The organism is Methylobacterium sp. GC_Met_2, from assembly GCF_026540795.1.
Taxonomy (GTDB): Bacteria; Pseudomonadota; Alphaproteobacteria; order Rhizobiales; family Beijerinckiaceae; genus Methylobacterium.
In genome coordinates, this window is record NZ_JALNUM010000039.1 from 1 (window position 1) to 48,805 (window position 48,805).

The following is a 48,805-nucleotide window of genomic DNA, read 5'->3' on the forward strand; positions in this document are numbered from 1 at the left end:
CTGAAGCTGTTCAAGGGCGCGATGACGAGCGACGGCCTGCCCGCCCGCGAGATGGAGGCCTGCCTCGCCGCCGGCACGCATCCGGCGCTGACCGGGGCGCTCGGCCGGCTCGACGGCCATCCCGACGGGACCGAGGGGCTTCTGCTCCGGCTCCTCCCGCCGGATTGGCGCGTGTTGGCCGGGCCGCCGAGCCTCGCGAGCTGCAGCCGCGACGTCTACGCTCCGGATCTCAAGCTCGATCCGGAGCGGGCCCTGCGGATCGCGCGATCCGTCGCGGAGGCGGCAGCCCATCTGCACAAGCGCGGCCTGATCCATGGCGATCTCTACGCGCACAACACGCTCTGGGAGGCCGGAACCGGCGCGGCCGTGCTCAGCGATTTCGGCGCCGCCTCGGCGCTGCCGGACGGGCCGGCCGGCGCGGCGCTTGCGCGGATCGAGGCGCGGGCGATGGGGATCCTGCTCGGCGAGCTGCTCGACCGCTGCGATGCGCCGCCCGCGGAGCTTCGGTCTCTGGAACAGAGCTGCACGCAGCCCGACCCGGCCCTGCGGCCCGCCCTGCAGGAGGTGGTGGCCGCGCTGGCGCGGATAGCGAGCTGAGCCCTGCCGCCGCCCTGCGGATCTCAGCCTGAAAGCCTCAGTCGGGGATGTCGGCCTGCCGGCGTGCCACCACGGCGAACAGGTCGCCGAGCGCGGCGAGGCTCGCCGCCTGGAGCTGGGCGGCGGGCACCACGGACCCGTCCGGCCCGGGCAGGTCCCGCGTCGCCGTGGTGGAGGCCACGACGGTCGGGCGGAAGCCGAGGTTGAAGGCGCTGCGGGCGGTGGAATTCACGCACATATGCGTCATGAAGCCGGCCAGGACGACGTCCTTCACGCCCGCCGCCTCCAGTTGCGCCTGGAGATCCGTGCCCACGAAGGAACTCGGGTAAGCCTTGGTGATCACCGGCTCGTCGCCCTGCGGCGCCACCTCCGGGCTGATCTGGCCGATCGGTGCGGTGACGTCGTAGGGCGAGCCCGGCCCGGCATCGTGGCGGATGTGGAAGACCGGGATGCCGGCCGCGCGCGCCCGGGCCAGCAGATCCGCCGCCTCGCGGATCGCCGGCTCGACGCCGTCGAGGCGCATGATCCCCTCGCGGTAGGTCTGCTGCAGATCGATGAGCACGAGCGCCGCGCCCTTCAGGGCAGGGGGCTCCGGGCTGAGGCCCGACAAGCCGCGCAGGGTTGCGAGTTCGGACATTCGGGGTCTCCCAAGAAAGCGCGGCCAGCGCGGTTTCGCCGAATGCTATACCGCGCCGACGGATCGGCACCATCGGTCAAAGGTGTATCGCAGGCTCTGTCGGCTGGCCGCGTGATGCTACCGACCCGGCACCCCCGGATCGATCGCCGGCAATTCGCCCGCCGGGAGCCCCGCACCGGCCTGGGCCTGCGCACCGCCGGTGCCGCGGGCGCGATTGGCCAGCGCCACGGTCAGGCGTTCGGCGGTCTCGGGCTGCATCACGGCCAGCACCTCGGCCATCTTGCGCGGGTTCATCGCCAGCACGATCGGCACCAGCACGTCGTGGCCGAGCCGGTCGAACACCCGGGCGGCGTCCTTGGGCTTCATCGACTCGTACATCGTGACGATGTTCTTGAGCCCCTGCTTCTCGGCATCCTCCTTCGCCTTGGCGACCGTCTCGACCTTATCCTCGGCCTTCTTGAGATCGCCGAGGCCGGTTTCGAGCTTCCGCTCGGCTTCGCCCAGCATCTTCTCGCGCAGATCCAGCTCGTCGCTCTTCTCGCGCAGGGCGTCGCGCCGGGCGCCGAGCTTTTCCAGGAGCACGCGCTCTGTGGGCGAGACCGGGCCCTGTGCGGCGGGCGGCGCCTCCGGGGGCTTCTCGGCTGGCTTCTCGGCGGGAGCGGCCTTCTCTTCCTTGCCGCCCACCGAGCCCGTGGTGACGGGGTCGGGGATGTCGAAACCGGTGCGGGCGCGGGCCACCGCCCGTCCGTAATCCGGCAGCGCGCCGCTCTCCGGAAGGCCGACCTGGATCAAGCTGAGCAGCTTGAGGACAAGGAGCCCCGCCGCCGCCAGCGCGACGGCATCGACGAGACGCAGCCGCCTCGTTGATGCTGGCTTGGGGCGCACCGGCTTGGGAGGCGCGCTGCGCAGCGCCGTACCGGCGCGGCGAATCTTCGCCTCGGGATCTGGTTTCGGCGGCGGAATCTTCGGAGCCTTGACCCCGGTCACGCGGCGCGCGCCCGGACGCGGGCCAGCGCGCGCTCACTCATCGCCAGTGCTGCCGCGGCGGCGGCCCCAAGCCGCTCCCCGTTCGGGCTCGACGGCTCCGATCGACGCAGGGGCTGAACCTCGGGCTCGGTCACGATTTGTACGGCAGGGACAGGCGCCGGCTCCGGCCGGGCCGGCACCGTGCGCATCTGCGCCACGATGGCGCCGATGCGCGTCACCACCGTCTCGCCGGCCTCGACCTGCAGCTTCAGCTCGGCGGATCGGGCAGCCGCGGAGTCCAGGCTGGCATTGAGGGTGCGATCGGCATCGTCAATGGCGGCGCGCAGGCCCGCGATGGCGCGCTCGGCCGACCCGGTCGCCACCATCAGATCGCCGATGGTCTGGCGCAGGGCCGCCTCGTCGCCCTTGAGCTGACCGATCCGGCGGGACAGGCGCAGGGAGGTGACGATCGTCGCCGCCAGCAGGACCGCCACCAGGATATCGGCGGCGAGGGTGACGAAGAGACTCATGACGGCACCCTCAACGACCCTAATTGTCCGACCGGTTGTTCATCGAGGCCTCGTAGGCCTGGATCGTCGTGCGCGAGCGCCGCAGCGGGCGGGTGACCTGCACGGCGATGTGGCCGTCGACCCGGCCAATCCGTCCCTGCGTCAGAGCCCAGTCGCCGCAGCGCACGGTGATCAGGTCCGACGGCTTGGCGTCGAACATCAGCGTCTCGCCGACCTTGAGGTTCATGACCTGCTTCAACGGCAGCATCATCTCGTGCAGCACCGCCTCCATGGTCACGTCGGCCTGCCAGATCTCGGTGGCGAGGTGGCCCTCCCAGACGTGGTCGCGGCCGAGCTTCTCGCCCATGAAGCTCTGGGTGAGCAGTTCCCGGATCGGCTCGATCGTGGCGTAGGGGAACAGGATCTGCAGCATGCCGCCGCGCCCGTCGACATCGAGGCGCAGGCTGATCAGGATCGCGGCGTTGCCCGGCCGCGTGATCGTGGCGAAGCGCGGGTTGGTCTCGATCCGGTCGATCCCGAAGGTCACGGGGGAAAGCGGCTGGAAAGACAACTCCAGGTCGCCCAGAACGATCTCAACGAGACGGCGCACCAGCGTCATCTCGATGGCGGTGAACGGCCGCCCGTCGAGGCGGCTCGACGTGCCGCCGCGTTTACCGCCCAGCAGCAGGTCGAAGGTCGCGTAGGCGAGGTTGGAATCGACCGTGACGAGGCCGGAATTCTCCCATTGCTCGGCCCGGAACACGCCGAGCAGGGTCGGCAGCGGGATCGCGTTGAGGTAGTCGCCGAAGCGCACCGAGGTGATGTTGTCGAGCGTGACCTCGACGTTGTCCTGGAACAGGTTGCGCAGGGAGGTCGACAGCAACCGGATCATCCGGTCGAAGACGATCTCCAGCATCGGCAGGCGTTCGTACTGGACGACGCCTGAATCGACGATGGCCTGCACGCCTCCGGCCCCGGAGGCCGAGAGTTCGCGCATGGAGAAGCCGAGGACGCCGTCGATCTCGTCCTGGTTCAGCACCCGGTCGTTGCCGGCGAGTTCGGGGAGGTTGTCGCTCTCCCCGTCTTCGATCATCGTCGCCCATTCGGCGGCGACGTCTCCGGCGCTGCGCGTGGTGCCCTGCTCGGCAAGCGCCGCGCCCCATTCCTCGGCGAGCGACGAGTCGCCGCCCTCGGCGCCTTGCTCCAGCAGGGCCGCCGACCAGTCGTCCTCGGGGAGTTCGTCCTCGGGTTCCATCAGGCGTGCGCCGAAAGGGTGACGGGAAGGGGTAGGGTCACTGGACGATCACGTCCTTGAACAACACCGCCTCGACCCGGGCCGGATAGAGGGCGATGTTCACGCGGCGCAGCAGCTCCTCGCGCAGCCGGAACAGACCGAGCGAGCTGGTGAGGTCGCTGGGGCGCAGCTCGCGCATGTAGACCTGCAGCGCGTCCTCGACGCGCGGCATCATCGGCTTCACTTCCTCCTCGACCTTGGCATCCTTGAGTTCGAGGGCGAGGCGGACCTTGGCGTACTTGGTCTTGTCCTGCGGCAGATCGGGGCTGAGGTTCAGCATCATCTCGCGGACTTCGACGAAAACGACCGGCTTCTTGCCGTCCGGGCCGGCCTTGTCGCCACCGCCATGCCCGCCCCCGTGGGAATCCCCGGCAGCCTCCGCGCCGTCGCCATGTCCGCCGCGGCCCATCATCAGGAAGGCGCCCCCGCCGCCGCCGAGCAGCAAGACCGCGGCGGCTACCATGATCATGAGCTTCTTCTTGCCCTTCGGGGCGGTGGCGGATCCGGCCTCGCCCTCCTCGGAAGAGGCCTTCTTGGGCGTCTTGGCCATGGAATAATGCTCTCTCGCGGATATCCGCGCTCGGGTACGGCCCGATATCGAAGCATCAGGGTTAACGCGCCGTTAAGCCGGCAATTGCTGCCGGGCGAGGATTGCCGCAGCACAACCGCGACCTGCCGCCAGGGTCAACAGACTCCGACCTAAGTCGTTATAATGAATTGCGAAATCAGATCCGTCGCCACTGGCACGGCGCATGCTGAATGGATCGTTGCCGCCACCGCGGCGGCGAGTCCCAGAGTTCACGATGCAGAATGCCCTCTTCATCGGCGTATCGAGCCAAGTGGCGCTCCAGCGCGAGCTGGACGTGATCGCCAACAACATGGCGAACGTCTCGACCAACGGGTTCAAGTCCCGCAGCAGCCGCTTCCAGGAGTACCTGATGCCGGTGGCGAGCGCGGATTCCTTCGCGCGCCCGGACCGGCGCCTCTCCTACGTCATCGACCAGGGCACCACCCTCGACCTCGGCCAGGGCCCGGTCGAGCAGACCGGCAACCCGCTCAACGTCGCCGTCAAGGGCTCGGCCTTCATCGCCGTGCAGACGCCCCAGGGCGAGCGCTACACCCGCAACGGCGCCTTCGAGATCAACCCGCAGGGCACCCTGGTGACCAGCGACGGCTACCCCGTCGCGGGCGACGGCGGCCCGATCTCCATCAATGCGCAGGAGACCGGTCTGGCCATCGGAGCCGACGGCACGGTCTCGACCAACCTCGGCATCCGCGGCCGGATCAAGCTCGTCAGCTTCGCCAACCCGCAGCAACTCACCAACGAGGGGGGCAACCTGTTCGCCTCGGGGGAGGCGGGCCAACCGGCCGGGCTCGACGGCCGCCTGGAGGCCGGGGCGCTGGAGCGCTCCAACGTCCGCCCGGTGCTCGAGATGACCCGGCTGATGGACGTGAACCGCACCTACACCATGGTGTCGAGCATGATCTCGCGCCTCGACGATTTGCGGGGCTCGGCGATCAGCCGCCTCGCCAACGTCGCCTAAGGGGGCCTCGAGCGATGCGCGCCCTCTACTCCGCCGCCACCGGCATGGCGGCCCAGGAACTGAACGTCCAGGTCATCTCCAACAACATCGCGAACCTGCGCACCACCGGCTACAAGCGCCAGCAGGTCCATTTCCAGGATCTGCTCTACCAGAACCTGCGCCGGGCCGGCTCCTCGACCTCCGAGCAGAACACGCAGCTCCCCGCCGGGCTGGCGATCGGCTCGGGCGTGAAGACGACCTCGACGGCCCGGGTGATGTCGCAGGGCACGCTCACCTCGACCGAGAAGGATTACGACGTCGCCATCCGCGGCGAGGGCTTCTTTCGGCTGACGATGCCGGACGGCCGCACCGGCTACACCCGGGACGGCTCCTTCGACCTCTCGGCCACGGGCCAGCTCGTCACCCGCGACGGCTACCTGCTCGATCCGGCGATCACCGTGCCGCAGACCGCGACCTCGGTGACGATCAGCGCCACCGGCGCCGTGCAGGCGACGCTGCCGGGCCAGACCGCGCCCCAGGCGCTCGGCCAGTTCCAGCTCTCGCGCTTCGTCAACAAGGTCGGCCTCGAATCGATCGGCGACAACCTGTTCGTGGAGACCGCCGCCTCCGGCCCGGCGATCAGCGCGCTGCCGGGGTCCGAGGGCTTCGGCAACCTCCAGCAGAGCTATCTGGAAGAGGCCAACGTGAACGCCGTCACGGAGATCTCGTCGCTGATCGCGGCCCAGCGCGCCTACGAGATGAACTCGAAGGTCGTCACCGCGGCCGACCAGATGCTCTCGACCGCCTCGCAGATGTTCCGCGGCTAACGCATCGCCCCGAACGGTGGCCGTCGGCCTTCGGCGGATGACGATGCCGATCAGACAATCAACGCTCAGGTTCCCGACGATGTATGCCGGCCTGCACCAGAACCCCGCCTTCCCGGACCCCGCCTTCGAGGCGGCCATCCTGCCGCTCGTCAGCACGGCGGCGGACGAGAGCGACCTCAGCCCAATCGTCCGCCATGCGCGCCCGCGGGTCGCGCCCCTCGGCATGGCCGTGGTGCTCCGGACGGTTCTGGCCGTGCTGGCCTTCGCGACGCTCGGCGCGCTGGCGATCCCCGCCATGGCGCGGGCCGAGGGCCTGCGCCTGCGCGGCGACGTGACCGCCCGCGGCGACGTGCTGACGCTGGCCGACCTCGTGGAGGGGGCGCCGACGGCGCTCGCCGCGCGGCCGCTGTTCCGTGCGCCCGCGCTGGGGGCCACCGGGACGATCCAGAGCCGCCGGATCGTTGAGGCCGCCGCCGCCCTCGGCCTCACCGGCCTGGAGACCGGCGGCCGCATGCAGATCGCGGTCCAGCGGGCCGCCCGCCGCATCGGCCCGATGGAGATCGAGGCCGCGCTCAAGCACGGGCTGGAGACCGGCTACGGCCTCGATCCGCGCACCCTGTCGGTCCGGTTCGACGGTGACGGCCCGACGCTCCTGGCCCCGGCCGACCTCGCGGGCCAGGCCGCGGCTCTCGACCTGAGCTACGATCCGCGCTCCCGCCGGGTTGCGGGCCTCGTCAGCCTCGGCGAGCGGCAGGCGTCGCTGCGCGTCTCCGGCGTGGTCCTCGAGATGCGCGAGGTGGCTTTGCTCGCCCGCAATCTCGACCGCGGCGAGGCGGTGAAGGAAGGGGATTTCGCCCTGGAACGCCGGCCGCGCGACGCCGTCCCGGCGGACGCGCAGGCGAACGCCGGCGCCGTCGTCGGCGAGGTCGCCCAGCACGCGCTGGCGGCCGGGACCGTGCTCCGGATCAGCGACACGGCCCCGCCCGAGCTGGTCGCGCGGGGCGAGAACGTGACCATTGTGTACGAGACGCCGAGCGTCAGCCTCGCGATGCGTGGCCTCGCCAACCAGGGCGGGCGGCTCGGTGCCGTCGTCAACGTCGTCAACACCGCCTCGCAGAAGGTCCTGCAGGCGACCGTGATCGGCCCCGGCCGGGTCTCGGTCGGCCCCGGCCCCGCGCCCCAGCAACAACAGGCAGCCGCCGCCCCGCTCCAGGCGACCGCCTCCTTGCGCTGATTGCCCGCTCCGCACGCGTTCACGAGTATCCCGGAAGAGTCCCCGATGGCCCCTCGCATCGCCCTGAAGCCGCTCGCCGCCGCGATGATCGCCGGCGCGCTCGGCGCCTGCAACACCGCCGACCGGCTCTCGCAGGTCGGCGCCACCCCGGCCCTGTCGGCGATCGAGGACCCGACCACGCAGCCCGGCTACAAGCCGGTGCGGATGCCGATGCCCGACGTGCAGCCGGTCTCCTACGCGCCGAATTCGCTCTGGCGCACCGGCTCACGCGCTTTCTTCAAGGACCAGCGCGCCGCCCGGCTCGGCGACATCCTGACCGTGAAGGTCAATGTCACCGATCAGGCCAACATCAGCAACGAGACCAAGCGGAGCCGGGCCAACACCGAGAGCTTCGGGCTGCCGAACGCCCTGGGCCTTGAGAACAACGCGGTCGGCAAGTCGCTCGGCGTGGGCGGCACGGCGTTGCTCGCCGCCACCTCGGCGACCGCCAACGACGGCGCCGGCTCGGTCCAGCGGGCCGAGACCGTGACGACCAACGTCGCCGCGGTGGTCACCCAGGTTCTGCCCAACGGCAACCTCGTGGTCGAGGGCAAGCAGGAGATCCGGGTCAATTTCGAGATCCGCGAGATGGTGGTGGCCGGCGTGGTCCGGCCGGAGGACATCGAATCCGACAACACCATCGACTCGGCCAAGATCGCCCAGGCCCGGATCGCCTATGGCGGCCGCGGCCAGATCACCGACGTGCAGCAGCCGCGCTACGGCCAGCAGATCGTGGATATCCTGCTGCCGTTCTGAGGCGGCAACCTGAAGCAGATCGGCCGTGGAGATGTCCGGTCAGATAGGGAAGCGGACGTGCTCAGATCGAACGTGCCTTTGCCCGGATATGAAGCTCAGGTTGGTCGAGATTGTCGTTGTCGATGATCGCGTCGCAATTCGCCTCCGGCTCCGCTCTGCTCGTACAGCGCATAGGCTGGACGGTAGCGCTGCGCGTACAGATCACGCGCCGCAGCTTCGCCCCCGAGCTTGGTCGCATCTCGACTGAGCCCGCGTGCCTCCGCCGTCGCAGCCGAGGCACGCACGAAGAGGGCCACATCCCAGTGGTCACGTAATTCGGGTCGCTGCAGGAAGGTGCCGTCGACGATCAGAATAGCATCCACGACGGCCGACTCCGGTTCCTGTGCAAGGGGCAGATCGGCGACTAGGTCAAAGGATGCTGTGCGGTAGCGTGGATTCCCTCCCGGCCCAAGCGGGGCCAGCAGGAGGGCGACAATGGCGGGTAGGTCGCGCGCATCGTGGTAGTACCCCTCGGCAAGATGCCGCCCCCGAGCGTATCGCTCCACCCGCGGGCGGTGGAAGCCGTCGACCGAGGTTCGGATCACGCTCCGGCCTCGCTTCGCGAGTAGACCCGAGAGTTCGTCGGCTAGGGTCGTCTTACCGGAGGCGGTTCGCCCATCGACGCCCACCCGAAGCGGACGGCCAAGATGCTGACGTTCGATTCACTCGGCCAGTTCACTCACTAAAGCAGGTCTGTCCACGTGCCGGTCACACGCGTTGGGGCATGAAAGTGCTGAGCTGTAGCGTCACTTCATGACAACCTGACGGTGGTTCAAACCGCGCCTCGCGCCGTATGGCGGTGCCCTCAACCCGCCTCCTCCGGCTCCGGCCCCCGGGTGACGTCGAGTCCGGCACCGGCGCCTTGCGGCGGGCCGACCTTCACCGGGGCGCCGGTGCGGGCGGCCTCGTAGATCGCCTCCATCAGCACCTGATCCTGAAGCCCTTCCTCGCCGGGCGTGCGCGGGCGCAGGTTCTCCTGGATGCACCGGGAGAAGTGGTCCATCTCCAGGGCGAACTGGTTCTTCGGGCTGAGGATCCGCTCGTCCCGGGCCGCGTTCTTGCCGTCGCGGTGGCCGACGAAGAGCCGCTGGCCCTGGTAGGCGAAGGCGTTCTGAAGATCGATGGACGCGTTGCTCGTGTGCAGGGTGAGGCTGCGCGCCTCGTAGACGCCGTAGCTCGACAGGCACTGCGCGATCACGCCGGAGGGGAAGTGCAGCGTGAAGCTCACCGTCTCCTCGACCTCGCGGTATTTCGGGTCGTCGGGCGGCGAGTGGATCTGCGCCTGGATCTGGTCCGGCTCCTCGCCGAGCACCGCGCGGGTCGTGTTGAGGCAGTAGAGCCCGATATCCGGCAGCGAGCCGCCCCCCGCCAGCGCCTTGCGCAGGCGCCACTGCTCCGGAAGGCCGGTGGTCTGTCCGTTGAAGGCCTGGATCATCCGCGGCTTGCCGAATTCCCCGGTGCGGGCGAGCTTGATGACCGCGCGGTTGTGCGGCTCGTACTGGCAGCGATAGGCGATCATCAGCTTGACGTTGGCCTTGGCGCAGGCCGCGATCATGTCGCGGCATTCCTGCGAGGAGACCGCCATCGGCTTCTCGCAGAGCACCTGCTTGCCGGCGGCCGCAGCCGCCAGGACGTTGTCGCGATGCACGCCGTTCGGCGTCACCACGTAGACCGCGTGGACATCCGGATTGGCCTTGAGGCGATCCCATTCGTCGTAGCCGTAGACCGCGTCTTCGGGCAGGCCGTACTGCCGCGCCACGAGCTTGGCCTTGTCGGGCGAGCCCGACATCACCGCGGCGAGCCGCGCGCGCTTGGTCTCACCGAAGGCGGGCAGGATCTCGTCGAGGCTCAGGCGCCCGAGGCCGACGACGCAGTAGCCGACGCGCTGGCTCGGAGGCTGCGGGGCGGGGGTCGGCGCCGGCGGACGGTCGCCCGATCCGCGCCAGTTCGGAAACATCACCTTCCCGCCCTGGACCGCGCCGGTATCGGCCGGAACCGCGGGCGCCGGAGGGGCCGCCTGCGCGCCGTTGCCGCCGATCGCAGCGCCCGCCAGGGCGCTGCCGGCAGCCAGGAGGGTGCGTCGAGAAAGCCGTGTGTCGTCGTCCGCCATGGGCCTCGCCGTCTTGCTGATCGGAGTGACGCACCGGGGCGCCGGGGGCGGGGCCACGCACCGCCGATGGCTGCCCCGCTCGCTCGTTGAACGCGGTTGAGCCGCGCGGTGTTTCCCGCGGCGCGCAGATGCGCCGTCATCACGCCGGCGGCGGCGGATCCGGAGCCTCGACCTCGCCGCGGCGCTGCAATTGCAGGGCGACGAACCAGCACAGGCAGGCCCAGGCGGCCCCGATGCACCAACCGGCCACGACGTCGCTTGGCCAGTGGACGCCGAGATAGATCCGGCTGATCCCGACGAGCAGCGTCACGCTCACGCCGAGGCCGAGCATCAGGGCCTTCGCGCGCCGGTTCCGCTCCACCCGCGCCACCAGGGTCGCCAGCGTCAGATAGGCGATGGCCGACATGGTGGCGTGGCCGCTGGGGAAGCTTGCGGTGAACACCTCCATGCCGTGCGGGACGAGATCCGGCCGGGGCCGCTGGTAGATGAGCTTCAGCACCGTCGAGACCAGCTCGCCGCTGCCCACCGCGCAGAGCACGTAGAGTCCGATCCGCCGCCGGCCGGAGACGCCGAGATAGGCCGCCACCGCGCAGGTCAGGAACATCACCGTGAAGACGCTGCCCAGCCCGGTGATGTCGCGCATCGTCTCTTCGAGCCAGGGCGGCCCGATCGGATCGGCGAGGTCGGCCGGGTTGCGCAGGGCCAGCAGGATCCGGCGGTCGAGGGCCGCGGTCGAGCCCTCGCCGACCTCGTGGGCGAGGTAGAAGAATCCGTAGCCCAGGATGCTGAGGCCGAGGAGCGCCACGAGGGGCCCGACCTCGTTGAGGCGCAGCCGCAGCCAGACCCCCGTGGCGGGCTCGATCAGGCTGTTGTGCCGCAGGTTGCCTGGGACTCTCACGGCCCGGTCTCCGGGGACAGGACGGAGGTCATCAGGCGTTTTCCCCGAAGGCAACGCGCGCGACCGCCTCCCAGGGTCCCCCGAGGTAACGCCAGAGCTGCGTCGCCGGGGCCGTGAAGCGGAATGGCGCGAAGCCGGCCTGAAGGTCGGCGTGGAGCGCGCGGGCCTTGTCCGGGGTGACCTTGTTCTGAACGGTCACGTGCGGGCGCCAGCCCTGCCGGTCCTGTGCGGTGAGATCGAGCTCGAACGCCTTCGCGAGGCGGCCGCGAAACGCTGTCAGCGCTTCGGATTCAAGCACGTAGGCGACACCGCGGCCGGTGAAGCGAAGGCCCGTCACGGCGACCTCCGGCGGCGGCATCGTCCGGGCGAGGGCCGTGATGGTCTCGAGGACGCCACGCTCCCGATCGCCGGGCAAATGGTGGAACAGCGTCGCATGAGCCGGGATGACATTCAGCTTTTCGGGGAAGAACCGGCGCCGCTCGCCGTCGAAGCGCGCGAAGGTCGGCTCGTCGAAGGCGAGTGTGAGGATCAGGGGGGCCGCATCTTGCATCGGGCCGAGATGGCGCCCTCGAGCCTCACGTCCAGTACAGCACCCGCGCCGCCGGCAGGTCCCGGGCAAGGCATTCGGTGAGATGGGTGCGCATCGCCTGCATCAGCGGCTTCGGGAAGACGTGCTTCACCGTGCCGAACTTGGTGCGCTTCTCCACCCGGTCGGCCTCGTCGAGGGGCAAGTCCGAGCCCGGATACCAGCCGCGCAGCACCGCCTTCGAGCCGGGCGTGAAGCGGTGGGTGATGAGTTCGGCGGTCAGATCGAGATCCGGAGCGCCAGCCAGCGCGTCGGCGGCATCGCGGATCAGGGCGGCGTAGGCCGCCTCCCAATCCGGCACGGGCAGGATCGGCGCGATGGTCAGCCCGACCGGATAGCCCGCCCGCGCCATCTGGCCGAGCGCAGAGAGCCGCGCGTCGAGGGTGTCGGTGCCGCCCTCGTAACGGGCCGCCGGGCGGGCGTTGACCGAGACCCGGATGCGGGTGCGCCGGTTGTGCGGCAGGTCGAGGAGCGGCGCGACCGCGGCGAACTTCGTGGTGAAGCGCAGCTGCACCGGCGCATCCCAGGCTCCGAAATGCCGGATCGCCGCCGAGAGCGAGCCGGTGAGATGTTCGATGCCCAGCGGATCGGTGTAGCAGGAGGCCTCGAAGGTGGTGCCCTCCTGCGCCCGCTCGGCCGAGGCGGAGGTCACCGCGCCGCGCCCCAGATAGGCATCGAGGTTGCCCAGGATCGCGTCGAGATTGGCGTAGGCGCGCGTCACCGGCGGCCCCTGGAGCGAGCCCGCGAGGTAGCAGTACTGGCAATGGGCCGGGCAGCCCTCCGCAAGGTCGAAGCGCCAGTCGGCCGAGGGCGGGATCGGCTGGAGCCGCAGCTTCGTCGGCGGTGCCACCGTGAGGGCGAGGGTCGCCTTGGCGGCCGTGTAGGCGCGCCGCGGGTCCGGCTCGCGCGGGCTCGGCAGGCGGTTGGCCGACAGGCGCTCGACGGCCAAGCCCAGCGCCTCGGCGCGCGCCAGCATCCCCCGGCCATGGTCATGATCGAGCGCCGCCGGCGTCACCAGTACCCGGCGCGGGCGCCACAGGCGAGCCGGGCGTTGCGGTTCGACCGGCGGTTCGACCGGCGCTTCGACGGGTTCTTCGAGAGCCAGGGCGGGGGAGGGAGGCATCCTTGTCGAACGCGGAGCTGCACGTCGCGGGTCCGGCCTAGTCGCCCGGTCGCGGTGCGGCTAAAGCACCGCCATGTCTGCAGGCAGGGAGAGCGTTCATGTCGGCCGCGATGGCTGGTTGTTTCTCATCGGGGGCACCAACCGCGTCCTCGACCGCTATCGCGGCGGTCTGCGCCAATGGCTGCTGCTGCGGGGCTGGGCGCGGCTGATCCGGGCCCGCGCCCGACGCGCGGAGCGGCACGGCATCCGCTGCCTCCACGTGATCGTGCCCGAGAAGCTTTCGGTCTACGACGACAGGACCGACGGCCTGCGCTACGACCCGGCCAAGGCCTCGACCCGCCGCCTCGCCAGGCTTCTCGCCCGTCACCCCGCCTATCTCGATCTCCTCGCCCCGCTCCGGGCCGCCCGGAGCGGGGCGGTGCCGCTCTATCTGCGCACCGACACCCATTGGACCCTGCAGGGCTGCCTGCTCGCCTACCGCGAGATCATGCGGGTCCTCGGCGCCATCCCGCCGGCGGATATCGGGGCACGCCCACAGATCGACTCGGACGAGCTGATGGATCTCGGCGAGAAACTCCGTGAGCGGCCGCGGGAGCGCATCGAGCGGTTCATGCTGCAGCGCGATTCACGCCGGGTCGAAACCGGCCCGCTGCTGGCCGCCTACGAGGCGGAGGGGCGCGACCGGGAGGTGCATGTCGGCGCGCATGTCGTCTACCGGAACGATGCGCCGACCGCCGATCCGCGCCGGCTCGTCCTGTTCGGCGATTCCTGCGCGCATTTCGACCCGTTCATGCTGACCGGGCTCCTCGCCGAGAGTTTCAGCGAGGTCCACTTCATCTGGTCGTCAGGCCTCGACTGGACCTACATCGAGCGCGTCCGCCCCGACATCCTGCTGTTCGAGGTGGCGGAGCGGTTCCTCGCACGCCTGCCGAAGGACGATTTCGACGTCACGGTCGCGGGCCAGCGCGGCACCGGCGGACGACTGGCGCGGATCCGGCAGGGCGGCCTGAAGGCGCGATCGGCGGCCGATCAGTAGATCGCGGTCGCGGTGTCCATGACAGCGAAGTCGTTGATGCTCGCCGCCTGATACTTGGCGAAGGATTCCGGAGCGTAGGCGATCCCGATCATGAGGACGAGCAGGGTCGCGAGGCAGGCCAACGTCGCCGTGACCACGTCCGCATGGCGTCTCAGAGCGTGGATCACCAGGCATCCGAACGTGAACAGCGCCGCCTCGGCGACGGGCACCAGCGCGAACGTCATCACTCCATCTCCATACAGGTCTCACTCGGCCGGTCCGACCGCGCCGGATCGAGAGATGGCGCATTTTGCTGCACTGCAACAGAAGGGCACGCGCAAGCCTGCCTTGCGCAGGAATCGCGGGCCGCTGGGAACGCATCGCGCGCCGGCCCAAATGCGACCGGCGTCTTTCCCCAAACGCCGCGAGACCCATCTGAGCGACGGATCGCGCGTGGACGGGATACGGGACGGGATACGACGATGGGTCTTCTGGTGGACGGCGTCTGGCGCGATCAGTGGTACGACACCGCCGCCACGGGCGGCCGGTTCGAACGGAAGGCTTCAAGCTTCCGCAACTGGGTGACCGCCGACGGTTCGCCGGGGCCCTCGGGCGAGGGCGGCTTTCCCGCAGAGCCGGGCCGCTACCACCTGTACGTTTCCCTGGCCTGTCCCTGGGCCCACCGGACCTTGATCGGCCGCGCCCTGAAGGAGTTGGAGGCGGCGATCGGCGTCTCGGTGGTCGATCCGCATATGGGCGCGGAGGGCTGGGTGTTCGGGGACACGCCGGGTGCGACACCGGACCCGATCCATGGCGCGCAACGCCTGTACGAGGTCTATCTGGCGGCGGAACCGACCTATACCGGCCGCGTGACGGTGCCGGTGCTCTGGGACCGGCAGCGCGCCACGATCGTGTCGAACGAATCCGCCGAAATCCTTCGGATGCTGAACGGCGCCTTCGGCGGCACCGGCCCCGACCTCTATCCCGAGGATCTGCGCCCCGAGATCGACGCGCTGAACGCCCGTGTCTACGACCGGGTGAACAACGGCGTGTACAAAGCTGGCTTCGCCACCGCGCAGGCGGCCTACGCGGACGCCTTCGAGGCCCTGTTCGCGGAACTCAACGCCCTGGAAGCGCGTCTCGACCGCGGCCGATACCTGTGCGGCGCCCGGCTGACCGAAGCGGATGTCCGGCTGTTCACCACCCTGGTGCGGTTCGACGCGGTCTATGTCGGCCACTTCAAGTGCAACAGGCGCCGGATCGCAGACTACCCCAACCTGTCGAACTACCTGCGCGATCTCTACGCGCTCCCGGGCGTCGCGCCCACCGTGGATCTCACACACATCAAGCGGCACTATTACGAGAGCCACCCGACAATCAACCCGACCGGCATCGTGCCGCTCGGGCCGGAGCTCGATCTTTCTGCGCCCAACGACCGAGCGCTCCGATTCGCGGCGTAACCGAAACGCCCGGCACGTGAACCCGACCGTGTTGGTCCGGCAGCCCGACGACCGTCCGCCAAGCCCCGGCCCTCGACGGCCGGCGCGCGGGGCCTAGTTCGGCTTTCAACCGGAGGATGCCCGACACGCCATGACGAATCGTCTGCGCCTTGCCCTGTTCTGCGCCCTGTCCAGTCTGCCCGCCTCCGCGCACGCCCAGGCGGCGCTGCGGCTGGAGGGGACCTGCGAGAAGCTCGTGATCGGCACGCAGGATCTGAGCGCCGCCTGCAGCAACGTCCTGACCAATGCGGTGAGCCGCAACCGCACGAGCTTCGACTTCACCACCTCGGACGGCCAGACGATCGGCTTCAGCGGCAACGGAGCGCAGCAGGAGGCGACTGAGGAGTCCGACCCGCTGCAGCCGATCAACGTCGTGACCATCGGCAAGGACGCCGCTCCGACGCTGGCGATCGGCGCCTGCCGCTTTTCCACACCGGAACCGGGGCGCACGGCGATCACCTGCGAGGCGAGCGCGGCGGACGGGCGCCCCTTCGCCGGGACCTTCGTGACGGCCGCCAAAGCCGCCGCGGGAGCGCCGGCCTCCTCGCCAGCTCACTAAGCAGGGTCGCCCGATCCGGACTGGTCAGACGGGCCTGCAAGCCCCATTTAACAGCCTCCAGCAAAAAGGTTCCGAAGCTAGACCGATGCTTAATGACAGCCTCGCCGGGGGCGCTCCCTCGGCCGTCGATACCGGCTCCTTGATCAAGGACACGACCACAGCGAGCTTCCGTCAGGATGTGATCGCCGAGTCGATGCACCGGCCTGTCTTGGTCGATTTCTGGGCGCCCTGGTGCGGGCCCTGCAAGCAGCTGACGCCGGTCTTGGAGAAGGTCGTCAAGGAGGCTGCGGGCGCCGTCGCCCTGGTGAAGATGAACATCGACGAGCACCCCTCGATCGCGGGTCAGCTCGGCATCCAGTCGATTCCGGCGGTGATCGTTTTCCAGAAGGGTCAGCCGGTCGACGGCTTCATGGGCGCTGTCCCGGAGAGCCAGATCAAGGAGCTGATCGGGCGGATCGCCGGGCCGGCCGAGGATCCGGTCGAGGCCGCGCTCGCGGATGCGGCCGCCCTGATCGAGGAGGGCGACCTCGCGGGCGCCTCCGAGATCTACGCGGCGGTTCTGGAGCAGCAGCCCGACAACGTGCCGGCGCTGGCGGGCCTCGCCAAGATGCAGCTCGACGCCGGTGAGGTCGAGAACGCCAAGCGCGTGATGGCGATGGTGCCGGAGGCGAAGGCCAATGACCCGGCGCTCGCGGGCATCCGCGCCGCCCTGGAGCTCGCCGAGCAGGCTGCCTCGCTCGGAGACCTCGCCGGCCTGCAGCGGGCGGTCGAGGCCGATCCGGACGCCCATCAGGCGCGGTTCGACCTTGCCCTGGGGCTGGCCGCCCGGGGCGAGCGCGGACAGGCGGTCGACCACCTGATCGAGCTGCGCAAGCGCGACAAGGATTGGAACGAGGACGGGGCGCGCAAGCAGCTCCTGCAATTCTTCGAGGCCTGGGGCGTGATGGATCCGGACACGATCCGCGGGCGGCGCAAGCTCTCGACGCTTCTGTTCTCGTAGGGCGTCGTCCCGCGACCGGGGTACCCGTCAGGGCGCTCTTCGCCGGGCGGATTTTGGTTCGGCGCGGGCGAACGCATTACAGCAAGGCCGTGGGGCGAACCGGATCGCGCGACGATCGGGGACGTCGCCCCAAGCAGGTTTCGCACAAGTGGCCGCCGGTTTTGCGATAAAAACCTGCGAGCGGCCAAGAAACTAAGCAACGTTGCGTTGGCCCCCCGACGCAACGCTGCTTAGTCCCTCCGGGAGGCGCCATGAGCACCCAATCAAGCTACAAGGGCCCGGCGGATTGTCCCGCGGTGATCCCTGTCTTCCCCCTCTCGGGCGCGCTGCTGCTGCCGCGCGGTCAGATGCCGCTGAACGTCTTCGAGCCCCGCTATCTGGCGATGGTCGACGACGCGATGCGCACCGACCGGATCATCGGGATCATCCAGCCGGATCCCGAGAACTCGGGCGCCACGAACCCGAAACTCTACCGCGTCGGCTGCGCCGGCCGGATCACGCAATACGCCGAGACCGGCGACGGCCGCTACCTGATCTCGCTCACCGGGGTCAGCCGCTTCCGGATCGAGAGCGAGTTGGCCTCCGCCAGCCTGTACCGGCGCTGCCACGTCTCGTACGACACCTTCGCGGTGGACTTCGCGCCCCGCGCGGGCGAGGAGCATGTCGACCGTGCGGGTGTGCTCAAGGCGTTGCGCGATTTCGTGGATTCGAACGACCTGAAGGTGGATTGGGCGGGGATCGACGAGGCGCCCGACGAGGCGCTGGTCAACGCCCTCTGCATGATGAGTCCGTTCGGCGTCCGCGAGAAGCAGGCGATGCTGGAAGCCCCCGACCTGAAGACCCGGGCCGAGATCCTGATCGCGGTCACCCAGATGGAACTGATTCGTGGCGCAGGCCCCGAATCGACGATGCAGTAGGTTTCGCGCACGATGAGCAACGAGCTGACAGCCCCCGTCGAGGCGACCCGCGTCGACCCGAAGCTTTTGGAAATCCTGGTCTGTCCGCTAACCAAGGACACCCTGGAATACGACGCTGCCCGCCAGGAGCTGATCAGCCGCTCGGCCAAGCTCGCCTATCCGATCCGTGACGGCATCCCGATCATGCTGCCCGAGGAAGCACGGCCGCTGATGGATTGAGCCGAGGCGGGCGTCTGCGGGAAGACGAACAGCGTTTGCTGCGTCTCTCCCTCCCCCCTCTGCGGGGGAGGGGACGCACAGCTCCGTCGCGTCCCGCCCGTCACGTAAGGAGAGGTGAGGCGTACCCTGCCCTTCAAATCTTCGGTCAGCCGCCTGAGCACAAGCAACGCTCCGCCCTCCTGCAGGATACGGCCAAGCATCAGGTCGCCCTCGGGTCGACTTTCCGGCCCGATATAGATATAAGATCTGATCACGCCGCACACGACCGCGGCCATAATCTTGCTGCACCACGCGTTCAGCGTAGGGTCATCTGCGATCGACGATTCTGCGTGGCGCCCAGCGCGGCACCCGCATCGCTGAAAGATTGCTCTACATGCTGAAGCCCATCGCCCTTGCGGCCCTCGCCGCCGGCCTGTCCATGCCGATCTGTGCCTCCGCGTACGCGGAACCCGGCACGCATAACGGCCGGTGGTCGGTGGAGCTGGTGACCGAGAGTGGCCTGTGCAACGCCCGCTACAGCTACGCTCTGGCCATCCGGGAGGGGCAGCTGCAGCTCGTCTCCGGCAGCGCCGGAGCCCGGGTCAGCGGCCATGTCGGCGCCGACGGCGTTGTAGGCTTGAGCGTCAGCAACGGGACGGCGAGCGGCACCGGAACGGGCCGGCTGCAGGCCGGAACCGGTGCGGGCACTTGGAAAGTGTCTTCGCTCTGCTCCGGCCGCTGGACCGCGCGGCGCAGCGATACCCGCACCGCGCAGGCCGAATAGGCGCGCTCAGGCCGCTGCGGCGAGCCAGTTGCGCGCGTCTTCCAGCCGGGCGCGCTCGAACACCTTGATCTGCGTCGGCGAGACGAAGTTGAAGGTCTCGGCCAGAGCCTTCAGCCAAGGGGCGTCCGTCACCAGGGCGACGTGGCTGATGCTCTTCATCATCGAGATGCCGAAGCGCGGGTCCTTGAAGAACGCCGCGGGCTCCATGCCCTCGAAGGCGCGGATATCCTCGAGCAGCTTGATCTTGCCGCCCTTGTCGAGGTCGGCCTTCATGGCGGTCATCGCCGCGTTCATCTCCTCGTCGGTGATCTTCCCGTCGACCACGATCTCGGCGACATTCGAATCCGGCGTCTTGGTGTAGGTCAGCACTGATCGCTCCTCCGGGAATCGCCCGCGTCCCGTAGCCGGTGTCCGGCCCAGGTCCGCGGCCCCTTTAGACGAGTCTCCTACAAAAAGCTCTGCGGGTCGACATCGATCGCGACCCGGACGTTGCCGCGCACCTTCGGCCCCCGGGCCAGCCAAGCGCGCAGATACCCCTGGAGATCGACGTTGCGCTCGGTCTTCACCAACAACCGGAAGCGATAGCGCCCCCGGATCAGGGCAAGCGGCGCCTCGGCGGGGCCCAGCACCATCACGCCTTCGGGCGGGTCTGCGGCGCGGGCCAGCGCCTGCCCGTGCGCCTCGGCGACGGCCCGGTCGTTGGCCGACACGATCAGGGCCGCGAGCCGGCCGAAGGGCGGCAGTCCCGCCGCCTCGCGGGCCTGGATCTCCTCGGCGTAGAAGCGCTCGGCATCCCCCGACAGCAGGGCGGCGATCACCGGATGCTCGGGCTGGTAGGTCTGGACCAGCGCCCGGCCGGGCTTCTCGCCGCGCCCGGCCCGGCCGGTCACCTGCTGGAGCAGTTGGAAGGTGCGCTCCGCTGCCCGGGGGTCGCCCGAGGTCAGGCCGATATCGGCATCGAGCACGCCGACCAGCGTCAGGAACGGAAAATTGTGGCCCTTAGCGACGAGTTGGGTGCCGATCACGACGTCGCATTCTCCGGCCGCCACGGCGTCGAGTTCCTGCCGCAGGCGCTCGGCGCCGCCGGGGAAGTCGCTCGACAGGACGACGATGCGCCGGTCCGGGAACAGCTCGGTGGCCTCCTCGGCGATGCGCTCGACGCCCGGTCCGCAGGCCGTGAGATTGTCGAAGGTGCCGCACTCGGTGCAGGCCTCCGGCCGGCGCTCGGCGTAGCCGCACTGGTGGCAGACCAGCGCCCGGCGGAACCGGTGTTCCACGAGCCAGGTCGAGCAGTTCTTGCACTGGTAGCGATGGCCGCAGGCCCGGCACAGGGTCAGCGGCGCATAACCCCGGCGGTTGAGGAACAGCAACGCCTGCTCGCCGCGCTCCAGGGTGTGCTTCACCGCGTTGACCAGCGGCGGGCTGAGGAAGCGCCCGCGCTCGGGCTGGTCCCGGCACATGTCGATCGCCGCGATATCGGGCATCTGCCGGCCGCCGAAGCGCTCGGGCAGGAGCACGTGCCGGTAGCGGCCACGCGCCGCGTTCACCCGCGTCTCGATGGCGGGCGTCGCGGAGGTCAGCACCACCGGGCAGCCTTCGAGGCGTCCGCGCACCACCGCCATGTCGCGGGCGTGGTAGTGGACGCCGTCCTCCTGCTTGTAGGCGGTCTCGTGCTCCTCATCGACCACGATCAGGCCGAGGCGTGCGAAGGGCAGGAACAGGGCTGAGCGGGCGCCGACCACCACCAGGGCCTCGCCCTCGGCCACAGCAGCCCGCAGGCGCTCGCGCCTTTTGCCGCCGATCCCGGAATGCCAGGCCGCCGGCCTCACCCCGAAGCGCGCCGCGAACCGGTCCAGGAACTGCGCCGTGAGCGCGATCTCGGGCATCAGGATCAGCGCCTGAAAACCCGCCCGGATGCAGGCCGCCACCGCCTCGAAATAGACCTCGGTCTTGCCCGACCCGGTGACGCCCTCCAACAGGACCGGCCTCGGATCGGCGGCCGCTTCCGGCTCGCCGGGCGGCCGGTGCCAGGGGAAGCCTTCGAGCAGCGCGGTGACGGCATCGCCTTGGGCGGGCGAGAGCGGCGTCCGCGGGAATGCGGGATCGGGCCGCGGCGCGACCGGCTCGGGCTCGACCGCCACGGTCTCCAGGACGCCGTCGTCGATCAGCCCATCGACCACCGAGGCGGAGACCCCGGCCTCCTTGGCGAGCGCGCTCTTGCCCCGTAGCGCGCCGTCGGCGGCGACCGCCAGGACCTTGGTGCGGGCGGCGGTCGGCCGGGACGGGGGCTTGTCGGTGAGGCGGACGGCGACCCGGATCGTCTCGGCGGCATTGGCCTCGTCGGGCAGGCGCAGCACCATGGCGAGCGCCGAGCCCTTCGGAGCCAGCGTGTAGCGGGCGATCCAGTCGACGAGGCTGCGCAGGGGCTCCGACAGGGGTGGGTAGGGCAGGCGGCCCGTCACCGGCCGCAGATTCGAGCCGCCGGCTGTCTCGGCGAGGCCCCAGACGACGCCGACGATCTCGCGCGGCCCCAGCGGCACCTGCACCACGTCGCCGATCGCGAGTTCGAGCCCGACCGGCGCCACGTAGCTGTAGGGCGTGTCGAGGGCGAGCGGGATCAGGATCTCGGCGACAGACGGCATACTGGGCTTTTCGGGCGGCTCCGTTCCGGGTCCGTACCACAGGCTCGAAAAAAGAACCCGTGGCTTCAGCGCGGCCGCAGGCCGGGCACCAGCGGCAGGGCGGCGAGACTCAAGCCCGCCATCGCCCAGAAGGCCTGCGCCCCGAACGCGCCGTAGAGCAGCCCGGAGGCCAGGGTCGCGAGCACGCCGGACAGTCCGAGCCCCAGGGTCCCGTAGAGGGCGAGCGCGGTGGCGCGCAGCTCCGGCGGCGTGGTCTGCTCGATCAGACCCAGGCAGGCGAGGTGCAGGAGTGCGAAGCTCAGCCCGTGCAGCGCCTCGGCCGCGGCGAGCCAGGGCACCACGACTGTAGCGCCCAGCACCGCCCAACGGAGCGCGCCCGCGATGGCCGCCACCGCGATGCCAGCCGGAAGCCCGGTTCGAGCTAGGAGGGGCGGTCCGGCCAGCAGGAAGACCAAAACCTCAGCGAGAACCGAAACCGACCAGAGCAGGCCCGCGACCCCGGCCGGGATCCCGGCAGAGCGCCACAGGATCATGGCGAACCCGTCATGCATGGCGTGGGCGCCGATCACCAGGGCAGCGGCCAGCACCGTGAGACGGAAGCGCGGGAGCGCAACGAGCGCGGCGAAGCCCCGCCAGGGCGGCCCGGCGGCAACGGACCTGGCCCGGTCGGACGGCAGCAGGGCCAGGGAAGCAGCAGCCGCCGCGAGGAACAGGGCGCCGCTCGCCCAGAGGGCAGCCGCGAGGCCGAGCGCCGCGATCAGCCAGCCGGCTGCGACGGTCGCCGCGATGAAGGCGGACGAGCCGGCGGCACGGACCCAGCCATACTGGAAGGCTGCACCGCCCCGCGCGGCGGCCAGCGCCAGTGCGTCGGCCAGCGGAGCGGGGGCGGCCGTTCCGGCCGCGTAGAGCAGGGCCGGCCCGATCAACTGAGCGAACCCGATGCCGGGCAGGTGGGCCAGGACGGCGAGGCTGGCCGCGGCGAGGCTCGCCGCCAGGATCGTCCGGGCCGCCTGCCGCCGGTCGGACCAGGCGCCTGCGAGTGGGCCGATGACGAGGCGCAGGGCGCCCGCTGCGGCGAGCAGCATCCCGATCGCGCCGGAATCGAGGCCGCGCATCGCGAGGAAGCCCGGCAGGATCGGCGAGAGAACGCCGTAGGCCCCGTAAAGTGTGCCGTAGAGGACGAGGAAGCCGACAAGGCCGCCCCTCCGCGTGCTGACCGTTTCCGCCCCCATGGGCGGAGCGTAGCACCGGTGCGGGCCCGTGTGTCAGGGCCGATGCTGGTCCGTCAGCAGGGGCGACGGACCGCGAAGCGATACCGGCGCCCCTGCGCGTCCACCAGTTCGCTGTCGGGGCTCTCCTGCCAGACCACCTCGTCCTCGGGACGGGCCGCATCGGTCAGGGTCGCGCCGCGGACGATGTCGAGGCTCAGGCCGAAGCCGTAATTCGTGGCGGTCGCGTCGGTGATCGCGGCCGAAATGTCGGCCTCGTCGGGCAGGCACGCGAACAGGACGCCGTCGGCGATCGCCAGGGTGTAGGTTTGCACGGATGCGCTCCAGCGGATGTTACGAGCATGGACCAGCATGCGAGCGGCCGAACCTAAGCATCGCAACCCGGATGTGAACCCATCCAATCGCGATGCTGCATTGCACCATTGCGTGAGGACCAGCTGTCAGCCCCGCGATGGGCGTCAACGAACCGGACCATGTGGGACGCATTCGACGCGGCCAGCGGTTCGGCTGAGATACGCGGCGCGTTCAGGCGTCGAGCCGCGGGAGCGTGGCCGGGCGGTCCGGCTCGACCACCAGGGTCGCCGGCACGGCGCCGTCGCCTGCCAGTGCCTCAGCGATCGCCTCCGGTGCGATCGGGGCCTCCGCTGTCGGTCCGGCGGGATCCGGCGTGATCCGGGCGGTCTCCCGGCGCGGCCCGGTCTCGGCATCAGCGGCGTGCTCATCGGCGACACCAGTCACGGATTCGCGGGCGATCAGGCCGATCGCGGCGGCGTGCTCGGCCATGGCGACACTGTCGGCGGCGAGCACGAGGCTGGACCCCGCCCGGGCGACCGCACCGGCGAGGCGGACGATCTCCTCGACACGCCCGGAATCGCGGGACACGTTGCGGATGTAGACCGCCAGAACCCGCCCGGGATTCTCCTCGACGATCTGCGCGTAGACTTCCGGATCGTGCTGCCCGCTGTCGCCAATCAGCACGAAGGGCAGGTCCCGATAGAGCCCAAGCATGTGCCGGATCACCGCCTGCTTGTGGTCGGTGGCCCGGCGCGGCAGCGGGTGGGTCCAGGACAGGCCCCATTCCCGCAAGAACAGCACCGGCCCGGCCGGGATGCCGTGCCGCTGGAAGAATTCCGACAGCATCTCGTAGAGGCCCCAGGGGGCGCGGGAGACGTAGAGCATCGGATTTCCGTCCGCGCCGCCGACGCCCGCATGCAGGGCGCGGTACAGGGCGGCGACGCCCGGGAAGGCGACCCGGCTGTCGGCATCCTCCACGAACAGCCGCCAGAGCATCTTCAGTTTGTTGGCGACGCCGGTGCGCATCACCGTGTCGTCGATATCGCTGACCACGACGCAGCGGCAGTTTTCGGGCGGGATGAACACCGCGCCCTCGGCCGGGATCGGCGGATCGCTTTCGAGGACCAGCTCGACCGGATGCCACGCGGCCCGCTCCGCCGGTGGATCGTGCGGATGCAGGTGGATGCGGAAATAGCCGTCACGGTCGGTCTCGACCCGGACCGCATCCCCGCCGAACCGGGCCGATACGGATGCCCCCGCCACGGTCCGCCGGGCGATGCGGCGGCGCAGGTCGCGCCACTGTGCCCGCAGGGAATCCGGATCCTCCCCCGGGATACCGGGGGATTGGCGAAAGACCCGCCCGATCAGGAAAATCGCCTCCCGCGAGCCGTAGCCGCGATAGGACTCGACAACGAGCCCGCCGCGGCCCTTGCCGCCGTGGCCCTGCGCCCGGCGGACCGGCCGGACGAGGACGCGCAGCGCCTTGCCGGCGCCCCTGCGCACGCGGGCGCCCATGCGGGACGCCATGGTCGATCAGGCCTGAGGCAGCTCGGGGCTCAGCCCCAGCGCATCCAGGCCCTCCTCCAGCAGGTCACCGGCATCGGGCGCGCCCAGCAGTTCCTTCACGGCGCCGTCGCCAGCCGCCTCCCGCTCCCGGGCGAAGCGCACAGCCTCACCCCATTCCTCAGGCTCCATGTCGCCGCGGCCGATGTAGAGCAGCGCCAGCAGCTCCGCGCGGGCATCGTCGTCGAGCCCGGCGATCATGCCGCGGACCTCTTCCTCCGTGGCATCGTCGGTGCCGGAGATCAGGACGTCCGTGGAGCCGTCGTCGATCGGGTTCGAGCCCGAATCCGGATCGGTGTCGCCCTCCTTCACCGCGATGGCGCGCAGCCGGAAGACAATGTCGGTGACGGTTTCGACGGCGATATCCATGCGGTGTGCTCCGGACGCTGAAACGGTCGGGCCCGCGGGGCCCTCAAGCGGCGACAACGGGCGAGCGGGCGCCGGGTTCGCCCCATCCTCATCGAACCGCGCCTCATCGAACCGTGCATGCGTGGTCCGCGCCCCTTTCCGGCCCCGTGGCCGTAGGCTAGAGCCGACGCGACTTCTCCGACGACCGGATCAAGACTGGCGAGTGACGTGGTTTCACAGAAGACTGCCCTCACATCGCCCGTCGATCGCGTCGCATCTCAAGTCCATGATTGCTCTTCCCGGCCCATTGCCGGGGGGCAGCGGGCGCTGGTCCCGACCTTGAGCGGCCTCGGCGCGCTGGTTGCCTCCGGGCTTCTTGCGCCCGGTGGCGCGATGGCCCGTCCGGCCGGCTTCGAGGGCAGTGCGCCGAGCTGCTACGTCACCGGCGGCGGGGGCCTGGAGATCTGCCGCGACGGCTCGGAGGCCGAGGGCGTGCTGATCGCGCCCGCGCCCTGCGCCTTCGTGCGCGGCGTGCAGATCCTGCGGCTTCCCCGAACCGAGGCGCCCGGTCCGATCCAGACACTGTTTCAGGGCCAGACCCCGATCGCGAGCCGCCGCGACGAGCCCTGCCCGGAGCGGCGCGCGATCGACAGTCGGGACGGCGGGTCCCTGCGCACGGGGCGCACCGTTGAGGCGCTGATCACGACGCTGCCGCCCACGGCCGACCGCTTCTGGGTCGATCTGCCGGAGGAGCGCACGAAGTCCCGCGGCTGGTCCGAGCCGACACCGGCCGCCGAGGGGATCGGCCCACGCGACCCGATCGCGGTGGCCGGCCGCGATTGGGCCGGCGAGGCCTACAGCTACGTGTTCCTGCTCGGGCAGGAGCGGGTGGGCGTGGCCAACGCCCAGGACGATGCCCAGGACGACGTGCCGACGCGCCAGCGGCGGCGGCCGGCTCAGTCCGATGAGGCGCCCGCCGATGTCCGGCGCCGGGTCCAGATCGAGGCCCGCACCCTGGACTTCAAGAGCTTCGAGATCCGCACCCGCGCCGCCGACGGCTACGGGCTCGCCTGGACGCCGTTCGAGCCCAAGGGCGGCACGAAGTCCGGCCGCGGGCGGAGCGACCCGCCGACGCCCGCGCCGGTGATCGACGCGACCGGCAAGCCGGTAGCCTCGGCCTGCACGGCCCCGGCTTTCGAGACGCACGGGCTTGCAGGCTCGATCAGCATCGTCGATCGCACCTTTCACTACGTCTACACGGACGTGCTGCCCGAGGATTGCGGCCTCGCCCCGGAGAAGCGGCGCACGGGACTCTACCTGCGCACCGCACAGGACCTGTCGGGCCCGAAAGTCTGGTCGGTGGCGAAAAAGCTCGCCGGTCCGCTGCCGCCGGGGAGCCTCGTGCGGGTGGCCCGCGCCAAGGGCATGCAGCGCTGGGCGGTGTCGTACTCCTGCCAGAGGCCGGCCAACGCCCCGGGCGGCCCGGTGGCCGATATCTGCCTGCAATACACCGCCGACATGAATCTCGACGGGATCGGCGCCCTCAAGCTCTACGCCGACCCGATCGAGGCAGGCCGCTCGCCGGCCTATCTCGGCCTGCGCTCGGGGGGCGACGGCAGCGGCCGGTTCGACCGGAGCGCCCATTTCTGGATGACGGACGCACAAGGGAACCTCGATACGCCGTCGATCTACCCCAACAAAGGCGGCTTCCTGACCTGGCTCGACCGGCTCGCCCCCACGGCGTCGGGCCGCGACACGTCGAGCCTCTACGGCCGGCCGGTCTACTGGGCGACGTGGACGGTGCGCCGGACCGACGCGCAATAAGCCGCGCGAGCCGCTATATGGGCAGCCGACTCGCCGTACTGGGCTGGCCTGACGGAACCGATGGACACCGAAATCGACCTGTGGTTCGCCGCGAGCATCGTGGTGATCTCGCTTCTGCTCTCGGCCTTCTTCGCGGGCGCCGAGACCGCCTTCACCGCCGCCTCCCGGGCGCGGATGCACACGCTGGAGCAGGCGGGCGATCCACGGGCGGCGATCGTCAACCGCATCCTGGCGATCCGCGAGCGCTTCATCGGCGCCATGCTGATCGGCTACAACATCGTGGCGATCGGCGCCTCGGCGTTCACCACCAGCGTGCTGACGGCCCTGTTCGGCAAGAGCGGCGTGATCTACGCGACCGTCGGCATGTCGGTGCTGGTCATCGTCTTCGCCGAGGTGCTGCCGAAGACGCTCGCGATCTCCAAGCCGGACCAGACCGCCCTGGCCACGGCCCGGCCGGTCGCCTTCGCGGTGGCCGTGATGGGGCCGCTGGCGATCGCCATCGAGCAGCTGGTGCGGCTGATGCTGAAGCCCTTCGGTGTGACCATCGGCGAGCACCAGTCGATCCTCACCGCCGCCGAGGAGCTGCGCGGGCAGGTGGCGCTGATGCACCGGGAGGGCGGGGTCGCCAAGGCCGAGCGCGACATGCTCGGCGGCCTCCTCGACCTGTCGGAGCTGAATGTGTCCGACGTGATGGTCCACCGCACCAAGATGCGGGCGATCGACGCCGACCAGGCCTCCGAGGACATCGTGCGGGCGGTCCTATCCTCGCCCTACACGCGGATGCCCCTGTGGCGGGGCACGCCGGAGAACATCATCGGCGTGCTTCACGCCAAGGACCTGCTGCGGGCGCTCGACGCCGCGGGGGGTGACGCATCCGGCCTGAAGGTCGAAGCGCTGGCTCTGGAGACGTGGTTCGTGCCGGGCACGACCTCGCTGCGCGCCCAGCTCAAGGCGTTTCTGACCAAGAAGACCCACTTCGCCCTGGTGGTCGACGAGTACGGCGAGGTGATGGGGCTGGTGACCCTGGAGGACATCCTGGAGGAGATCGTCGGCGAGATCGCCGACGAGCACGACGTGACGGTCTCCGGGGTGCGGCCGCAGGGCGATGGCTCGGTCAACGTCGACGGCGGCGTGCCGATCCGCGACCTCAACCGGGCGATGGACTGGAACCTGCCCGACGAGGAGGCCACCACCATCGCGGGCCTCGTAATCCACGAGGCTCGGACCATCCCCGACCAGGGCAACGCCTTCAACTTCCACGGCTTCCGCTTTCAGGTGATCCGGAAGGCGAAGAACCGGATCACGACGCTGCGGATCACGCCGCTGACGGCGACGGGGGTGCAGGTGACCGGGCAGATCGAGGGGCCGCGCGGCGCGGTGTGAGCGCGCGGTGCGGGAGCGGCGCCCGCTCCCACGACGAGCGCCCCTTACCGGGCGCATGCGCCGTCAGCGGCATGCGCCCGGGATTTCGCACCGGAGTCACCGCGCCAGCGGCACCGGTCGATCCGGATCGGCGCTTCGCAGAGACCTTGCGCTGGTTTCAGGATCACCTTCCACGTTCGTTCCAGGCGTCCGGGAAAGGGTTGGCCCAAAACCGGAGTCTATCCCGGCATCGCCTCCAGCCCCTCGGCGCGGATCCAGTCGCGGGTGCGGTCGAGCGCCCGGCCGAGGCGGTCGAACAGGGCGTCGATCTCGTCCGGCGTGATGATCAGCGGCGGGCAGACGGCGACCCGGTCGCCGGCGAGCGCGCGCACGATCAGCCCCTCGCCCTGCGCGAAGGCCACGCAGCGGGCGGCGACCCCCTTCTTCGGATCGTATTGCCGCTTGCTCGCCTTGTCGGCGACGACCTCCAACCCGCCGATCAGCCCGATGCCGTTGGCCTCACCCACGATGGCGTGGTCGGCCAGCGCCGCGAGCCGGCGCTGGAAGTGCGGCGCCTTCGCGGCCGCGCCCTCGATGATCTTGTCGCGCCGGTAGATCTCGATCGCCTTCAGCGCCACCGCCGCGGCCACGGGGTGCCCTGAATAGGTGGTGCCGTGGCCGAAGGTGCCGAGCTTCTCGCTCTGGCTGATCATGGCCTGATAGAGCGGCTCGTCGATGCTGACGCCGCCGAGCGGCATGTAGGCCGAGGTAAGCGCCTTGGCGAAGGAGATCGAATCCGGCCGGACGCCGAGCGCCTCGCTGCCGAACCACGTGCCGCACCGGCCGAATCCGCAGATCACCTCGTCGGCGATGAAACGCACGTCGTATTTCGCCAGCACAGCCTGGATCGCCGCGAAGTAACCGCGCGGCGGTACGATCGCGCCGCCCGCGCCCATCACCGGCTCGGCGATGAAGGCCGCCACCGTCTCGGGACCCTCGCGCAGGATTGTTTCCTCCAGCTCGGCGGCGAGCCGGGCCGAGTAGGCCTCCTCGTTCTCGCCTGCTTCAGCGCCCCGGTAATGGTGCGCGCACGCCACGTGCAGGAAGCCCGGCAGCGGCAGGTCCCAATCGGCATGGTTGGCCGTCAGGCCGGTCATCGAGGCGCTCGCCACCGTGACGCCGTGATAGCCCTTCTGCCGCGCGATGATTTTTTTCTTGTTCGGCCGGCCGAGCGCGTTGTTGTAGTACCATGTCAGCTTGACTTGGGTGTCATTGGCCTCCGAACCCGAGGACGTAAAAAAGATCTTCGAGGTCGGGATCGGCATCAGTTCCTTGAGCGTCTCGGCGAGCTCGATCCCCGGATCGTGGCTGCGGCCCGAGAAAAGGTGGGTGAACGGCAGCCGCGCCATCTGCACCTGAGCCGCCTCGACGAGTTCGGCGTTCGAGTAGCCGAGCGCCGTGCACCACAGGCCCGACATGCCCTCGATATAGGCGCGCCCCTCCGTGTCGTAGACATGGACGCCCTCGCCGCGCTCCAGCACCAGCGGACCGGTGTGTCGATGCGTCGACAGGTTGGTGTAGGGGTGGAGCAGGGTTTCGACGTCGCGGGTCGCGAGATTCGAGAGCATCGGCGGCTGATCCTCGTGCCGAGGGGATCCGCCACACTACCGACCCGATGCACCGGCAGGTAGCCCGGCGGACCCGCCTCCGGCCGTTGTCGGATGCATGCCGGACGCGCTGTATACCCGATGCTCAGCCCCGAAGCCTTCGTCGCCCAGCCCGCCCCCGGCCGCGCCTGCGGCGCCTGCACGCTCTGCTGCAAGGTCTACGACGTACCGGCGGTCGAGAGCGTGGCGGGCCAATGGTGCCGCCACACCCGGGCCGGGCAGGGCTGCGCCATCCACGCCACCCGCCCCGATCATTGCCGGGCCTTTTACTGTCTGTGGATGACCGAGACCTGGCTCGGGCCGGAATGGAAGCCCGATCGCGCCAAGATGGTGCTCGCCCTGGATCCGCTCACCCGCAATATGAACGTGCAGGTCGATCCCGGGCAGGCGAATGCGTGGCGGCGCGAGCCCTATTATGGGCAGCTCAAGCGCTGGGCCGCGGCCTCGGTGCCGCTGCGCCGGCATGTGCTGGTTCACGTGAACAAGACCACCACGGTCGTCCTCCCGGACCGCGACGTGAGCCTCGGGGTGGTCTCGGCGCAGGAGCGCATCGTCTCGCGGGAACGGATGACGCCGCAGGGACCGAGCTTCGACGTGGAGAAGGTGCCGGCCTGAGCGGCAATTCCTGTCCCCCGGCAAACGCCGTCGCGTTGCGCTCAGCGTTCCAGGGCGGCGGCCCGGCGCATCACGGGCGATTCGATCACCAGGAAGGTCATCTGAAACAGGATCAGGCCCGTATGGTCGGTGACCTCGATGCGCCAATCCTCGCCGAGGGCGATTCGAGGTGCGTCGTGCTTCAGGATGTCGCCGGCGATCCGGATGGCTTCGAGCCGAGCGGCGTGCGCGTCCGGCAGCTCGGTCCCCTCCGGATCCAGCACGGAGCAGCCATCATGGACATGGAAGTGAAAGCGCGGCATCGACGTACCCTAATCAAGTCGAGGCGGGGGTACGGTCAGCCATCACCCGCATCCGTGCCGGTACTCATCGCAGAGATTATTCGATCTCTACACAAAGCAACGGGCTATGACTATAATCCACGTTAGAGTCATGTCTCCGCCCGACTACGGCGGGGGCTCCAAGGCCCGCGGCGACGGGGCCGGGCCGCCGACCTTGCGGCGGCGCCCGGTTTGTCCGACTGATCGGGCATGACGACAGTGCATGATTTCAGCGTCACCGCCGCCGACGGATCACCCTATCCGCTCGCGCAGCATCGCGGCCAGGTGTTGCTGATCGTCAACACGGCCTCGCGCTGCGGGTTCACCCCGCAATACGAGGGCCTGGAAGCGCTGTGGCGCCGACATCGCGACGCCGGCCTGACGGTCCTGGGCTTCCCCTGCAATCAGTTCGGCGCCCAGGAACCCGGCGACGCTGCCGAAATTGCGAGCTTCTGCAGCCTGCGCTACGACGTGAGCTTCCCCGTGCTCGCGAAGGTTGCGGTAAACGGATCGGAGGCCGACCCGCTCTTCGCGTATCTCACCCGCGCCAAACCCGGGCTGCTCGGTACGAGGGCGGTGAAGTGGAACTTCACGAAGTTCCTCGTGGGGCGCGACGGCCGCGTCGTCGCTCGCTACGCCCCCGGTACGAAGCCGGCCGCCCTGGAGGCGGAACTTCAGGCGGCGCTCTCCGCGGCGGCGTGAGGCTGGTCCGGCGCCACTCCGCTGCGTCTCAGGCAGTTTCCGAGCCCGCGGATCCACAGCATTGTCCGCAGGGACGCGACGGGAACGGGACGCACCGCCTCGCGCAGGATCCCGACGAGGAAGCGGACTTCCGCAATCTTCCGCAAGGTCAGGGGCGAAGCCCCTCCGCCGCGCGCGCGATCTTCCAAGTCCACCAGGGCATCGAAGACGGCATAGCGGTCGCGGCGCGTATCGCACGACTGCATGCGCGCCATGAGCGCAGCGATATCGCGCTCAAAAACACAGTGCAGGGGTCCGGCGATGAACATGGTCGATCCGAATTCGACGAGCCCGGACCTTAAATCAGTCTCCGCGCGGTGTCAGCCGACAGAACGGCGGTCGCCCCGCAAGTTTTCGGTTGTTGCGCGTTTGCATCTGCGCGATCGAACCGGCCCGTTCAGCGCTGCAGCGCCACCAGTTCGGCGGCGGCCTCGAATTCGGCACGGCGCGCTTCAAGACGCGCCTCCGCCTCGGTATCGCGGCCCCAGACCGCCGCCTGATAGGTCTCGTCGACATGGGCGGCCGCCCAGGCCTCGGCCGGCGTCAGGCGGCCCCTGAGCACCGCCAGCGCGATCAGCAGGGAGCCGGTCAGCGTCGTCAGCGTGTGCAGGCCCGCGAGGCAGAACGGGTCTGTCACCGCCTGCACCGCGGCGGAGAGTGCGCGCACGGTGTCGTCCGGCTGGGTGACGTGCATCACGCCCTCGCTCAGGATCACCCGGGCGCCGAACGTATCCCGCGCCCAGGCGAGGATCGGGTCCCAGGCCGCGGCCTGCGCCGTCACCAGCCGCTCCGGGTCCCCGGCCCGATAGGCGACGAGATCGGTGCCGGCATAGGCGGACAGGTCGGCTGCAACCGCGTCCAGCCGGGGGGCGACGCCATCGATGGCCGTGTTGGCGAGCCGCGTCAGGGGCATCCGGGCCGGATCGATCTGCGTCTCCTGCGCCGCCCACTCGGCCGCGACCCGCTCGGCCAACGCCCGGGTGGGCAGGCGCAGCGGGTTGCGGGCCGGCGTGTTGGCCGGTCGCCCGTCCAGGGTCAGCCGGAACCCGTCCGGGCTCTCCGAGAAGCCGGCTTCCGTGTAGAACCGGCGGGGCAGGGCGGGCTTGGCGTGGCCGCGGGCGGCCCGCACCGGATCGGGTGTCCCGTCGTCTTGCGGCTGGCCGAGCCAGTCTGTCGTCTCGTCGCTCATGGGGGCGAGATAGGCCCTCCCAGGCCGGCGCGCGAGCCTCCCGGGGTCAGGGACGCGTCGCCGCAGCGTCGAACAGCCGGGCTTCAAGCGCGCCGGCGCTCGGCACCACGATGGCGGCGCCCGCTCCGTAGAGCGCCTCGGGCGGGTGGTAGCCCCAGGCCACGCCCACGGATTCGGCCCCGGCGGCGACGCCCATGGCGATGTCGAAGGTGGTGTCGCCGACCATCACGGTGGTCTCAGGCCCGCAGCCGGCCTGGTCCATGGCCTGCTGGAGCATGGTCGGATCCGGCTTCGACGGTGCGTCGTCCGCGCTCTGCGTGGTGACGAACCAGTCGCCCCAGCCGTGATGCGCGACCAGCCGGTCGACGCCGCGCCGGGACTTGCCGGTGGCCAGGCCGATCAGGACGTCGTCGCGGGTACGAAGCCGGGCCAGGAGGTCGGCCATGCCGGGGAACAACGGCTCCTCGTAGGCGGGATCGAGCCGGAGCCGGTTGTAGGCCAGCTTGTAGCTCTCCGAGAGTTCGGCGATCGGTCCATCGTCGCCGACGAGGCGGCGGAACGCCTGCGGCAACGAGAGGCCCACCACCGACAGGGCCTCCCGTCGTCCGGGGGCGGGCAAGCCGATCTCCGCGAAAGCGAGCCCCTGCGCCGCGACGATGAGGTGCTGACTGTCGACGAGCGTTCCATCGACATCGAAGACCACGAGCCTCATCGTGGGCATCGGGCCTGTGGCAGGCCGGCCGATCGGCCGGGGCGGGCGCCAAGCCGAGTCATGGCTTCCGGCCCGGCTGCACCGGCTGCCCGGCGGGCTGGCCCGGCTGCCCGCCAGCTTGCCCTGCAGGTTGACCGGCTTGACCGCGGGTGCGCTCGTAGCCGAGCCGGCAGCGGATCAGGAAGCGGCGGCGCTTGCCCCCGCGCAGCCCGCGCTGATGCGAGGCGCGGTTGCAAGCCGCGTAGGAGCGGCGGCGGCGCTCGACCCGGGCACTCGTGCCCGGCCGCGCCTGCGCGGGCACCGCCTCGGCCGGCGCCGTGGCCGGATGCGGCATCGTGGCCGAATGCGGCGTCGGCGTCTCGACCGACTTCGCGCCGGCGGCCGGCTTGGACGCCTCGCCCGGGGCGGCATGCGCGATCGGCCCGACAAGGCACAGGGCGGCGAGGCAGGCCAGCATCGCGAGCTTCATGCGTCAGGGTCTCAAGCCGGGGAACGGAGCCGCGATGGAACGGCGGCGCGGGGCAGCATATGAGGCGGCGCCTCCGCTTGCCAAGACCTCGCCAAGACCTGACTCCGATACGGTACCCTGGAAGGCCCCCGGATCGTGATGCGAAATCCACCGGAGATGGGATCGGGCGCGAGCCCAGCCGGCGACGGGATGACGATCTTGCGATGAATCTTCTGCTGCTTCCGGGCTTCATGACCGATCACGACCTGTGGTCCGATCTGGCCGACGACCTCGCGCGGGTCGGTCCGATCACGTACGGCGATCCGAGCCGGGACGCCACGATTCGCGACCTCGCCGACCGGGCCATCGCCGCGGCGCCGGACCGATTCGCGCTGATAGGCTTCTCCATGGGCGGCTACGTGGCCCGCGCGATCGCCCGCAGCGTGCCGGACCGGGTGCGCGCCCTCGTGCTGATCGCCACCTCGGCCCGGGCCGACACGCCGGCCCAGGCGCAGCGGAAGGCCGCCGCCGTCGCCCATGTCCGCCGGCAGGGCTTCGCCGGCCTCAGTCGAAGCGCCATCCTGCAAGCGGTGCATCCGGCACGCGCGGGCGATGCGGCCCTGATCGCGCGCATCCGGGCGATGGGCGACCGGCTCGGCGGCGCGGTCTTCCTGCGTCAGGCCGGGCAGATCCGAGAGTCCGACCTTGCGCAGCTCGGGCATATCACCTGCCCGACCCTGGTGGTCGCGGCCGCGCAGGACGCCCTGCGCAGCGGCAACGAGGCGCGGGAGCTGCGAGACGGCATCCCCGGCGCGACCCTGACGGTGATCGACGGATCGGGGCACATGCTGCCCCTCGAAGCCCCCGACGCCCTGGCGGCGGCAATCGTGCCCTGGCTGCGGTCTCAGGCCTCCGGCGCCTCGACGATCGGATCGTAGCGAGCGGCGTCGAAGCCGAGCAGGTTCCAGCTCTGGGCCATGTGGGGCGGCAGCGGAGCGCTGACGTCGATGGGCTTGCCGGTGCGCGGGTGCGGGATCACGATCCGGCGAGCGAGCAGGTGCAGGCGGTTCTGGATCCCGCCCGGCAGCTCCCAGTTCTCGATCGAGAAGTACTTCGGGTCGCCGACGATCGGATGACCGATATGGGCCGCGTGGGCGCGCAACTGGTGGGTGCGGCCTGTCACCGGCTTGAACGACAGCCAGGACAGCTTCTGAGCCGCCTGATCGACCATCGCGTAGTAGGTCAGCGCGTGGCTCGCGCCCTCGTCGCCGTGCTTGGCGACGCGCATCCGCGCGTCGGCGTCGGTCGGCTCGTCCTTGGCGAGGTAGGTCGAGACCCGCCCTTGGCGGACCCGCGGCACGCCGGCGGAGAGCGCCCAGTAGATCTTGCGCGCAGCCCGCGAGCGAAAGCTCTTGGCGAGCGTCGCGGCGGCGAGCCGGGTCTTGGCGATGATCAGGCAGCCGGCCGTGTCCTTGTCGAGCCGGTGGACGAGACGGGGCTTCTGGCCGTCCGAGCCCGTCAACGCGGCGAGCAGGCCGTCGACGTGCCGGACCGTCCCGGATCCGCCCTGGACCGCGAGGCCGAACGGCTTGTTGAGAATCATCATGTCGGCATCCTCGTAGAGGATCAGCGACCGGATGAACTCGGCGTCGTCCTGCTCGCGCGCGGGGTTGCGCGGCCGTTCGGAGGGCTGGTCGAGGCGCAGCGGCGGCACGCGCACGTTCATGCCCTGCTCCAGCCGGTCGTTGGGCTTCGCGCGCTTGCCGTCGACCCGCAATTCACCCTTGCGGACGATGCTCTGTACCCGAGTGAACGGCAAAAGCGGGAAGCGGGCGGTGAGGAACCGGTCGATGCGCATGCCGGACTCGTCCGCCTCGACCGTCAGGGTCTGCACCCCGGAGGCGAGGGTCGCGGATGCGGCGGCGCGCTGCTCGCGGCGGGTCGGGCCGACCTGCGGGGCAGGGGCCCGCTCGGTCGGGCTCGGCCGTGCGGCGGGCTTCATTGCGGACCGCGGCGGGCTTTTCCGTGGCGCGGCCTGAGCTTTTGCCTCGACCTTTGCTTCGCCGTCCGCGGCGCGGGGTGCCGGCTTCTTCGCCGCGGGGGTCACGCGGTCGGCGGCCCCGGCGGTCCAGGGGTCGCGGGCACCGGCATCGTCGCCCCGGTTCCGGGCCGCGCGTTCGGCGGCGTCGCGGGCGCTGGTGCGAGGGCCCGTGCGGGCGCGCCCGTCGGCCCAAGGCGCACCGGGCGGGGATCTGCGCCCCTTCGGGCCGCCGCGTGAGGGGGATCGTGTCGTCATGAATCTGCCAGAACCCGCCCCGCTGCGGACGGACCAACCGGGCGCAGCGACCTCCGCTTCGCGGGATTGTGCGCACCGAGGAAGGGGACGGTCTAGCATCGCGGGCATGCCGCGGCAAAGGCGGGCGGCCGAGTTCCGAGACGACCCAGCCGACCCGAGGCCAGCCGGGATTACGCCCGGGCGAAGCCCCGCCGGATGATCGTCTGCTGCGGGGGCTCAGGCGCCGGATGCACCGATCCGGCCATCGGGTCTCTCGCCTTGACGGCGAGCTCGGTCCGGAGCGGTTGGAATTGCCTGCGCGCTTCAGCGATATCGAATTGGCTTTGCATCTCCATCAGCGTCTCCATCTCGATGCCGAACACCGTCTCGATACGGAACGCCAGCTCCGCGGTCAGGGGCGCCTTCTCGTTGATGAAGTCGAACACGTCGTGACGCGGCACGTCGAGCAGGCTTGCGGCGTCCATGACGGTGAGGTCGCGCGGCTCGATCACGTTTCGGAGAACGTAGCCGCCAGGATGACCGGGATTTTGCAGTCGATAGCCCATAATCGGCATGCCTTTCGCGAGATATATTTTCGGTCGACTCATCCTTTGAGCCAAAATCCGAAATCAAAACTCAGAAAGCTTCGACATTTCTCGATTTCCGAAGCAGACCGGATGATTACGCAGAACCCTGCGCAAGGTTCCACGATCAGGCCCGTTCGATGACCGCCCGTCGATCTGTGCTTGCCTCGAATTGTCTTTCTACCTTGTAGATTTTCCGATCTCGTCTTACAAAAAATTGCCTTTCGACAAAACGTGCGTGTTTCTCGTGTCACGATACAGGCGCCGTGATCTTGATATCGAAGGCTTCGTCGCAGATATGCGCCCGGCCCGCGCGGTGTTGCAGTCCGTTTGCCCGCAGGACCGATTCCGTTCCAGTTCCTTCCCGCGCAGGCTCGACGGGATCTGCCGTCACACACCCCTGAAATGTACGCGCGCCCTGGCGTGACGCGGAAGCGGTTCCTGTTCGATGCTGCTCAGGAACGACTCCGCGTCATCCGCGACGTGGCTGCCAGCGGGAAGGGTCTCATCCGCGGCCGTCAGGCGGCCGATCGACGGCCCGACCTGCTCGGCTGCGAGGCCTGCTTGGCGACGATCTGCATCTGGGCGGCGCGGTAGCGCTGGCGCAACAGGGTGAGGTCGAAGCGCGTCTGCATCTCCATGAGTTCTTCTGCGTTGAAACCGAAGGCCTTCTCGATCTCGAAGGCGATCTCGACCGTCAGACTGGCCCGCTCGGCGAGAAAATCGGACAATCCCTGGCGCGTCACCCCCAATGTGGCTGCGGCCCCCATGATCGTCAGGTTGCGTGGCTCGAAGATCGTGCGGCGGACGAAGCCGCCGGGGTGAAATGGCTTTGCCAATGTGTAACCCGTATTCATCGTTCAATCCCCCAGGTTATGTCGAGCGATGCCCAAGTCTTACCAACGTGCTTGCCATTTCGAGGTGCGAGCCAGCACTTCCAGATTGCCGAACGTGACTTGCGCGTGAAGGATAAAAATTCTAGCGGCTCGCGTGCTCGCGTTGAAGATCGTGCGTTTTGATTAACAGCAAACTCATTATGGACATGAGTCTGAGCAGATCGATTGCAGTTAAGCGCCTGATGATCTGCCCCTTTATAACTGATTACATCTTACAGATCATCAAGATGCGCCTCAGTTACCAAGCGCTCCACTGGCAGTCAAGCAATCAGCGGCTGAAATAGCTTAGAGAGTTAGGACGATTCCTCGAATTTATCTATTTTTTGTAGAGGCGGCAAATGAAAGATCTTGGACATATCAAAGGCCGCCAGAAGAAATTCTTTGTCAGAAGAACATGATTCCGGCTCACCGTCATCACACAGCGGGCGGTGAATTCGATCGCCGGCTCAGCAAATGTTGTCTGCGTTATCCACAAGCTTGACGTTGAGGGTCGAAACGACCAAGCTCGGCCGTGACGGTTCCCTTCGGGGATCAAAAGGGAACGTGGTGTGGGGCTCGCCCCGAGGCCGCGGCTGCCCCCGCAACTGTAAGCGGCGAGCCCTTCACCACCATGTCACTGGGTCGCGAGGCCCGGGAAGACGGTGTCAGGGCGGCGACCCGTGAGCCAGGAGACCTGCCGTCAGCCGTGGTCACACGCGAAACGCGTCGGGCGGGGTGTCCTGACGGGTGTCGAGCCGCCTGTGCCCAAGCACGGTCGACACGGCCTCGTTCGCGGTGACGTGCCACAGCAAGCGCGACCGCGACACCTGTTCGATGTCCGTCCACGCCATCACCACCTTGCTTTTGCCCGTCCGGGACGCCTGCGCGCACCGATGGCGGCCAGGGCTGGGGAATGGCGGCGCATTTGTAATGTTATTACATTATGCGTACAGGATGTGGGCAGCGCGGGCCGCGCCAGGATCCCGTTCTCCATGTCTGCATCGACGCTTCGCACCCGTTCCGGACGGCCCGCACCGCTGTATGGCGGCCTCCTCCTCGCTCTCTTCGCGAGCCCAGCCGCCGCGCAGGAGATCGTCACGCTCGACCAGCTCTCCGTGGAGGGTGAGGGCGGAGACCCGAACCGTGCCAGCCCGACCGGACTCAACCTGCGCACCCGCGACCGGACCGCGAGCCGCCTCGGGTTGACGCCGCTGGAAACGCCCGCCAGCCTCGACATCGTGTCGGGCGAGACGGCGCGGCTGCGCGGCCAGGACACGATCGCCGAGGCCGTGACCCAGGACGCCACCGGCATCACCACGATCGCCGCGCCCGGCAACGGCAACGGCGCGTTCACGTCCCGCGGGTTCGCCGGCCCGAATTCGATCCAGCAGCTCTACGACGGCACGCGCTTCTATGTCGGCGCCAACACCGTGACCTTCCCGTTCGACACGTGGAATGTCGAGCGGATCGAGGTGCTGCGCGGGCCGTCCTCGGTGCTCTACGGCGACGGCGCGATCGGCGGCGTCATCAACGTGGTGCCGAAGAAGCCGGTCTTCGTGCCGATCAACGCCGCCCGCGCCGTGGTGGGCACGGACGGCGTGGCGCGGCTCGCCTTCGATTCCGGCGGTGGGATCGGGCAGGCGGAGTTCGGCGATACCTTCGCGTATCGCCTCAATGTCAGCGGCAACCGCGCCGACGGCTGGATCCGGCCCGAGGGCGATTTCCGCAACCTCGCGGTCTCGGCTGCTCTGCTGTTCCGGCCGAGCACCGACCTCGCCTTCACGCTGAGCCACGATCTCGGCTACCAGGAACCCGCCCGCTACTGGGGCACACCACTGGTCGAAGGCCGGATCCCGGACCTGATCCGATTCAACAACTACAACGTCCGCGACGCGAAGATCACCTGGGCCGACAACTGGACCCAGTTCAAGACCGAGTGGTCGCCCTCAGCCGACATCACGATCCGCAACACCGCCTACCGGCTCACCAGCCGGCGCCACTGGCTCGATGTCGAGCAGTATTCCTACAGCCGCGGGACCGGGCTGGTGGACCGGGGCGACTACCTCGAGATCTACCACAGTCAGGAGCAGGTCGGGGACCGGCTCGACGCGACGTTCCGGGGCAGCCTGTTCGGCTTGCCGAACCAGTTCGTGGCCGGTTTCGATGTGAACCACATCGATTTCCGCCACACCAACAACTTCTATTTCGACCAGAGTACCAGCGTGCCGCTCACCGGCTACGATCCGGGTTTCTTCCCGCAGAACGGTCGGGCCCGTCCGGCCTATGCCACGCAGACGAACCAAGCCTCGGTCTTCGCCGAGGACCGCGTGATCCTGTCGGAAAAACTCTCGTTCCTCACGGGCGTGCGCCTCGACGTGCCGACGCTGAACCGGGAGGATCTGCAGACCGGCTCGCGTTTCGAGAAGACCTACCGGGCCCTCGGCTACCGGTTCGGCCTCGTCTACAACCCGACGCCGGACAGCGCGCTCTACGCCCAGTACAGCGTCGCGACCGATCCGGTGAACAGCCTCATCACGCTGAACCAGTCGCTGGCCGGCTTCCAGCTCGCCACCGGCGATCAGGTCGAGATCGGCGCCAAGGGGCTGGCCTTCGGCGGCGCCCTGGAATGGACGATCGCCGGCTACCGGATCGTCAAGGATAACCTGATCTCGGCGATTCCGGGGCAACCGACGCTGTCCACGCAGGTCGGAAGCCAGTCCTCGCAAGGGTTCGAGCTAGCGCTCGGCTGGCTCTTCGCCCCGGGCTGGCGGCTCGACGGCAACCTCGCGCTCCTGCACGCGCAATACGACCGGTTCGACCAGAGCGTGAACGGCGCCACCGTCTCGTATGCCGGAAACCAGCCGATCGACGTGCCCGAGCGCGTCGCCAATCTCTGGCTGACCTGGGATATCGCACGCGATTGGACCGCACGCGTCGGGCTCCAGAACGTCGGCCAGGTCTACAGCGATTTCGGCAACACGGCGCGGCGGCCGGCCTACAATCTCGTCAACGTGGTGCTCGACCGTCAGGTCACGGCGGATTCGCGCCTGTCCCTGCGGGTCTACAACCTGTTCGACAAGGTCTACGCGATCTCGGGCAACGCCGTGAACGGGGTCGGGACCAATTGGCTGCTCGGGCGCCCGCGCTCGGTCGAGGTCGCCTATACGGTGACGTGGTGAGCCTGTCGCGGCCGCTCGGCAAGGCGGGCCGCCGCTGGCTGCTGCTGTTCCACCGCTGGGCCGGGATCGCCGCCGGACTGTTCTTCGCCCTGTGGATCGGCTCCGGGCTGGTGATGCTCTACGTGCCGTTCCCGACGCTCACCGAGGCCGAGCGTCTGGGGCGGCTCGTGCCGATCGCCTGGGATCGAGTCACGGTCTCACCGGACGACGCGCTCGGCGCCGGTGGCCTCGGCGGCGTACCCGTCGCCTTCGCCCTGGAGATGCAGGGCGCCGAGCCGGTCTACCGGATCGCCGGTCAGGATGGCGCCCGCGCAACGGTCTCGGCGCGGACCGGCGTGCGGCTCGGCCCGCTGACGCCCGCAGACGCGCGGCATCTCGCGGCCGACGGGGCTCCGGATGCGCGGGTCGAGCCGATCGATCGCGACCAATGGACGGTCACGACGCGGTACGATCCGCTCCGCCCCTTCCTGAAAGTCGCCCTCGGCGACCCGGCGGGGACCGAACTCTACCTCTCGCAAAGGACCGGCGCAGTCGCCCTCGACACGACCCGGTTCGAACGGGGCTGGAACTGGGTCGGCGCGGTGACGCACTGGATCTACCTCACACCTTTGCGCGCCCGCGCGGAGCTGTGGCGGACGGTGCTGTTGTGGCTCTCCGGCTTCGCGGCCCTCGGCGCGCTGAGCGGAGGCGCGATCGGGATCTGGCGCCTGCGCCTCCGGCGCCGCTACGCGGGCGGGGCCGTGACCCCCTATCGCGGGCTCGCGCGCTGGCATCATCTGCTCGGCCTCGCCGGCGGTTTCGGGCTGAGCGTGTTCATCGTCAGCGGCTGGATTTCCATGAACCCGAACCGCTGGTTCGCGTCGACCAGCCCGCCCGCTGCTTTGCGAACCGCCTATGCCGGATCCTTGCCGGCCCTCGCGCTCGCCCCGCAACGCCTGCGGGATTTCGCCGTGTCAAATACCCGCGCCCTGCGCTTCGCCGCGATCGGCGGACGCTGGTGGATCGTCGCCGAGGCGCCGGACGGCCCCCGAACGGTCGGGGCGGACGGCGCGGCCACGCTGGACGCGCGCACCATCGCGGCGGCCGCGTCGGGCGGTTTTGCGGACGGCCCCCTCCGGTCGATCCGCCCGCTGGCGGTCTACGACGCCTACTGGTATCCCCACGGGACCGATCCGCGGCCGCTTCCGGTGTTGCGCCTGCGCTTCGGCGATCCAGCCGCCACATGGCTCCACGTCGATCCCCGGGACGGCACGATCCTCCAGCGCCTGGACCGCTCGGGCCGGATCAACCGCTGGATGTTCGACGCCGCGCACCGGCTCGACCTGCCGGGGCTCACCGGCAATCGGCCCCTGCACGACGTGGCCCAGTGGGTACTGAACTTGCTGGCAGCGGGGATCGCGGTGACGGGGATCGTGGCGGGCTGGCGCAGGCTGCGCCGGATCCGCTCGGCGTGAGGATGATCCCACACGCTTCGCGGGGCGGTTGCGATGAAGCACGGCTCTCAGCCCGTGTCGTGACGCCCTCTAGTGCGCCGAACCGGTGGCCACCACTTCGGCGGAGAGTGCTCGCGGTGGTGCGAGATGGCGGGCTTGGCGTCTGATGACCTGGGGCGGCTGGCCGAACGCCCGCAGGAAGGCCCGCCGCATCCGTTCCCGGTCGGCAAAGCCCGTCTCCTGGGCCACCGTGTCCAGCGAATGCCGACCGTCCTCCAGCATCGTCCGGGCGGCCTCCAGCCGAAGGTTCTCGACGGCCTTCGCGGGTGATTGGCCGGTTTCCTCCCGGAAGATGCGGCTGAACTGGCGCGGACTCAGATGGGCCGCCTCCGCCAGCTCCTCGACCGAGAGTGCATTCCCGAGGTTGCTCCGCGCGTAGGCCAGGACCTTCTGGACCCGATCGGACCGTGGCTGGAGCTCCAGCAGGGCGGAGAACTGCGATTGGCCGCCTGTCCTGCGGTGATAGACGACGAGCTTTCGGGCGATCCCCTTCGAGATCTCGGGCCCGAGGTCGTCCTCGACCAAGGCCAGCGTGAGGTCGATCCCCGCCGTCATGCCGGCCGAGGTCCAGACGTTGCCATCCGAGACGAAGATGCGGTCGTCGTCGACCTTGATCGACGGGTAGAGCCGTTGCAGGTCGCGGGCATGGGCCCAATGGGTCGCCGCCTTCCGGCCGTCGAGCAGGCCCGCTTCGGCGAGGAGGAACGCGCCCGTACAGGTCGCGGCAACCCGGCGCGCGGTGGAGGCCGTCTCGCGCAACCGCGCGATCAGGCCGGGGGCCGCCGGGTCGACCTTGATCGCGCCCACGACGAGGACCGTGTCGAAGTGCCGGCCTGCGAAGGGCTCGGTCTCGATGACCATCCCCATGGAGGTCCGAACCGGCCCGCCCCCCTCGGACAGGAACGTCACGTCGTAGAAATCGCGACCGAGTTCCAGGTTGGCGAACTCGAACGTCGATAGGGGGGCCAGGTTCATGACCTGGAAGCCGGAGAACACCACAACGCCGATGGACGGCATGGAAACCCCTCAGCCGAATGTCCTAAAAAGGTGGATCTTAGACATATGGGATATGCCGGCGGACGTCTAGGTTTGATCGCAGCACGCGTGGGCATCACCCCGCGCAGACCCGCCGAAGGATCCAAACCGCCATGACCGCGCACGTCGCCACTGCCCTCGGCCTGGAAGCTCAGAATTACGCCCGCCGTTGGCTCAAATGCGGTGAGATCGCCGTCGCGACCCTGCGCGATGGGACCCGCATCCGATACGTCCGGGTGGGCCGGGGCCCGAACCTCGTCCTGACCCACACGGTGCGCACCCAACTCGACCTGTTCCAGCGCGTGATCCCGCTGCTGTCGCCGCATTTCACGGTCTACGCCCTCGATCTACCGGGCTTCGGCTGGTCGGACCTGAGGCCGGACGCTCCGAAGGACGAGCCCACGCTCCGGGCAGCCCTCAAGGATTTCATCGCCACCCTCGGCATCGAGCGTCCGATCCTGGCGGGCGAGTCCATCGGAGCGACGCTGTCGCTGTCGCTCGCCGCGGAGGTCGGTGATGCGGTCGAGCGGGTCTTCGCCTTCAACACCTACGACTACCTGCCGGGGCTGGAGCGGTCGAACCTACTGGCTTCGATCATCATCAAGAGCGTGCGGGCGCCGGTCGTCGGCCCGGTCTTCGCAGCGCTGGAGAACCGGGCCATCACCGGCGGCATCATGAACGGCGGCTTCCATGATCCGCGCAGCCTGCCCTCCGACCTGCTGGACGAATACGGACGGGTCGGCGGTCGCGCCGGCTACAGCAAGGCCGCGCGGACGCTGCTCAAGGCCCTCCCGAGCTTCGTCGCCGCCCGCGCCCGCTATCGCGCGATCACCGCGCCGGTCACGCTCGTCTGGGGGGACAAGGACTGGTCGACGCTCCGCGACCGTGCCGGCGTCGAGGCCGCCGTTCCCGCGCCGGACGTCATCACCCTGGAGCGGACGGGACACTTCAGCGCCCTGGAACGCTCCCAGACCTGGGCCGACATCATCCTGGCGGCGACGGCGGCGGCGAAGGCCACGGCGATCCGCTGACGACGTGCCGTCGTCGGCCGCACCCGGACACGCGACGACCGGCCGTGACCTGCGTCCCCGTCAAACCCAACCCAGGAGCCGACCCCATGAGCGAGCAGACCACCTCGACACAGATCGCGATCGATCACGTGACGCTCCGCTCGCCCAAATCCTACGAGGCAGTGCGGGCCGCCCTGGAGGCGTCGGTGCCGCCCCTCGACCACGCCTACGCCAAGCTCCTGCAGGACGGGAAGGTGGACGCGGCACGCGAACTCCTTGAACGGCAGGCGCCCTTGTCGATCTTCGGGGCCCGGGACCATGGCGGCCTGCTCCTCACCGCCGGCCTGATCCGCAAGGCCATCCAGTACGACATCGGCAATCCGCTGACGGCAGCGCGGATGACCCGGCACGTCCTCTCGGCCGCCCTCTACGCGCCGATCCGGGTGCTCCTGCGCGAGGATGCCGAAGGGGGCGTCGCGTTCGAGTACGACCGCCCGGCCACCACCTTCGGGCAGTTCGGGAACCACGAGGTCGACAGCGTCGCCCGGGAGCTCGACGACCGGCTCCGGACCGTTCTTGCGGACGCCGCGGGTTGAGCCGAACCAGTCCTCCCGCGACGTCCGCTGCGCCGACCTGATCGCGGGACGGCACAGGGGCGCCAGATCACCCCTGTCGAGCAGCCGCGCGGCCGGGCTGGTGCAGGCCCGTCAGAACCGCGCCGTCAAAAACACCCGCACGTTCCGCCCCGGCAGCAGGATCTCGTCTTTCTTGAACGAGGTGGAGTTGCGGATGTCGTCGTTCAGCAGGTTCCGGCCCTGCACTCCGAGGGTGATCGCGCTCGCCCCATAGACCGCCGGATCGACGGCCTTGGTGTAGCTCAGCTCGGCGCGCAGATCGTCGTAGCCGGGGGTCGGCGTCTCGAACACGGCGGTCGCGTCGTGGCTGAAGGCGTGGAGCAGGTTCACCCGGGCGAACCAGCCATCGGCCCGCAGATAGACGCCGCCGCCGAGCCGGTAGGGCGGGATCCGCGGCACGTTGGTGCCGTCGTCGAACTTGGCGCGGACGAAGTCGAACTGCCCTTCGATACCCGCAAAACCGTTGCCCACCGGCACGAGGTCGTACTGACCGATGATCTCGGCGCCGTAGAAGGTGGCGTTCTGCTGCTGATAGACGATCTGCCGGTTTTCCGTGCCGGTGCCGCAGGAGGCGAAATCGTCGTCGCAGCTGAGCCCGGTGTAGTTGCGGTAGATGAAGCCCGTATAGCGCGTGAAGTAGCCGGTGGCGTCGAGACGGAACGGCCCCTCGGCCCGGCGGATGCTGGCCTCCACCGTGCGGGCGCGCTCCTTCTTGAGGTCCGGATTGCCGATCTCGAAGGTCGCGGTGGCGTCGTGCGGCCCCTGCGAGAACAGCTCGTAGCCCGTCGGCCCGCGCTCGACATAGGAGCCGGTCAGGCTCGCCACGAAACCGTAGGGCAGGTCCTGCAGGGCGCCGATGCTGGCGCTCTTGGGGGCGAAGCGCCGGGTCCGGGCGTACTGGAACGGCTCCTGCCCATCCACCGGCAAGTAATCGGCAGGGAACTGGGCGGCGGTGCTCGACAGCCGGTCGACCTCGTAGCGCCCGGCCGCCTGCAGCCGCGTGCCCGGGCGCAATTCCAGCTCCTCGAACAGGTAGACCGCGTTGGCGCGGGACTCGGTCTTGGGCAGGAACGATTCGAGCTGGGTGTTGATCACCCGCCGGTCCGACTGGAAGCCCAGCGCGCCGGTGAGTTTTCCGAGTTCCGTGAAGACCGGGACGTGCTGCAGTTCCAGGCGCCCCTCGGCCTCGCGATTCTTGAAGATCGCCTGGACGCCCTCGATTCCGTCCTCGCCGATCCCGACCTCGTTGTGGCGGTAGACCGAGTAGCCCGCCCAGTAGCGGATCACCTCGAACGGGCCGTCGAGCGGACGGTACTCGCCCCGGGACAGGACCCGGTCCTGATTGGGCGTCAGACGGGTGCGGTCCTGCTCGGCCACCCCGCCGGGAATCGCGTAGACCGCGTCGTAATGGCTGAACGAGATGCCCACGAAGCCGCGGTCGCCGATCGCCGAGATGCCGACCGCGCCGCCCTGTGATTCGTTGTAAGAGTTGCGCTGGATCCCGCCGGGGATCGCGTAGCTGTCGTTGCCGGTCTTGAACCCGTCGGCGTGGACCGCGATGCCGTCGCCGCCCGCATCCACCGTGGCCGCCCCGAGGCGACCGTTGTCCACGCTGGAAAAGCCGCTGGTCACCTGACCCTGGATGCCGTTGGTCGGAATGAAGGTCGGCACCCGATTGTTGTCGGCCGAAACCACACCGCCGATGGCGCCGGAACCGTAGCGCAGGGTCGCGGGTCCGCGGATCACCTCGATCCGGTCGGCGACCAGCGGGTTCACCGGCACCGCGTGGTCCTCGCCGAGATCCGACACGCCGCCGTTGACGATGCCGTTCTCCTGAATCCGCACACGGGCATTGTCGAGACCGCGGATGATCGGCCGGGACGCCGCGCCCGGCGCGTAGCTCGTGCCGGAGATGCCGGGCCGGTCGAATAGGGCGTCGCCCAGCGTCCGGGGCTGGTCGCGGGCGATCTGGTCCTGCGTGATCACGGTGACCGGTGAGAACGTGTTGGTCGCCACCGGGAGCACGCCGACCGGAACCGCGGCATCGGCCGCGACCGCCGCCCGCGTCGGCTGAATCGGGCTCGGGCTGGTGACGCTGATCTCATCCAGGGCGACGGCCTGCTGCGCCTGCGCCGAAGAGGCAGTCAGCAGAACCGTGCAGAAGGTCGACGGCAGGATCGTGCTGGCGAGAAGGCGGGAGCGACGCGAAGGAGACATCGAGACTCACGGAGTGTTATAATGTTTCATTGTTGCCGGATGCGCCGCTGGCGCAAGGGCGTATCGCCAGCCCGATCGCGACGCTCCCCGAACGTTACATCATTGCAACATGGCTGCGCCTTGGTCGCGCGCGACCGCTCCCATCGGCCTTGACTTTGAAACGCTATAACATTTCTCTAGCACGATGACACAGCCCGATCGCCGCCTTCCCGTCACCGTCCTGTCCGGCTTCCTCGGCGCCGGGAAGACGACGCTGCTCAACCATGTGCTCAACAATCGAGACGGCCGCCGGGTGGCGGTGATCGTCAACGACATGAGCGAGGTGAATATCGACGCCGACCTCGTCCGCGCGGGCGGCGCCGACCTGTCGCGGACCGACGAGACGCTCGTCGAGATGACCAACGGCTGCATCTGCTGCACCCTGCGCGACGATCTGCTCGCGGAGGTGCGCCGCCTGTCGGAAGCGGGCCGGTTCGACTACCTGCTGATCGAGGGCACCGGCATCGCCGAGCCGCTGCCGATCGCCTCCACCTTCTCGTTCCGCGACGAAGAAGGCCGCTCCCTCTCGGACCTCGCCCGGCTCGACACGATGGTCACGGTGGTCGACGCCGTGAACCTGCTCAAGGATTACGGCTCGGCCGAGTTCCTGCGCGAGCGCGGCGAGACCGCGGGCGCGGAGGATACCCGCACCCTCGTGGACCTGCTGGTGGAGCAGATCGAGTTCGCCGACGTGGTGGTGATCAACAAGGCGCAGGACGTCACGGATGAGCACCGCGCCCTGGTCCGCTCCGTGGTGCGTGGCCTGAACGGCGACGCCCGGATCGTCGAGACCGACCATGGGCGCGCGCCGTTGCCTGAGATCCTCGATACCGGGCTGTTCGACGAGGAGAAGGCGCAGCAGCACCCGCTCTGGTTCAAGGAGTTGTACGGCGCGGATGAACACGTGCCCGAGACGGAGGAATACGGCATCTCCTCCTTCGTCTACCGGGCCCGGCGGCCGTTCGATCCGGAGCGCTTCAACGCCTTCGTGAACGCCACCTGGCCCGGCCTGATCCGGGCCAAGGGCCATTTCTGGCTGGCGACGCGGCCGGACTGGGTCGGCGAATTTTCCGTGGCGGGCGCGGTGGCGCGGGTCTCCGCTATGGGATTCTGGTGGTCAGCGGTGCCGCGCAAGCGCTGGCCCGAGGTCCCCGAGTTCCGGGAGCGTCTGAAGGATGTGTGGTGCGAGGTCTGGGGCGACCGGCGCCAGGAATTGGTCTTCATCGGAACGGGCATGGATCAGGCCGCGCTCACCGCAGCGCTGGATGCCTGCCTCGTGGAGACCGGAGCGGATGCCGGCCCGTTCGACCCCGCGCCCTACCGCGACCTGCCGGATCCGTTCCCGGCCTGGCGCCGCGCCGCTTGATGCCTTCCCACCGGCTTCCCGAAGGGCTTTGCG

At 69.5% G+C, this 48,805-nt stretch carries 51 protein-coding genes and 1 riboswitch; of the genes, 22 read left to right on the plus strand and 29 right to left on the minus strand.

Annotation, left to right across the window (positions count from 1 at the left end; translation table 11 throughout):
• Window positions 1-597, plus strand: a 597-nt coding sequence (locus OXS49_RS14950) for a protein kinase (protein ID WP_267425258.1), incomplete at its 5' end; no start/stop codon positions are given.
• A gap of 37 nt (window positions 598-634) precedes the next feature.
• On the opposite strand, the gene OXS49_RS14955 is transcribed toward OXS49_RS14950, so the two are convergent.
• From OXS49_RS14955 to fliL, 5 genes are all read right to left on the minus strand, one after another.
• Entirely contained in the window at window positions 635-1,234 is a 600-nt protein-coding gene (locus tag OXS49_RS14955) for a cysteine hydrolase family protein (protein ID WP_243999096.1), read from the minus strand.
• A 117-nt stretch (window positions 1,235-1,351) separates the two neighbouring features.
• The gene (locus tag OXS49_RS14960) at window positions 1,352-2,221 is read right to left on the minus strand and encodes a hypothetical protein (protein ID WP_243999094.1); all 870 of its coding nucleotides are present in this window, start codon (window positions 2,219-2,221) and stop codon (window positions 1,352-1,354) included.
• The gene (locus tag OXS49_RS14965; protein WP_267425264.1) at window positions 2,218-2,730 is read right to left on the minus strand and encodes a DUF6468 domain-containing protein; all 513 of its coding nucleotides are present in this window, start codon (window positions 2,728-2,730) and stop codon (window positions 2,218-2,220) included. The genes OXS49_RS14960 and OXS49_RS14965 overlap by 4 nt, the downstream gene beginning before the upstream one ends.
• Before the next feature lie 19 nt (window positions 2,731-2,749).
• On the minus strand, window positions 2,750-3,967 hold the full coding sequence (fliM, locus tag OXS49_RS14970; protein WP_243999221.1) for a flagellar motor switch protein FliM: 1,218 nt from the start codon (window positions 3,965-3,967) through the stop codon (window positions 2,750-2,752).
• A gap of 34 nt (window positions 3,968-4,001) precedes the next feature.
• Window positions 4,002-4,553, minus strand: a complete 552-nt coding sequence (fliL, locus tag OXS49_RS14975; RefSeq protein WP_243999090.1) for a flagellar basal body-associated protein FliL — start codon at window positions 4,551-4,553, stop codon at window positions 4,002-4,004.
• A gap of 253 nt (window positions 4,554-4,806) precedes the next feature.
• Here fliL and flgF point away from each other — a divergent pair, with 253 nt between their 5' ends.
• The 4 genes from flgF to flgH all read left to right on the plus strand — a co-directional run bounded on the left by flgF (window position 4,807) and on the right by flgH (window position 8,382).
• The gene (gene flgF / locus OXS49_RS14980) at window positions 4,807-5,547 is read left to right on the plus strand and encodes a flagellar basal-body rod protein FlgF (RefSeq protein WP_243999088.1); all 741 of its coding nucleotides are present in this window, start codon (window positions 4,807-4,809) and stop codon (window positions 5,545-5,547) included.
• A 14-nt stretch (window positions 5,548-5,561) separates the two neighbouring features.
• Window positions 5,562-6,353 (plus strand): flagellar basal-body rod protein FlgG, encoded by a 792-nt coding sequence (flgG, locus tag OXS49_RS14985; RefSeq protein ID WP_243925238.1) that lies wholly within the window; start codon window positions 5,562-5,564, stop codon window positions 6,351-6,353.
• Window positions 6,354-6,432: 79 nt separating this feature from the next.
• On the plus strand, window positions 6,433-7,587 hold the full coding sequence (gene flgA / locus OXS49_RS14990; protein WP_267425341.1) for a flagellar basal body P-ring formation chaperone FlgA: 1,155 nt from the start codon (window positions 6,433-6,435) through the stop codon (window positions 7,585-7,587).
• Between the two features lie 45 nt (window positions 7,588-7,632).
• Window positions 7,633-8,382 (plus strand): flagellar basal body L-ring protein FlgH, encoded by a 750-nt coding sequence (gene flgH, locus OXS49_RS14995; RefSeq protein WP_267425275.1) that lies wholly within the window; start codon window positions 7,633-7,635, stop codon window positions 8,380-8,382.
• 95 nt (window positions 8,383-8,477) lie between these two features.
• On the opposite strand, the gene OXS49_RS15000 is transcribed toward flgH, so the two are convergent.
• The 5 genes from OXS49_RS15000 to OXS49_RS15020 form a co-directional block, all read right to left on the minus strand.
• Window positions 8,478-8,966, minus strand: coding sequence for a hypothetical protein (locus OXS49_RS15000; protein WP_267425277.1), 489 nt, complete (start codon window positions 8,964-8,966; stop codon window positions 8,478-8,480).
• A gap of 260 nt (window positions 8,967-9,226) precedes the next feature.
• Complete coding sequence (locus OXS49_RS15005; RefSeq protein ID WP_267425279.1) at window positions 9,227-10,531, minus strand: Gfo/Idh/MocA family oxidoreductase; 1,305 nt, start codon at window positions 10,529-10,531, stop codon at window positions 9,227-9,229.
• Window positions 10,532-10,670: 139 nt separating this feature from the next.
• Window positions 10,671-11,429 (minus strand): phosphatase PAP2 family protein, encoded by a 759-nt coding sequence (locus tag OXS49_RS15010; protein ID WP_267425281.1) that lies wholly within the window; start codon window positions 11,427-11,429, stop codon window positions 10,671-10,673.
• 31 nt (window positions 11,430-11,460) lie between these two features.
• The gene (locus OXS49_RS15015; protein WP_267425283.1) at window positions 11,461-11,979 is read right to left on the minus strand and encodes a 2'-5' RNA ligase family protein; all 519 of its coding nucleotides are present in this window, start codon (window positions 11,977-11,979) and stop codon (window positions 11,461-11,463) included.
• A 25-nt stretch (window positions 11,980-12,004) separates the two neighbouring features.
• Window positions 12,005-13,138: a spore photoproduct lyase family protein gene (locus OXS49_RS15020; protein ID WP_267425287.1), complete on the minus strand. Its 1,134-nt coding sequence runs from the start codon at window positions 13,136-13,138 to the stop codon at window positions 12,005-12,007.
• 73 nt (window positions 13,139-13,211) lie between these two features.
• Between OXS49_RS15020 and OXS49_RS15025 the strand changes: the two genes are divergently transcribed.
• Entirely contained in the window at window positions 13,212-14,174 is a 963-nt protein-coding gene (locus OXS49_RS15025) for a hypothetical protein (RefSeq protein WP_267425290.1), read from the plus strand.
• On the opposite strand, the gene OXS49_RS15030 is transcribed toward OXS49_RS15025, so the two are convergent.
• Complete coding sequence (locus tag OXS49_RS15030) at window positions 14,168-14,398, minus strand: hypothetical protein (RefSeq protein WP_243925248.1); 231 nt, start codon at window positions 14,396-14,398, stop codon at window positions 14,168-14,170. The genes OXS49_RS15025 and OXS49_RS15030 overlap by 7 nt on opposite strands.
• A 237-nt stretch (window positions 14,399-14,635) precedes the next feature.
• Between OXS49_RS15030 and OXS49_RS15035 the strand changes: the two genes are divergently transcribed.
• The 6 genes from OXS49_RS15035 to OXS49_RS15060 all read left to right on the plus strand — a co-directional run bounded on the left by OXS49_RS15035 (window position 14,636) and on the right by OXS49_RS15060 (window position 19,110).
• Window positions 14,636-15,613 (plus strand): glutathione S-transferase family protein, encoded by a 978-nt coding sequence (locus tag OXS49_RS15035; protein WP_267425293.1) that lies wholly within the window; start codon window positions 14,636-14,638, stop codon window positions 15,611-15,613.
• Between the two features lie 130 nt (window positions 15,614-15,743).
• Entirely contained in the window at window positions 15,744-16,211 is a 468-nt protein-coding gene (locus OXS49_RS15040) for a hypothetical protein (protein ID WP_267425296.1), read from the plus strand.
• Window positions 16,212-16,296: 85 nt separating this feature from the next.
• On the plus strand, window positions 16,297-17,211 hold the full coding sequence (trxA, locus tag OXS49_RS15045) for a thioredoxin (RefSeq protein ID WP_243999069.1): 915 nt from the start codon (window positions 16,297-16,299) through the stop codon (window positions 17,209-17,211).
• Between the two features lie 251 nt (window positions 17,212-17,462).
• A complete protein-coding gene (locus OXS49_RS15050; RefSeq protein WP_243925252.1) occupies window positions 17,463-18,128 on the plus strand; it encodes an LON peptidase substrate-binding domain-containing protein in 666 nt (221 codons plus the stop codon).
• A 12-nt stretch (window positions 18,129-18,140) separates the two neighbouring features.
• Window positions 18,141-18,347: a Trm112 family protein gene (locus tag OXS49_RS15055; protein WP_243999067.1), complete on the plus strand. Its 207-nt coding sequence runs from the start codon at window positions 18,141-18,143 to the stop codon at window positions 18,345-18,347.
• 373 nt (window positions 18,348-18,720) lie between these two features.
• The gene (locus OXS49_RS15060) at window positions 18,721-19,110 is read left to right on the plus strand and encodes a hypothetical protein (RefSeq protein WP_267425298.1); all 390 of its coding nucleotides are present in this window, start codon (window positions 18,721-18,723) and stop codon (window positions 19,108-19,110) included.
• Window positions 19,111-19,116: 6 nt separating this feature from the next.
• On the opposite strand, the gene OXS49_RS15065 is transcribed toward OXS49_RS15060, so the two are convergent.
• From OXS49_RS15065 to OXS49_RS15090, 6 genes are all read right to left on the minus strand, one after another.
• Entirely contained in the window at window positions 19,117-19,479 is a 363-nt protein-coding gene (locus tag OXS49_RS15065; RefSeq protein WP_091719129.1) for an STAS/SEC14 domain-containing protein, read from the minus strand.
• 77 nt (window positions 19,480-19,556) lie between these two features.
• Complete coding sequence (locus OXS49_RS15070; RefSeq protein ID WP_267425300.1) at window positions 19,557-21,752, minus strand: primosomal protein N'; 2,196 nt, start codon at window positions 21,750-21,752, stop codon at window positions 19,557-19,559.
• Between the two features lie 65 nt (window positions 21,753-21,817).
• Entirely contained in the window at window positions 21,818-22,984 is a 1,167-nt protein-coding gene (locus OXS49_RS15075) for an MFS transporter (RefSeq protein WP_267425301.1), read from the minus strand.
• 53 nt (window positions 22,985-23,037) lie between these two features.
• Window positions 23,038-23,295: a hypothetical protein gene (locus tag OXS49_RS15080; protein ID WP_243916667.1), complete on the minus strand. Its 258-nt coding sequence runs from the start codon at window positions 23,293-23,295 to the stop codon at window positions 23,038-23,040.
• Between the two features lie 211 nt (window positions 23,296-23,506).
• Entirely contained in the window at window positions 23,507-24,790 is a 1,284-nt protein-coding gene (locus OXS49_RS15085; protein WP_243999219.1) for a phosphatase domain-containing protein, read from the minus strand.
• Between the two features lie 18 nt (window positions 24,791-24,808).
• The gene (locus OXS49_RS15090) at window positions 24,809-25,207 is read right to left on the minus strand and encodes a DUF3775 domain-containing protein (protein WP_243999059.1); all 399 of its coding nucleotides are present in this window, start codon (window positions 25,205-25,207) and stop codon (window positions 24,809-24,811) included.
• Window positions 25,208-25,579: 372 nt separating this feature from the next.
• Between OXS49_RS15090 and OXS49_RS15095 the strand changes: the two genes are divergently transcribed.
• Together OXS49_RS15095 and OXS49_RS15100 are read left to right on the plus strand one after the other, a co-directional pair.
• On the plus strand, window positions 25,580-27,010 hold the full coding sequence (locus OXS49_RS15095; RefSeq protein ID WP_267425304.1) for a hypothetical protein: 1,431 nt from the start codon (window positions 25,580-25,582) through the stop codon (window positions 27,008-27,010).
• Between the two features lie 60 nt (window positions 27,011-27,070).
• On the plus strand, window positions 27,071-28,393 hold the full coding sequence (locus OXS49_RS15100) for an HlyC/CorC family transporter (protein WP_243999056.1): 1,323 nt from the start codon (window positions 27,071-27,073) through the stop codon (window positions 28,391-28,393).
• Window positions 28,394-28,611: 218 nt separating this feature from the next.
• On the opposite strand, the gene OXS49_RS15105 is transcribed toward OXS49_RS15100, so the two are convergent.
• A complete protein-coding gene (locus OXS49_RS15105) occupies window positions 28,612-30,000 on the minus strand; it encodes an aminotransferase (protein ID WP_243999054.1) in 1,389 nt (462 codons plus the stop codon).
• Between the two features lie 120 nt (window positions 30,001-30,120).
• Between OXS49_RS15105 and OXS49_RS15110 the strand changes: the two genes are divergently transcribed.
• Window positions 30,121-30,654 carry a hypothetical protein gene (locus OXS49_RS15110; RefSeq protein WP_267425310.1) on the plus strand — a complete coding sequence of 178 codons (534 nt, stop codon included), beginning with the start codon at window positions 30,121-30,123 and terminating at the stop codon, window positions 30,652-30,654.
• Window positions 30,655-30,695: 41 nt separating this feature from the next.
• On the opposite strand, the gene OXS49_RS15115 is transcribed toward OXS49_RS15110, so the two are convergent.
• Window positions 30,696-30,956: a hypothetical protein gene (locus OXS49_RS15115; RefSeq protein WP_243999050.1), complete on the minus strand. Its 261-nt coding sequence runs from the start codon at window positions 30,954-30,956 to the stop codon at window positions 30,696-30,698.
• Window positions 30,957-31,184: 228 nt separating this feature from the next.
• Here OXS49_RS15115 and OXS49_RS15120 point away from each other — a divergent pair, with 228 nt between their 5' ends.
• A complete protein-coding gene (locus tag OXS49_RS15120) occupies window positions 31,185-31,676 on the plus strand; it encodes a glutathione peroxidase (RefSeq protein WP_267425312.1) in 492 nt (163 codons plus the stop codon).
• Here the strand turns inward: OXS49_RS15120 and OXS49_RS15125 are convergent.
• The 4 genes from OXS49_RS15125 to OXS49_RS15140 form a co-directional block, all read right to left on the minus strand.
• Window positions 31,649-31,984 carry a hypothetical protein gene (locus tag OXS49_RS15125; RefSeq protein ID WP_267425315.1) on the minus strand — a complete coding sequence of 112 codons (336 nt, stop codon included), beginning with the start codon at window positions 31,982-31,984 and terminating at the stop codon, window positions 31,649-31,651. The genes OXS49_RS15120 and OXS49_RS15125 overlap by 28 nt on opposite strands.
• A 128-nt stretch (window positions 31,985-32,112) precedes the next feature.
• Entirely contained in the window at window positions 32,113-32,904 is a 792-nt protein-coding gene (locus OXS49_RS15130) for an ATP12 family protein (protein WP_267425319.1), read from the minus strand.
• A gap of 46 nt (window positions 32,905-32,950) precedes the next feature.
• A complete protein-coding gene (locus OXS49_RS15135; RefSeq protein ID WP_243999044.1) occupies window positions 32,951-33,616 on the minus strand; it encodes an HAD-IA family hydrolase in 666 nt (221 codons plus the stop codon).
• Window positions 33,617-33,674: 58 nt separating this feature from the next.
• Window positions 33,675-34,085, minus strand: coding sequence for a hypothetical protein (locus OXS49_RS15140; RefSeq protein WP_243999042.1), 411 nt, complete (start codon window positions 34,083-34,085; stop codon window positions 33,675-33,677).
• Between the two features lie 203 nt (window positions 34,086-34,288).
• Between OXS49_RS15140 and OXS49_RS15145 the strand changes: the two genes are divergently transcribed.
• Complete coding sequence (locus OXS49_RS15145; RefSeq protein ID WP_267425323.1) at window positions 34,289-35,002, plus strand: alpha/beta fold hydrolase; 714 nt, start codon at window positions 34,289-34,291, stop codon at window positions 35,000-35,002.
• Here OXS49_RS15145 and OXS49_RS15150 read toward each other — a convergent pair.
• The 4 genes from OXS49_RS15150 to OXS49_RS15165 all read right to left on the minus strand — a co-directional run bounded on the left by OXS49_RS15150 (window position 34,969) and on the right by OXS49_RS15165 (window position 38,649).
• Window positions 34,969-36,360: an RluA family pseudouridine synthase gene (locus tag OXS49_RS15150; RefSeq protein WP_267425325.1), complete on the minus strand. Its 1,392-nt coding sequence runs from the start codon at window positions 36,358-36,360 to the stop codon at window positions 34,969-34,971. The genes OXS49_RS15145 and OXS49_RS15150 overlap by 34 nt on opposite strands.
• Window positions 36,361-36,530: 170 nt before the next feature.
• Window positions 36,531-36,947 (minus strand): HigA family addiction module antitoxin, encoded by a 417-nt coding sequence (locus OXS49_RS15155; protein WP_346016949.1) that lies wholly within the window; start codon window positions 36,945-36,947, stop codon window positions 36,531-36,533.
• Window positions 36,948-37,441: 494 nt separating this feature from the next.
• On the minus strand, window positions 37,442-37,780 hold the full coding sequence (locus OXS49_RS15160; protein ID WP_243999034.1) for a HigA family addiction module antitoxin: 339 nt from the start codon (window positions 37,778-37,780) through the stop codon (window positions 37,442-37,444).
• Between the two features lie 537 nt (window positions 37,781-38,317).
• A riboswitch (cobalamin riboswitch) is annotated at window positions 38,318-38,515 on the plus strand.
• A complete protein-coding gene (locus OXS49_RS15165; protein WP_267425330.1) occupies window positions 38,509-38,649 on the minus strand; it encodes a hypothetical protein in 141 nt (46 codons plus the stop codon). (Overlaps the previous riboswitch by 7 nt.)
• A gap of 141 nt (window positions 38,650-38,790) precedes the next feature.
• On the opposite strand from OXS49_RS15165, the gene OXS49_RS15170 reads away from it, so the two are divergent.
• Together OXS49_RS15170 and OXS49_RS15175 are read left to right on the plus strand one after the other, a co-directional pair.
• Window positions 38,791-40,977 carry a TonB-dependent siderophore receptor gene (locus OXS49_RS15170; RefSeq protein ID WP_243999032.1) on the plus strand — a complete coding sequence of 729 codons (2,187 nt, stop codon included), beginning with the start codon at window positions 38,791-38,793 and terminating at the stop codon, window positions 40,975-40,977.
• Complete coding sequence (locus OXS49_RS15175; RefSeq protein ID WP_267425333.1) at window positions 40,971-42,431, plus strand: PepSY domain-containing protein; 1,461 nt, start codon at window positions 40,971-40,973, stop codon at window positions 42,429-42,431. The genes OXS49_RS15170 and OXS49_RS15175 overlap by 7 nt, the downstream gene beginning before the upstream one ends.
• A 69-nt stretch (window positions 42,432-42,500) precedes the next feature.
• On the opposite strand, the gene OXS49_RS15180 is transcribed toward OXS49_RS15175, so the two are convergent.
• The gene (locus OXS49_RS15180; protein ID WP_267425334.1) at window positions 42,501-43,487 is read right to left on the minus strand and encodes a GlxA family transcriptional regulator; all 987 of its coding nucleotides are present in this window, start codon (window positions 43,485-43,487) and stop codon (window positions 42,501-42,503) included.
• A 131-nt stretch (window positions 43,488-43,618) separates the two neighbouring features.
• On the opposite strand from OXS49_RS15180, the gene OXS49_RS15185 reads away from it, so the two are divergent.
• Window positions 43,619-44,536: an alpha/beta hydrolase gene (locus OXS49_RS15185; RefSeq protein ID WP_267425335.1), complete on the plus strand. Its 918-nt coding sequence runs from the start codon at window positions 43,619-43,621 to the stop codon at window positions 44,534-44,536.
• Window positions 44,537-44,622: 86 nt separating this feature from the next.
• Window positions 44,623-45,111 (plus strand): DUF302 domain-containing protein, encoded by a 489-nt coding sequence (locus tag OXS49_RS15190; protein WP_267425336.1) that lies wholly within the window; start codon window positions 44,623-44,625, stop codon window positions 45,109-45,111.
• Between the two features lie 111 nt (window positions 45,112-45,222).
• Here OXS49_RS15190 and OXS49_RS15195 read toward each other — a convergent pair whose 3' ends face one another.
• Window positions 45,223-47,367 carry a TonB-dependent receptor gene (locus OXS49_RS15195; RefSeq protein ID WP_243999023.1) on the minus strand — a complete coding sequence of 715 codons (2,145 nt, stop codon included), beginning with the start codon at window positions 47,365-47,367 and terminating at the stop codon, window positions 45,223-45,225.
• Window positions 47,368-47,551: 184 nt separating this feature from the next.
• Here OXS49_RS15195 and zigA point away from each other — a divergent pair, with 184 nt between their 5' ends.
• Window positions 47,552-48,772, plus strand: coding sequence for a zinc metallochaperone GTPase ZigA (zigA, locus tag OXS49_RS15200; protein ID WP_267425339.1), 1,221 nt, complete (start codon window positions 47,552-47,554; stop codon window positions 48,770-48,772).
• Window positions 48,773-48,805: the final 33 nt, after the last annotated feature.

Coding starts and splice junctions, on each gene's coding strand:
- OXS49_RS14955 (WP_243999096.1), bottom strand. CDS start 1,234: ATGTCCGAACTCGCAACCCTGCGCGGCTTGTCGGGCCTCAGCCCGGAG.
- OXS49_RS14965 (WP_267425264.1), bottom strand. CDS start 2,730: ATGAGTCTCTTCGTCACCCTCGCCGCCGATATCCTGGTGGCGGTCCTG.
- fliL (WP_243999090.1), bottom strand. CDS start 4,553: ATGGCCAAGACGCCCAAGAAGGCCTCTTCCGAGGAGGGCGAGGCCGGA.
- flgF (WP_243999088.1), top strand. CDS start 4,807: ATGCAGAATGCCCTCTTCATCGGCGTATCGAGCCAAGTGGCGCTCCAG.
- flgG (WP_243925238.1), top strand. CDS start 5,562: ATGCGCGCCCTCTACTCCGCCGCCACCGGCATGGCGGCCCAGGAACTG.
- flgA (WP_267425341.1), top strand. CDS start 6,433: ATGTATGCCGGCCTGCACCAGAACCCCGCCTTCCCGGACCCCGCCTTC.
- flgH (WP_267425275.1), top strand. CDS start 7,633: ATGGCCCCTCGCATCGCCCTGAAGCCGCTCGCCGCCGCGATGATCGCC.
- OXS49_RS15005 (WP_267425279.1), bottom strand. CDS start 10,531: ATGGCGGACGACGACACACGGCTTTCTCGACGCACCCTCCTGGCTGCC.
- OXS49_RS15015 (WP_267425283.1), bottom strand. CDS start 11,979: ATGCAAGATGCGGCCCCCCTGATCCTCACACTCGCCTTCGACGAGCCG.
- OXS49_RS15020 (WP_267425287.1), bottom strand. CDS start 13,138: ATGCCTCCCTCCCCCGCCCTGGCTCTCGAAGAACCCGTCGAAGCGCCG.
- OXS49_RS15025 (WP_267425290.1), top strand. CDS start 13,212: ATGTCTGCAGGCAGGGAGAGCGTTCATGTCGGCCGCGATGGCTGGTTG.
- OXS49_RS15030 (WP_243925248.1), bottom strand. CDS start 14,398: ATGACGTTCGCGCTGGTGCCCGTCGCCGAGGCGGCGCTGTTCACGTTC.
- OXS49_RS15035 (WP_267425293.1), top strand. CDS start 14,636: ATGGGTCTTCTGGTGGACGGCGTCTGGCGCGATCAGTGGTACGACACC.
- OXS49_RS15040 (WP_267425296.1), top strand. CDS start 15,744: ATGACGAATCGTCTGCGCCTTGCCCTGTTCTGCGCCCTGTCCAGTCTG.
- trxA (WP_243999069.1), top strand. CDS start 16,297: ATGCTTAATGACAGCCTCGCCGGGGGCGCTCCCTCGGCCGTCGATACC.
- OXS49_RS15050 (WP_243925252.1), top strand. CDS start 17,463: ATGAGCACCCAATCAAGCTACAAGGGCCCGGCGGATTGTCCCGCGGTG.
- OXS49_RS15055 (WP_243999067.1), top strand. CDS start 18,141: ATGAGCAACGAGCTGACAGCCCCCGTCGAGGCGACCCGCGTCGACCCG.
- OXS49_RS15060 (WP_267425298.1), top strand. CDS start 18,721: ATGCTGAAGCCCATCGCCCTTGCGGCCCTCGCCGCCGGCCTGTCCATG.
- OXS49_RS15070 (WP_267425300.1), bottom strand. CDS start 21,752: ATGCCGTCTGTCGCCGAGATCCTGATCCCGCTCGCCCTCGACACGCCC.
- OXS49_RS15075 (WP_267425301.1), bottom strand. CDS start 22,984: ATGGGGGCGGAAACGGTCAGCACGCGGAGGGGCGGCCTTGTCGGCTTC.
- OXS49_RS15085 (WP_243999219.1), bottom strand. CDS start 24,790: ATGGGCGCCCGCGTGCGCAGGGGCGCCGGCAAGGCGCTGCGCGTCCTC.
- OXS49_RS15090 (WP_243999059.1), bottom strand. CDS start 25,207: ATGGATATCGCCGTCGAAACCGTCACCGACATTGTCTTCCGGCTGCGC.
- OXS49_RS15095 (WP_267425304.1), top strand. CDS start 25,580: ATGGCCCGTCCGGCCGGCTTCGAGGGCAGTGCGCCGAGCTGCTACGTC.
- OXS49_RS15100 (WP_243999056.1), top strand. CDS start 27,071: ATGGACACCGAAATCGACCTGTGGTTCGCCGCGAGCATCGTGGTGATC.
- OXS49_RS15105 (WP_243999054.1), bottom strand. CDS start 30,000: ATGCTCTCGAATCTCGCGACCCGCGACGTCGAAACCCTGCTCCACCCC.
- OXS49_RS15110 (WP_267425310.1), top strand. CDS start 30,121: ATGCTCAGCCCCGAAGCCTTCGTCGCCCAGCCCGCCCCCGGCCGCGCC.
- OXS49_RS15115 (WP_243999050.1), bottom strand. CDS start 30,956: ATGCCGCGCTTTCACTTCCATGTCCATGATGGCTGCTCCGTGCTGGAT.
- OXS49_RS15120 (WP_267425312.1), top strand. CDS start 31,185: ATGACGACAGTGCATGATTTCAGCGTCACCGCCGCCGACGGATCACCC.
- OXS49_RS15125 (WP_267425315.1), bottom strand. CDS start 31,984: ATGTTCATCGCCGGACCCCTGCACTGTGTTTTTGAGCGCGATATCGCT.
- OXS49_RS15130 (WP_267425319.1), bottom strand. CDS start 32,904: ATGAGCGACGAGACGACAGACTGGCTCGGCCAGCCGCAAGACGACGGG.
- OXS49_RS15135 (WP_243999044.1), bottom strand. CDS start 33,616: ATGAGGCTCGTGGTCTTCGATGTCGATGGAACGCTCGTCGACAGTCAG.
- OXS49_RS15140 (WP_243999042.1), bottom strand. CDS start 34,085: ATGAAGCTCGCGATGCTGGCCTGCCTCGCCGCCCTGTGCCTTGTCGGG.
- OXS49_RS15145 (WP_267425323.1), top strand. CDS start 34,289: ATGAATCTTCTGCTGCTTCCGGGCTTCATGACCGATCACGACCTGTGG.
- OXS49_RS15150 (WP_267425325.1), bottom strand. CDS start 36,360: ATGACGACACGATCCCCCTCACGCGGCGGCCCGAAGGGGCGCAGATCC.
- OXS49_RS15155 (WP_346016949.1), bottom strand. CDS start 36,947: ATGAGTCGACCGAAAATATATCTCGCGAAAGGCATGCCGATTATGGGC.
- OXS49_RS15160 (WP_243999034.1), bottom strand. CDS start 37,780: ATGAATACGGGTTACACATTGGCAAAGCCATTTCACCCCGGCGGCTTC.
- OXS49_RS15165 (WP_267425330.1), bottom strand. CDS start 38,649: ATGGCGTGGACGGACATCGAACAGGTGTCGCGGTCGCGCTTGCTGTGG.
- OXS49_RS15170 (WP_243999032.1), top strand. CDS start 38,791: ATGTCTGCATCGACGCTTCGCACCCGTTCCGGACGGCCCGCACCGCTG.
- OXS49_RS15180 (WP_267425334.1), bottom strand. CDS start 43,487: ATGCCGTCCATCGGCGTTGTGGTGTTCTCCGGCTTCCAGGTCATGAAC.
- OXS49_RS15185 (WP_267425335.1), top strand. CDS start 43,619: ATGACCGCGCACGTCGCCACTGCCCTCGGCCTGGAAGCTCAGAATTAC.
- OXS49_RS15190 (WP_267425336.1), top strand. CDS start 44,623: ATGAGCGAGCAGACCACCTCGACACAGATCGCGATCGATCACGTGACG.
- OXS49_RS15195 (WP_243999023.1), bottom strand. CDS start 47,367: ATGTCTCCTTCGCGTCGCTCCCGCCTTCTCGCCAGCACGATCCTGCCG.
- zigA (WP_267425339.1), top strand. CDS start 47,552: ATGACACAGCCCGATCGCCGCCTTCCCGTCACCGTCCTGTCCGGCTTC.